52 protein-coding genes and 2 pseudogenes are annotated in these 49824 nt (G+C 41.4%); 30 read left to right on the top strand and 24 right to left on the bottom strand.

Annotation, left to right across the window (positions count from 1 at the left end; genetic code table 11):
• Positions 1 to 588: 588 nt before the first annotated feature.
• Entirely contained in the window at positions 589 to 771 is a 183-nt protein-coding gene (locus V7K61_RS05630) for a CsbD family protein (RefSeq protein ID WP_265270000.1), read from the bottom strand.
• Positions 772 to 1119: 348 nt separating this feature from the next.
• The gene (locus V7K61_RS05625; protein WP_335051714.1) at positions 1120 to 1584 is read right to left on the bottom strand and encodes a hypothetical protein; all 465 of its coding nucleotides are present in this window, start codon (positions 1582 to 1584) and stop codon (positions 1120 to 1122) included.
• 254 nt (positions 1585 to 1838) lie between these two features.
• Between V7K61_RS05625 and uvrB the strand changes: the two genes are divergently transcribed.
• The 4 genes from uvrB (at position 1839) to V7K61_RS05605 (ending at position 5317) form a co-directional block, all read left to right on the top strand.
• Positions 1839 to 3836 (top strand): excinuclease ABC subunit UvrB, encoded by a 1998-nt coding sequence (gene uvrB / locus V7K61_RS05620; protein ID WP_335051712.1) that lies wholly within the window; start codon positions 1839 to 1841, stop codon positions 3834 to 3836.
• Positions 3837 to 4022: 186 nt separating this feature from the next.
• Positions 4023 to 4259, top strand: coding sequence for a DUF4160 domain-containing protein (locus tag V7K61_RS05615; protein WP_335051710.1), 237 nt, complete (start codon positions 4023 to 4025; stop codon positions 4257 to 4259).
• Positions 4240 to 4548, top strand: coding sequence for a DUF2442 domain-containing protein (locus V7K61_RS05610; RefSeq protein ID WP_335051708.1), 309 nt, complete (start codon positions 4240 to 4242; stop codon positions 4546 to 4548). Before V7K61_RS05615 ends, V7K61_RS05610 begins: the two co-directional genes overlap by 20 nt.
• Before the next feature lie 211 nt (positions 4549 to 4759).
• On the top strand, positions 4760 to 5317 hold the full coding sequence (locus V7K61_RS05605; protein WP_335051706.1) for a hypothetical protein: 558 nt from the start codon (positions 4760 to 4762) through the stop codon (positions 5315 to 5317).
• A 114-nt stretch (positions 5318 to 5431) separates the two neighbouring features.
• On the opposite strand, the gene V7K61_RS05600 is transcribed toward V7K61_RS05605, so the two are convergent.
• Positions 5432 to 5587: a hypothetical protein gene (locus V7K61_RS05600; protein ID WP_335051704.1), complete on the bottom strand. Its 156-nt coding sequence runs from the start codon at positions 5585 to 5587 to the stop codon at positions 5432 to 5434.
• 51 nt (positions 5588 to 5638) lie between these two features.
• Here V7K61_RS05600 and V7K61_RS05595 point away from each other — a divergent pair, with 51 nt between their 5' ends.
• The 6 genes from V7K61_RS05595 (at position 5639) to V7K61_RS05570 (ending at position 8625) form a co-directional block, all read left to right on the top strand.
• Positions 5639 to 6199: a Uma2 family endonuclease gene (locus V7K61_RS05595; protein ID WP_335051702.1), complete on the top strand. Its 561-nt coding sequence runs from the start codon at positions 5639 to 5641 to the stop codon at positions 6197 to 6199.
• A 128-nt stretch (positions 6200 to 6327) separates the two neighbouring features.
• A complete protein-coding gene (locus V7K61_RS05590) occupies positions 6328 to 6453 on the top strand; it encodes a hypothetical protein (RefSeq protein WP_335051700.1) in 126 nt (41 codons plus the stop codon).
• Between the two features lie 29 nt (positions 6454 to 6482).
• The gene (locus V7K61_RS05585; RefSeq protein WP_335051699.1) at positions 6483 to 7199 is read left to right on the top strand and encodes a hypothetical protein; all 717 of its coding nucleotides are present in this window, start codon (positions 6483 to 6485) and stop codon (positions 7197 to 7199) included.
• Positions 7200 to 7362: 163 nt separating this feature from the next.
• On the top strand, positions 7363 to 7593 hold the full coding sequence (vapB, locus tag V7K61_RS05580) for a type II toxin-antitoxin system VapB family antitoxin (RefSeq protein ID WP_335051696.1): 231 nt from the start codon (positions 7363 to 7365) through the stop codon (positions 7591 to 7593).
• Positions 7590 to 7976, top strand: coding sequence for a type II toxin-antitoxin system VapC family toxin (locus V7K61_RS05575; RefSeq protein WP_335051694.1), 387 nt, complete (start codon positions 7590 to 7592; stop codon positions 7974 to 7976). Before vapB ends, V7K61_RS05575 begins: the two co-directional genes overlap by 4 nt.
• A gap of 67 nt (positions 7977 to 8043) precedes the next feature.
• Positions 8044 to 8625: a Uma2 family endonuclease gene (locus V7K61_RS05570; RefSeq protein ID WP_335051692.1), complete on the top strand. Its 582-nt coding sequence runs from the start codon at positions 8044 to 8046 to the stop codon at positions 8623 to 8625.
• A 132-nt stretch (positions 8626 to 8757) separates the two neighbouring features.
• Here the strand turns inward: V7K61_RS05570 and V7K61_RS05565 are convergent.
• Positions 8758 to 9772 (bottom strand): annotated as a pseudogene (locus V7K61_RS05565) (IS701 family transposase).
• Between the two features lie 181 nt (positions 9773 to 9953).
• On the opposite strand from V7K61_RS05565, the gene V7K61_RS05560 reads away from it, so the two are divergent.
• Positions 9954 to 10175, top strand: a complete 222-nt coding sequence (locus V7K61_RS05560; protein ID WP_335051690.1) for a YgiT-type zinc finger protein — start codon at positions 9954 to 9956, stop codon at positions 10173 to 10175.
• Positions 10176 to 10262: 87 nt separating this feature from the next.
• Here V7K61_RS05560 and V7K61_RS05555 read toward each other — a convergent pair whose 3' ends face one another.
• The 4 genes from V7K61_RS05555 to V7K61_RS05540 all read right to left on the bottom strand — a co-directional run bounded on the left by V7K61_RS05555 (position 10263) and on the right by V7K61_RS05540 (position 12924).
• Positions 10263 to 11738 (bottom strand): ABC transporter ATP-binding protein/permease, encoded by a 1476-nt coding sequence (locus V7K61_RS05555; protein WP_335051688.1) that lies wholly within the window; start codon positions 11736 to 11738, stop codon positions 10263 to 10265.
• A gap of 36 nt (positions 11739 to 11774) precedes the next feature.
• Positions 11775 to 12203, bottom strand: coding sequence for a hypothetical protein (locus tag V7K61_RS05550; protein WP_335051686.1), 429 nt, complete (start codon positions 12201 to 12203; stop codon positions 11775 to 11777).
• A gap of 63 nt (positions 12204 to 12266) precedes the next feature.
• Positions 12267 to 12779 carry a hypothetical protein gene (locus tag V7K61_RS05545; protein ID WP_335051684.1) on the bottom strand — a complete coding sequence of 171 codons (513 nt, stop codon included), beginning with the start codon at positions 12777 to 12779 and terminating at the stop codon, positions 12267 to 12269.
• Positions 12780 to 12801: 22 nt separating this feature from the next.
• A complete protein-coding gene (locus V7K61_RS05540) occupies positions 12802 to 12924 on the bottom strand; it encodes a hypothetical protein (protein ID WP_335051682.1) in 123 nt (40 codons plus the stop codon).
• Positions 12925 to 13170: 246 nt separating this feature from the next.
• Here V7K61_RS05540 and V7K61_RS05535 point away from each other — a divergent pair, with 246 nt between their 5' ends.
• The 4 genes from V7K61_RS05535 (at position 13171) to V7K61_RS05520 (ending at position 15367) form a co-directional block, all read left to right on the top strand.
• Positions 13171 to 13767 carry a hypothetical protein gene (locus V7K61_RS05535; RefSeq protein ID WP_335051680.1) on the top strand — a complete coding sequence of 199 codons (597 nt, stop codon included), beginning with the start codon at positions 13171 to 13173 and terminating at the stop codon, positions 13765 to 13767.
• A gap of 207 nt (positions 13768 to 13974) precedes the next feature.
• Positions 13975 to 14181 (top strand): type II toxin-antitoxin system HicB family antitoxin, encoded by a 207-nt coding sequence (locus tag V7K61_RS05530; RefSeq protein ID WP_335051678.1) that lies wholly within the window; start codon positions 13975 to 13977, stop codon positions 14179 to 14181.
• The gene (locus V7K61_RS05525; RefSeq protein WP_335051676.1) at positions 14178 to 14399 is read left to right on the top strand and encodes a type II toxin-antitoxin system HicA family toxin; all 222 of its coding nucleotides are present in this window, start codon (positions 14178 to 14180) and stop codon (positions 14397 to 14399) included. The genes V7K61_RS05530 and V7K61_RS05525 overlap by 4 nt, the downstream gene beginning before the upstream one ends.
• A 212-nt stretch (positions 14400 to 14611) precedes the next feature.
• Positions 14612 to 15367 (top strand): hypothetical protein, encoded by a 756-nt coding sequence (locus tag V7K61_RS05520; protein WP_335051674.1) that lies wholly within the window; start codon positions 14612 to 14614, stop codon positions 15365 to 15367.
• A 142-nt stretch (positions 15368 to 15509) separates the two neighbouring features.
• Here the strand turns inward: V7K61_RS05520 and V7K61_RS05515 are convergent, their stop codons facing one another.
• Complete coding sequence (locus V7K61_RS05515) at positions 15510 to 16130, bottom strand: tetratricopeptide repeat protein (RefSeq protein WP_335051672.1); 621 nt, start codon at positions 16128 to 16130, stop codon at positions 15510 to 15512.
• A 249-nt stretch (positions 16131 to 16379) separates the two neighbouring features.
• Here V7K61_RS05515 and V7K61_RS05510 point away from each other — a divergent pair, with 249 nt between their 5' ends.
• The gene (locus V7K61_RS05510; RefSeq protein ID WP_292734774.1) at positions 16380 to 17099 is read left to right on the top strand and encodes a rhomboid family intramembrane serine protease; all 720 of its coding nucleotides are present in this window, start codon (positions 16380 to 16382) and stop codon (positions 17097 to 17099) included.
• 126 nt (positions 17100 to 17225) lie between these two features.
• Entirely contained in the window at positions 17226 to 17897 is a 672-nt protein-coding gene (locus tag V7K61_RS05505; RefSeq protein ID WP_335051670.1) for a rhomboid family intramembrane serine protease, read from the top strand.
• 137 nt (positions 17898 to 18034) lie between these two features.
• On the opposite strand, the gene V7K61_RS05500 is transcribed toward V7K61_RS05505, so the two are convergent.
• The 5 genes from V7K61_RS05500 to V7K61_RS05480 all read right to left on the bottom strand — a co-directional run bounded on the left by V7K61_RS05500 (position 18035) and on the right by V7K61_RS05480 (position 25159).
• Positions 18035 to 20209 (bottom strand): GumC family protein, encoded by a 2175-nt coding sequence (locus tag V7K61_RS05500; protein WP_335051668.1) that lies wholly within the window; start codon positions 20207 to 20209, stop codon positions 18035 to 18037.
• A 251-nt stretch (positions 20210 to 20460) separates the two neighbouring features.
• Complete coding sequence (locus tag V7K61_RS05495; RefSeq protein WP_335051666.1) at positions 20461 to 21819, bottom strand: polysaccharide biosynthesis/export family protein; 1359 nt, start codon at positions 21817 to 21819, stop codon at positions 20461 to 20463.
• A 233-nt stretch (positions 21820 to 22052) separates the two neighbouring features.
• Positions 22053 to 22775 (bottom strand): cyanoexosortase B system-associated protein, encoded by a 723-nt coding sequence (locus tag V7K61_RS05490; RefSeq protein ID WP_335051663.1) that lies wholly within the window; start codon positions 22773 to 22775, stop codon positions 22053 to 22055.
• Between the two features lie 178 nt (positions 22776 to 22953).
• Positions 22954 to 23847, bottom strand: coding sequence for a cyanoexosortase B (gene crtB, locus V7K61_RS05485; protein WP_335051661.1), 894 nt, complete (start codon positions 23845 to 23847; stop codon positions 22954 to 22956).
• Between the two features lie 127 nt (positions 23848 to 23974).
• A complete protein-coding gene (locus V7K61_RS05480) occupies positions 23975 to 25159 on the bottom strand; it encodes a DegT/DnrJ/EryC1/StrS family aminotransferase (protein ID WP_335051659.1) in 1185 nt (394 codons plus the stop codon).
• Positions 25160 to 25908: 749 nt separating this feature from the next.
• On the opposite strand from V7K61_RS05480, the gene V7K61_RS05475 reads away from it, so the two are divergent.
• Positions 25909 to 27468, top strand: coding sequence for a GAF domain-containing sensor histidine kinase (locus V7K61_RS05475; protein WP_335051718.1), 1560 nt, complete (start codon positions 25909 to 25911; stop codon positions 27466 to 27468).
• A 339-nt stretch (positions 27469 to 27807) separates the two neighbouring features.
• Positions 27808 to 29226, top strand: a complete 1419-nt coding sequence (locus V7K61_RS05470) for an IctB family putative bicarbonate transporter (protein WP_335051657.1) — start codon at positions 27808 to 27810, stop codon at positions 29224 to 29226.
• A gap of 78 nt (positions 29227 to 29304) precedes the next feature.
• Here V7K61_RS05470 and V7K61_RS05465 read toward each other — a convergent pair whose 3' ends face one another.
• Both V7K61_RS05465 and smpB read right to left on the bottom strand, forming a co-directional pair.
• Positions 29305 to 29586 (bottom strand): WGxxGxxG family protein, encoded by a 282-nt coding sequence (locus V7K61_RS05465; RefSeq protein WP_335051655.1) that lies wholly within the window; start codon positions 29584 to 29586, stop codon positions 29305 to 29307.
• A 181-nt stretch (positions 29587 to 29767) separates the two neighbouring features.
• Entirely contained in the window at positions 29768 to 30235 is a 468-nt protein-coding gene (smpB, locus tag V7K61_RS05460) for an SsrA-binding protein SmpB (protein ID WP_094349892.1), read from the bottom strand.
• A 654-nt stretch (positions 30236 to 30889) separates the two neighbouring features.
• Between smpB and V7K61_RS05455 the strand changes: the two genes are divergently transcribed.
• Positions 30890 to 31573, top strand: a complete 684-nt coding sequence (locus tag V7K61_RS05455) for a response regulator transcription factor (RefSeq protein ID WP_335051653.1) — start codon at positions 30890 to 30892, stop codon at positions 31571 to 31573.
• A gap of 77 nt (positions 31574 to 31650) precedes the next feature.
• Here the strand turns inward: V7K61_RS05455 and V7K61_RS05450 are convergent, their stop codons facing one another.
• From V7K61_RS05450 to murC, 4 genes are all read right to left on the bottom strand, one after another.
• Positions 31651 to 32130, bottom strand: coding sequence for a low molecular weight protein-tyrosine-phosphatase (locus V7K61_RS05450; RefSeq protein WP_335051716.1), 480 nt, complete (start codon positions 32128 to 32130; stop codon positions 31651 to 31653).
• Positions 32131 to 32255: 125 nt separating this feature from the next.
• Positions 32256 to 32603, bottom strand: coding sequence for a YbaB/EbfC family nucleoid-associated protein (locus V7K61_RS05445; protein WP_099100025.1), 348 nt, complete (start codon positions 32601 to 32603; stop codon positions 32256 to 32258).
• A gap of 185 nt (positions 32604 to 32788) precedes the next feature.
• On the bottom strand, positions 32789 to 33790 hold the full coding sequence (gene murB / locus V7K61_RS05440) for a UDP-N-acetylmuramate dehydrogenase (protein WP_335051651.1): 1002 nt from the start codon (positions 33788 to 33790) through the stop codon (positions 32789 to 32791).
• Between the two features lie 124 nt (positions 33791 to 33914).
• Positions 33915 to 35378: a UDP-N-acetylmuramate--L-alanine ligase gene (murC, locus tag V7K61_RS05435; RefSeq protein WP_335051649.1), complete on the bottom strand. Its 1464-nt coding sequence runs from the start codon at positions 35376 to 35378 to the stop codon at positions 33915 to 33917.
• A 403-nt stretch (positions 35379 to 35781) separates the two neighbouring features.
• On the opposite strand from murC, the gene nadD reads away from it, so the two are divergent.
• Positions 35782 to 36408 carry a nicotinate (nicotinamide) nucleotide adenylyltransferase gene (gene nadD / locus V7K61_RS05430; RefSeq protein ID WP_335051647.1) on the top strand — a complete coding sequence of 209 codons (627 nt, stop codon included), beginning with the start codon at positions 35782 to 35784 and terminating at the stop codon, positions 36406 to 36408.
• Positions 36409 to 36524: 116 nt separating this feature from the next.
• Positions 36525 to 37538: a type I glyceraldehyde-3-phosphate dehydrogenase gene (locus V7K61_RS05425; protein WP_335051645.1), complete on the top strand. Its 1014-nt coding sequence runs from the start codon at positions 36525 to 36527 to the stop codon at positions 37536 to 37538.
• A 58-nt stretch (positions 37539 to 37596) separates the two neighbouring features.
• Here the strand turns inward: V7K61_RS05425 and thiL are convergent, their stop codons facing one another.
• The gene (thiL, locus tag V7K61_RS05420) at positions 37597 to 38601 is read right to left on the bottom strand and encodes a thiamine-phosphate kinase (RefSeq protein ID WP_335051643.1); all 1005 of its coding nucleotides are present in this window, start codon (positions 38599 to 38601) and stop codon (positions 37597 to 37599) included.
• A gap of 96 nt (positions 38602 to 38697) precedes the next feature.
• Between thiL and V7K61_RS05415 the strand changes: the two genes are divergently transcribed.
• Positions 38698 to 39285 carry a Uma2 family endonuclease gene (locus V7K61_RS05415; RefSeq protein ID WP_335051641.1) on the top strand — a complete coding sequence of 196 codons (588 nt, stop codon included), beginning with the start codon at positions 38698 to 38700 and terminating at the stop codon, positions 39283 to 39285.
• 45 nt (positions 39286 to 39330) lie between these two features.
• Here the strand turns inward: V7K61_RS05415 and V7K61_RS05410 are convergent, their stop codons facing one another.
• Positions 39331 to 40437 (bottom strand): peptidylprolyl isomerase, encoded by a 1107-nt coding sequence (locus tag V7K61_RS05410; RefSeq protein WP_335051639.1) that lies wholly within the window; start codon positions 40435 to 40437, stop codon positions 39331 to 39333.
• A gap of 203 nt (positions 40438 to 40640) precedes the next feature.
• On the opposite strand from V7K61_RS05410, the gene efp reads away from it, so the two are divergent.
• The 3 genes from efp (at position 40641) to V7K61_RS05395 (ending at position 42274) form a co-directional block, all read left to right on the top strand.
• On the top strand, positions 40641 to 41198 hold the full coding sequence (gene efp, locus V7K61_RS05405; protein ID WP_292845505.1) for an elongation factor P: 558 nt from the start codon (positions 40641 to 40643) through the stop codon (positions 41196 to 41198).
• A 108-nt stretch (positions 41199 to 41306) separates the two neighbouring features.
• Positions 41307 to 41864, top strand: a complete 558-nt coding sequence (gene accB, locus V7K61_RS05400; protein WP_335051636.1) for an acetyl-CoA carboxylase biotin carboxyl carrier protein — start codon at positions 41307 to 41309, stop codon at positions 41862 to 41864.
• A 62-nt stretch (positions 41865 to 41926) separates the two neighbouring features.
• Entirely contained in the window at positions 41927 to 42274 is a 348-nt protein-coding gene (locus V7K61_RS05395; RefSeq protein WP_094349905.1) for an ArsR/SmtB family transcription factor, read from the top strand.
• 78 nt (positions 42275 to 42352) lie between these two features.
• On the opposite strand, the gene V7K61_RS05390 is transcribed toward V7K61_RS05395, so the two are convergent.
• Both V7K61_RS05390 and V7K61_RS05385 read right to left on the bottom strand, forming a co-directional pair.
• A complete protein-coding gene (locus tag V7K61_RS05390; RefSeq protein ID WP_335051634.1) occupies positions 42353 to 42964 on the bottom strand; it encodes a GerMN domain-containing protein in 612 nt (203 codons plus the stop codon).
• A gap of 397 nt (positions 42965 to 43361) precedes the next feature.
• Positions 43362 to 45167: a proline--tRNA ligase gene (locus V7K61_RS05385; protein ID WP_335051632.1), complete on the bottom strand. Its 1806-nt coding sequence runs from the start codon at positions 45165 to 45167 to the stop codon at positions 43362 to 43364.
• Between the two features lie 178 nt (positions 45168 to 45345).
• Here V7K61_RS05385 and V7K61_RS05380 point away from each other — a divergent pair, with 178 nt between their 5' ends.
• The 4 genes and pseudogenes from V7K61_RS05380 to V7K61_RS05365 form a co-directional block, all read left to right on the top strand.
• Positions 45346 to 45915, top strand: coding sequence for a Uma2 family endonuclease (locus tag V7K61_RS05380; RefSeq protein ID WP_335051629.1), 570 nt, complete (start codon positions 45346 to 45348; stop codon positions 45913 to 45915).
• Positions 45916 to 46101: 186 nt separating this feature from the next.
• A complete protein-coding gene (locus tag V7K61_RS05375) occupies positions 46102 to 47484 on the top strand; it encodes a 1-acyl-sn-glycerol-3-phosphate acyltransferase (protein ID WP_335051627.1) in 1383 nt (460 codons plus the stop codon).
• Between the two features lie 498 nt (positions 47485 to 47982).
• The gene (locus V7K61_RS05370) at positions 47983 to 48912 is read left to right on the top strand and encodes an XDD3 family exosortase-dependent surface protein (protein WP_335051625.1); all 930 of its coding nucleotides are present in this window, start codon (positions 47983 to 47985) and stop codon (positions 48910 to 48912) included.
• A 533-nt stretch (positions 48913 to 49445) separates the two neighbouring features.
• Positions 49446 to 49670 (top strand): annotated as a pseudogene (locus V7K61_RS05365) (1-acyl-sn-glycerol-3-phosphate acyltransferase); the annotation flags it as partial.
• Positions 49671 to 49824 lie beyond the last annotated feature (154 nt).

The following is a 49824-nucleotide window of genomic DNA, read 5'->3' as shown; positions in this document are numbered from 1 at the left end:
GTGATTTTTTGACTTCCACCCTTATACACAACTTCTCTTTTTTGTCAATTTTCTGATTAAGAAAGATGTTTATAATGGATAGCTTTTTAAGGGGGGCTAGGCGGGATCAATAAGCGCATAAAATCACACCTAACCACTTTTCAAACAACCTCTTAGATATAGCGTTTCCTAATCACACGAAGTACATCATAGTCCCCTCCTCGCTTGCGGGGAGGGGGTTGGGGGTGGGGTTCTTGTACCTCACTAAACTGATAACCGCTATATCATCCTGCTCTGCTAATATCATCAGCAGTCATTCAGTTGGATTTATGTGTTGAGTGAAATGTTGAGCGAAATAATTAATATAGTTTAGTGATATCTAAATTTTAAATTAAATAAAATAAATAAAATTTCTTGGAAAGTGCAGAGACGTGATTAATTACGTCTCTACAAAAATTCTGCCAATCAAGCTGATACTCTATTCTCTAACCTCTGCCCAGAGGATATCAAAAGAGTTTAGCTTGGTTCTTTAACAATTCGCATTTTTCTGCAAAAATGGAATCCACCCCATTTATATCCCTAGATTTTCTGCAAAAAAATTATGAATTATTAGTCAATGCTTTTCTTGACATTATCTTTTACGTCTTCAATTCCGTGACGTACTTCACTTTCAGCTTGCTTTGCTTTACCTTTGGCTTTATCTTCTGGATCTCCAGTGATATTTCCTAAGGCTTCTTGAGCTTTACCTTCAACATTTTTAGCAGCAGCCTTTGCGCGATCTTCAATGCTCATTTTGTACTCCTGATTTTATTAAAAATTAATTTCAAAGTTAGTTTATAACTTTGAAATCTTTTGTGATTACTTATAAACAGTAGCTTAAAGTTTTTGCTAAAGCCTTCCACCACAAGGCATATTAAATAATTTGTAATTCGTAATTCGTAATTCGTAATTAAGAAAGGTAGTTGTAGTAAGCATTCTGGCTTTTGGTTGAATGTAAAATAAAGTACGAATAGTTTAGTTACCTATGCTAAAAGACATAGAACAAATGTCAATATGGTAATCCCTGCTTTTGACTGTTTAAATAAAAAAACCAGTTTCTATACGAAACTGGGTTAATAAAGTTATGGGGATGTTTTTTATTTAATCTAGAAAACCCATCAGGGTTTCAGAATTGTCAATCTCATTTGGTGCTATCGGACGATTACCGAATGTTGAATAGCTGTCAGAAATCACCAATGAACTTGAGGCAATTGGACGAATCCCAGAAAGATTGATACTTTCAACTACTTGGAATGTATTAGCGCCAATTGGACGAATACCCATTGAGTTATAGGTTTCAACTACTTCTAACGTACTAGTGCTAACAGGACGCACCCCAGCAATTGAGAGGTGTTCAGCAACTTCTAAGTCGCTAGCGCCTATAGGACGAATTCCAGAAATGGCGAGTGTTCCAGAAGCTCCCACTGGCAGTTCAGTAACTTCCTCGACTTTATCTGCATTCAAGCTCTGGTCTTGTTGATTTTCAACTCCCTCTGTAGCTTCCCCTGGAGACTTGGCAGGCTTTTGCCGAGAACTGATTGCTTTGCCAGCACTGCTAATAGTCATAAACGAACACCTCTAGTTTGTTAATTGAATTTTACAATAATTAAGGAAAGATGAAATTTTTTCCCATATACTTTAAAGTTTAACCTTAAAAAACCTCACATAGATATAAGAATATTTAAAACTGATACATAAGTAAATTTAAATTATTAATTTTTGCAAATAATTATTACTATTTATTTGAGTCTAAGAAGCCAGCTACAATGGACACAGGGCGGAATCGTCACCATGAGATAGGGTATTTACAGCAAAACTGTATGACAGAATTTTGTCTTCAAGCTCCCTTTAGTCCCACAGGCGATCAACCACAAGCGATCGCACAGCTAACTGCTAGTATCCAATCAGGCAATCGTTACCAAACTTTACTCGGAGCCACTGGAACTGGTAAGACATTTTCGGTAGCAGCAGTTATTGAGAAAATTGGCAAGCCTACTTTAGTTCTGGCGCATAATAAAACCCTCGCTGCCCAGCTTTGTAACGAGTTGCGAGATTTCTTCCCGAACAACGCAGTCGAGTACTTTGTCAGCTACTACGATTATTATCAGCCAGAAGCGTATATTCCCGTCACCGATACTTATATTGAGAAAACGGCAGCGATTAATGATGAAATAGATATGTTACGTCATTCAGCGACGCGATCGCTGTTTGAACGCCGTGATGTCATTGTCGTTGCTTCTATCAGTTGCATCTACGGTTTGGGAATGCCAGCAGAATATCTGAAAGCTGCCATCCCTCTTCAGATAGGTATGGAAGTAAATCAACGTCAAATTTTACGGGATTTGGCAAATGTTCAATATAGCCGCAACGACATCGAAATGGGTCGGGGAAAATTTCGCGTCCGGGGTGATGTCTTAGAAATTGGCCCAGCTTATGAAGACCGAATTATTCGCGTCGAATTTTTTGGTGATGAAATTGACGCAATTCGCTACATTGATCCGGTGACAGGGGAAATTCTTAAAAGTTTGGAAGCGGTGAATGTCTACCCCGCGCGTCACTTTGTCACCCCAGAAGAACGCTTAGAAGGAGCTTGTCACGACATCGCCGCCGAGTTAAAACAGCAAAAATTAGACTTAGAACAAGCTGGGAAACTATTAGAAGCACAACGCATAGATCAACGTACACGTTATGACCTAGAAATGCTACGCGAAGTCGGTTATTGCAACGGCGTCGAGAACTATTCCCGTCACTTAGCAGGAAGACAAGCTGGAGAATCACCAGAATGTTTAATTGATTATTTTCCGAAAGATTGGCTATTAATTATCGATGAATCTCACGTTACCGTACCCCAAATTCGCGGGATGTATAACGGCGATCAAGCGAGAAAAAAAGTTTTAATTGAACATGGATTTCGGCTTCCTAGCGCTGCTGATAACCGTCCTTTGAAAGCCGAAGAATTTTGGCAAAAGGTTAATCAGTGTATTTTTGTATCAGCAACTCCTGGAAATTGGGAAATAGAAATTTCTGAAGATCATGTAGTTGAGCAAGTCATTCGACCAACTGGGGTGGTCGATCCAGAAATTTCCGTGCGTCCCACAGAAGGACAAATTGATGATTTATTAGGTGAAATTAAAGATAGAGCCGATCGCCATGAACGAGTGTTGATTACCACATTAACCAAACGCATGGCGGAAGATTTAACCGAATATTTGCAAGACCACGGTATAAGGGTAAGGTATTTACATTCCGAGATTACTTCTATTGAGCGCATTGAGATTTTACAGAACTTGCGCGAGGGGAAATTTGATGTATTGGTTGGTGTGAACTTACTGCGGGAAGGTTTAGATTTACCTGAAGTTTCCTTAGTAGCAATTATGGATGCAGATAAAGAAGGTTTTTTGAGAACCGAGCGTTCCTTAATTCAAACTATTGGTAGAGCAGCGCGTCACGTCCAGGGGCAAGCGATTTTGTATGCCGATAATATGACAGGTAGCATGATTAAAGCTATTGATGAAACAGACAGGCGGCGTGGGATTCAAACGGCACATAATCGATTGCATGGGATTACACCACAACCAATTGTGAAAAAATCAAGTAATGCGATTTTGGCTTTTTTAGATGTATCTCGGCGGTTGAATGCAACTGACTTGAAAGTTGTAGATGAACATCTAGATGAATTGCCATTAGAACAGATTCCAGGGTTGATTACTTTGTTGGAAGCGCAGATGAAAGAAGCGGCGAAAAAACTGGAATTTGAAGAGGCGGGGAAATTGCGCGATCGCATTAAACATCTGCGCGATAAAATGCTAGGACGTTAACCTAAAGTATATGTATCGTCTGAGGCGATTATTCATCACCGAGTAAATAGAACTGTCAAACACTATATTTTGCTGAAGGGTTAGTGTTAAATGTCACAGATTTGATGCAGATTTCGGATTGTATTTAACAGTTGATAGTCAATTATGCATCAGCTATGTTTTGGGTATTTGAGTCACTTGTTTTCAATGCCCACTCTATTAACTGTCGGCCCATATCGATTTTTCTGCTATGCAGGCGATCGTGATGAACCACCTCATATACACGTTGAGCGCGACAATGAGGAAGCCAAGTTTTGGCTTGAACCTATCCGACTCCAAAGTAATAGAGGGTTTAGTCGCACAGAGATTAACCGCATTCAGAAACTTGTTCAAGAACATCAAGAGCAATTGCTAGTAGGCTGGAATGACTTCTTTAACGATTGAACTGCCTGAAATACCCACGATTCAGCAAGTGGCAATTACAGATGACACGCTTTCTGCGGATTTATCCGATGGGCGTACTATATCTGTTCCATTAGCATGGTATCCTCGCCTCTTACATGGATCAGTCGAAGAACGCAACAACTGGCGCTTCATCGGTGGCGGTAATGGAATCCACTGGGATCAGCTTGATGAAGACGTTAGCATCAAGAATCTGATTGTTGGGCAACCATCAGCAGAAAGTCAAAAATCCTTTCAGAGGTGGTTAAGTAATCGGGTAGCAGGAGTCTAACGAGTCGCTGCACGAACGTATCTATAGCGATCGCCTATGCTAAATCAGGTATTATTGAGTACTTGATTTTAGATGTCAATGGACGCAAGTATTAAGGCATGAGAAGTTTCAGAGTCTAGGTATTTTGATAATGGAGTCAGAACGAAAATTCGCAGTTCGAGGTTTTTGTGAAAGAGAGTTTGTAGATTGGTATAAATCAGGAAGAAGATTCGTGGATTGGTACGAATCAAAAAATCTTGCAGAGTTGTATCAGGATTGTCTGATTGCCAGTCTTGAATTACTGGGAATAGTTACTAGTGTGGGTTTCGATTGTGTCGAAATCAAAATAATTCAGCAGGATACTCCAAAAAGCATTTCTGATACTTTTGAGCGCCATTTTTGGTATTCGCAGCATAGTCTCAGCGATTTGTACTTTCTCAAAATCCCGATTGCAGAAAAGCCAGCATTTGTTTTGTTAATTCGCGGGTTGCTTGATGATGGTTGGGATAATAGTGGAAGCTGGATAGAAATTTTGGATGAGCAAGGTGAGTTTCTAGGCTCAGGGAGGTTCGGCGATGAAGTTATTTCTTGGCAAAATCGCCCGTTGAATGGTGAAGATTTCAACACTCCAGCTCCGCCGTGGATTGGTGATGAAACTGAACTGCAAGTTTCAAGACCAAAGTGGGCAGACGAAGTGAACCCAATGTGGTCAGAAAAAATTCTAACTCAATATGCTATAAGCATTGAACATGAAGGCGCGAAGACTCGCTATGTTATGTCTACAGAGTAGGGTTAGTTGTTATTACCAGCAGCACAATAACCCGCTTGCACCCGACGGTCTAAGGTTTGTCTGGTGAGAGTTGACCCAAGAAAACTCAACGTCTTTTTCCAGTTACAATCTTAACTACTTCCACCAACGATAGTGCGATCGCCGACAACAAGCCCCTTGCAGCAGACGGTTACAAATCGCTGGTGCTGAGTTCGAGATTGCTGGCCGCCGCTGATTTGAGCCGTTAATAACAAGCTTCGGCATCGCGGCGGCATAACAAACCGCTTGCACATCCCATTAAACATCTGCGGGATAAAATGTTAGGAAGTTAACGTAAATCTTATGCTTACCAATATTCGCCTAATTAGTGTTCGAGAATATCACCAAATGGCGGAAATGGGTATTTTTCATCCTGAAGAACGCTTAGAATTAATCGCGGGACAAATCATCAGAATGTCAGCAAAAGGAACTGCTCACGAATCAGCGATTACCCGCACAGAAAGGTTATTACGTCAACGTTTGGGCGACAAGGTTTTATTAAGAATCCAGTCACCAGTGCAACTTGACGATTATTCGGAACCAGAACCAGATATTTCAGTGGTGAAGCTGAATCCATTAGATTATGAGGATCACCATCCCAATGCTTCCGAAGTGTTTTTACTGATTGAAATAGCTGATTCTAGTCTTAAATACGATCGCGAAGTAAAAGCGATCGCTTATGCTAAATCAGGCATTATTGAATACTGGATTTTAGATGTGAATGGACGTAAATTGTATATGTATCGTCTCCCCAGTCCAGACGGATATCACAGTGAGAGCATACTTGCAGAGGATGTGACAATTTCACCTTTAGCGTTTCCTGATTGTGCGATCGCTATTCGGGAATTGTTGCGAAAAATCTAGGAGGCGATCGTCAGAAAGCATCTGCGAGATAAAATGTTAGGACGTTAACGTGAATCTTATGCTCACCAATATTCGCCTAAATTGAAATAGCTAATTCCAGTCTCAAGTATGATCTAGAAGTAAAAGCGATGGCTTCGCCAACGCCAAGGGCGAACGCCTATGCTAAGTCAGGTATTATTAATTACTGGATTTTAGATGTGACACAAGTTGTATATGTATCGTCTCCTCGGTTATCTGTGGGTGTTCAGAGATAAACTGGACTAAAAATTAATAGGGTATGTGTGTGGAAAGGAATTCATATCATTGGCTAGATTTATTTTCTGGAGGAGTTCCAACAGCCCCTTTTTTCTTCTCTTACACGCTTGATGGGCTAGAGCAAATTTATTTGGCGCAATCAGATCAACCTGGTGGTAGCCAGTTAAATGAGTTGTGTGTGATTGGTCTTGTGTCGTACTTTGAAGCATTTTGCAAAGACCACTTTGCATCAATCATCAACATAGAGCCATCAATTCTCAGAAACCTATCAAAAAACGGACAGGATATTAGTATTGACCCAACTCAAGTACTTGAGCTAGGTAATGCTCTCTCTTACAGTATTGGTTTTATGATTGCAGAGAAGTATGACTTTGGTACTGCACAAAAAATTAATTCGCTCTACAGAGCATTGATTTTGATTTCTCCATTTTCTAAAGATGAGATACAGATGTATGGCAATTTGCTCAGAGTTCGCAACTTATTAGTTCATCACGGAGGAACATACACCTCTTCATATATCACACAAAATAAAAGTATCCTTTCCTCCGGGAAGGATCGTCCGTTTTTTGACTCGTTGGTTATATCAAAGACTTATGTTGATAAACAATTCAATTTTATCAAGGAAGTTTCAAGAAAAATGCTAAAAGCCTCACACGCTGCACTCATAAAGTATCTTGATAAAAATGAAATACAACTTCCAGAGTGGAAGCAAAAAGCTGTAGATTCATTCTTGGATGAGAAATAATCATGAACTACATAAATTTAGCTACCAAGTTAAAGGGAAAATTATTGAAGATGCACGTTTGTCCGACAAATGCAGTTTGAAACCGAAGACACCGAAAAATAAAATCCCTTCCAGAAATTCATTCCCCTAAAATTACAAGCAGGAGAACCTCTCAGGAGAAATTATGGCTATTGATGCAGAAATTTTACAAACACTAGATCAAATGCCAGAGCCACTTAAACAAGAACTCTTGCATTATGCAAAATATTTAGTTGAGAATTATTCAAAAGCTGTTTCCCAAGAGAGTTTACTACAAACAAAGCGTCGTTCTGGCATCTTAAAAGGAACTTTTGTTTTACCTTTACCTGATGACTTTGATGAACCTCTGGAAGTTTTTAAGGAATACATGGAATGAGTGGTTTCCTTTTAGATACTCATGCCTTTATCTGGTTAACTGAAAATGATTCCAGTCTTCCCGATAATCTGAGAATGATGAGCAATACCGCAGATATAGTTTATCTCAGCATCGCTAGTCTTTGGGAAATTGCCATCAAGTTGAACCTTGGCAAATTATCGCTTCAACGGAGGTATGAAACGATAGGTTCGGCGATCGACGCTTCAGATATCCTCATAATTCCGATATCTTTTGCCGATACAGTTCAAGTTCGGAATCTCCCGCTACATCATGGCGATCCATTTGACCGAATGTTGATTGCACAGGCTATCAATCACTCCTTAATTATTATTAGCAGGGATAAAAAATTCGATGCTTATTCTGTTCAGAGGATGTGGGAATAGTCATACCAAAAGAGAACGCCCTTTTTTCGCTATCCTAGATTAAGTGAATCATTAAGAGATCGCGCCGATGGTTGCTTTACCCGACAACATTTTGATGAGTGCAGAAGAATATCTGGTTTGGGAACCTACCCAAGAAGAACGTTACGAGTATTGGGATGGCGAAATTGTAATGATGAGTGGTGCTACACGCAACCATAATCGGATTTCTGGAAATTTCTTTAAGCTCTTAGATGATGCTTTAACGGATCGCACCTGTGAAGTATACATTGTAGATGTGAAGGTTCAGGTAGAACCGGGGCAAAAGTATTTTTATCCAGATGTGGTGGTGACTTGCGATGAGCGAGATACTGATCCACAATTGGTACAATTTCCCTGCTTAATTATCGAAGTGCTATCACCTTCAACAGAAGCAGCCGATAGAGGGAAAAAATTTGCTAAATCTCGCCAATCTCCAACCTTGCAAGAATATGTCTTAGTACAAGTAGCTCAACCGGGTGTAGAAGTATTTCGACGCAACGAACAGGGGAAATGGGTGCTGTCGGAGTATAATTTGGGCGATATATTGCGACTGGAATCTGTAGATGTAGAAATTGCGATCGCTGATTTGTACAAACAAGTACAGTTTGAAACCGAAGTAACAGATGCGTAGCAAATAAGAGTCTACATGGAGGATAAATAACAATATCCTGAGACAGACGGATGTGAAAAAATAGTTATATAACCCAGGACTTACGCAACTGGCACAAGCAATGGTGCGCTTCGCGCACCGAGCGCCCAAAAACTACACCAAAGACATAGCAATATCTGGACGTTTTAGTTGCCCAATTAAATAATTAGAAAGCAAATTTTGCTTGAGCTTGTAAATAGTTTCACCTGTTTGATAAGCTAAACTTTTCAGTCTTAGCCAAACTAACATAGCGCAAGCAATATGATTTCTTTGAAGACGAGCTTTACGACATTGACATGATTCAATGCCAGTTAGTTGCTTTATTTCTCTATGAACAGGACTCTATTTTCCAGCGGATTTTACACACCTGTTGTGTAACATCAGTAGAACTTTGAGATAAATCGTTGGTTGCGACATAATCCGTTCTATCGGTAGAGATAGTAACCCGGAAGAGTTTGACTTTTTTCTCACCAGGGAATCCTTTAATCTTTATTATTTTACCACATTCTAAATCTTCATTACTCCATTCTAAAGATTCAATATTTTTATATTTTTCTTTACCAAAACTATCATCTACTAAACGATTAATTTTCAAAGGACAATAATAAATTTTATCTAGACTATCTATATAAAGCATTAAATTATTGACCGCATACCAAGTATCCATTAAAACTGTATCGAAAGGTAGAAGCTTTTGGTATACAAGCCCTTGCAGCATATTTTTCACATGGTCAATCTTGCTTAAACCATCATTGTCTGGATTGAAAATACGATAATCTATTACCCAGAAATTGAGAGTTTTAGGATTAACATATATGCAATTTACTATTCCTATCCCTCTAATAACGCCATGTTCATTACCACTATACTGTCTTCGTACTATTTCTATTTCCTCCGAAAATCTTTTATCTAAAACTGTATCATCAAATATAATATAAGCATCCTCGTCAGGGACAATTAAATCTTTGACATTATCCCAAAGTAAACGAGGAGTTAATTTTTCATTCTTTAAATAATAATTTATTTTATCATGACTAATATTTGACAAATGTTCTGCTAGATTAGTCATTGTATAGTTAATTTGGCTGCTCAGTAAATATTGACAATAATTAAGTTTAGTAAATTTCATCACTAACCAACTTTTTGATGCACTTTTATCAATTTTCTCATAAAATTTTGAACAACAAGATACATCATTAATTATTGTTACTAATTTGAGCAAAGCCAATCAAACACATTCTCGCTAATTAAATACGTATGTACTACTAGCTAGCGATCGCACTGTGCCAGTTGCGTAAGTCCTGATAACCATGACTTATGAACAAGAAACACTAGTTGAAAAAAAGGTAACTTACACCTTAGAGCTAAATGGACAGATATTCATGATTGAAAACGTACCTGCTTACGTGAATGAAGAAACAGGAGAACAATTTTTTTCTCCATCAACTGTAGAGCATTTACAGCAAATTGTTTTTAGTGGACAACAGCCAGATCGCTTCACTCAAGTTCCTGTCTATAACTATGCAGCATAATTATTAAAGATGCTCATTTGTAGCGCCAAGTGCAGTTTGAAACCGAAGCCACCAAAAATATCTCTTCTGTCAATTCTGTTTAAGCTACTAAACGGTGCGATCGCGCTGATAAGACCAAGCCGCCAATAAACCAAAAGCACCACAAGCCCAAAGTAGCCAAAGTAAATGTAGAATTAGGTGGTTATCGTGGTTCAAGTTAACCGCCGATAGAATTAACTGCCGAAAGTGGTAGAACGGCGAGAATGCAATTAAATCTTGGACGATTTGCGGTACTGGAAGTGGAATTGAACCGCAAGCAACAGGAATAACAATTAGCGATAGGCTAAGAATAGAATCAGCACTTTTGGGGTTTAGTAAGTACCCCAATGCAATACCGAGAATCGCAAAAGGGATAATTCCTAAAATTAGACTTGATATCAGAGCTAACCCTTGAGTCAAATCCATTCTCATCTCAAGTTGCCAGCTTCCTAATCCGAAGATTAATAAAAGGCTGACAGTACAAATGAGAAGCGAGGTGGCAATCTTAGCCGCCATATATACTGCTGGTGGTAAAGGTGTGGCTCTCAAAAGCTTCAGCCATTTTTCCGATCGCTCAACTGCAATTCGTTTACCCAGTCGGTCGATGACAATCGTGAAAAGTATGATACCAGAGAGGTAAACAACTGTTTCTATTGCCCCTTTTCCTTTCAATCCTTGCAATTTTAACAACGGGACGAATCCCACCAGTGCGAGTGTTGCAATTAAAAAGACTGGAGTACGAAGTAGTTGAAGGATTTCAAACCAGAATTGTTGTTGAAAAATGCGTTGGATGTTCTGAGAAGAAGTTTCAGGTAAATTTTCAGTTTGTGTAGTATTTTCAAGCTGATCTAATAAAGCGTTATCTTCTAAATTTATTAGCTCCTGAGTTAGCTGTCCTTCAGGGGGAATTTCAGTAATTTTATGGACAGTGACACAGCGAGTTGCTAAAGTACTTAATTCGTTCCAGTCGGATTCATTATTTGTCACCATTATAATAGTGACTCCTCGTTGACGGCAGAGTTTGACTTCCTGCCAAAATTTTTCACGTCCCTTTGGATCTAGCTCTTTAGTTGGTTCATCAAGGACAAGTAGATCGGGATTGCCTGCTAGAGCAAGAGCAAAATTAAGCCTCTGTTTATGCCCACCATTAAATTTAATTGCCCAATCGTTTTCTTTATCTTTCAGCTTAACTTTGTTCAATATTTCTTCAGTTGAAAGTGGATTATGGTAGTAGCTTCTAAACAATTCAATAAGTTCCTTTACCTTAACATTTGTTGGAAACTGTATATCCTGGAAAGCTACTCCGACATGGATTTTTGAGTTAGCACTCTGTGGTGAAAGCCCCATTAGCTCAACTTCTCCACTACTGGGTTTAAGTAACCCTACAATCAGATTCAGTAGAGTAGTCTTGCCAGCCCCATTTTCCCCGCGCAACCAGATGAATTCGCCTCGTTTCACAATCAGATTAATATCTTGTAAAATAGGTTTTTGCTGGAATCCTTCGGGAACTACTTTGGAAACGTGCTTAAGTTCGATAATGTTCATAGCTTGTCTGAGAGAAAATATAGATAAGATTTAAAGTTAATGGAGTGTCATTTGCATTAGAAACCAAACCGCAAAGGAAGCGGCAACAGCAGGCATTAACGAAACACCGAAAAAAGTGGTTAAAATTACGAGTGCTGCTGTTCCTCCTGCAAATCCCCAAAAATTGATAGCAAGTGAGTTGGTGGAATCAATTGGTGGTACACAAGTGCTGAATAAGCAAAATTCACTTCCTTTAGTTATCAGAAAGAATGTGGCAAGTATTGCAACTCCTAAAACTCCTAAAACAACCCATTTATTCAGGTGTAATGAAAATCCTGAACCGAGAATTTTTAAGGAAACGGCTGGAGTTTCTATAGGATTGGGATGAGATTGTATTTGTCCATCTGAACCTGGAACAACCTGCGGATTGTTGGAGGAGGATTGCACAATGTCGGGAGATTGTTGAGGGTTGTTAGAAGGTTGCATTTTGGTTGATTACTCCTTTATTTCGTGAAATATTCGACAAAGTTGGAAATTAAGATAGTGCTACTAAGGCGTTGTCTGAATTGCAAGCCATACTGCTGCACCAACTACTACGGCGGCAGCTAGGGGAACACCGCCAATAAGAGCCACAAGACTTGCAACTCCAATTCCAATAACACCGCCTGTGATGTCTGGATGCTCTTTTACTATCTTGAGAACATCTTGTATCTCTGGTGATTGAGGTGGTGGAGATATGCTAGGTATTTGACGTTGAGGAGTAGGCGAAGGTCTAGGTAATGGACTATGATCGCTCTTTGCTATTTGTTTTTGTTCTTGAGAGCGATCGCGCCGAGTTTCAGGTTTTTTAGATGAACTAGAATTAAATTGCAGTAGTTTAGGTTGGCACTCTGCCGGAAGCGTACCAGACCAGTGAATCATGGGATGGCAAGAATGTTGAATCTGCAAAGTTTCTATAATTAGAAGCGGTGTCCAAAGTAAAAAACATACAACTAGGATTGTTTGGAATTTATAGCGAAGCCATCGGTCGATTAAACTGGGAAAGTTTGTGAGATTTTGCATGATGTAATTTGCGATGTTTTGCTTAAAGTGCGTTATTTATCTGCTCTACTGAAATATGCGATCGCATATCTCTCTCACCTTCTGTATCTCTCCAGTTTCCTATATCTCCCTCCTCCTTAGTTGACTGAGAAATTTCAAGAGCCATATTTGTAGAATTCCCGAAAAACCTATCGAAGTAACAGTTTCAGATTCAAAATAAGATTAGTTCGGAAGATGTTCATAATAGGATTCCAGATAAAGGTTATAAGAATCTTAGCAATCTGACCTTCCGACTGTCTTTGAATTTGATGCTATCTACCCAAATAAGTCGCATACAATGGTAAAAATTCTGAAGAATTTGTAAATAGTTACACTTCCTGAAAGGCTAATTTTGGATTAAAGTACTTGTCTTATGCAAAGTATTCCATATCAATACCGACTGCTGATTTTGTTTTTGCTGATGAGTTTAGTTGTAGCGGTAGACTACTGGCGTAATCCCACAAAACCGACAAAATTTCAGGAATACTCGTTTTTAATAGTGTCTGGTTTAATCGGTGCTGCGTTTGGTATCGTTAACGATCAGATTACCTGTACTCTCTCACCCGCTTACTTTTATTACTTCAAAAATGTTCCTTATGGTTCTAATTTTCGTTGGGAAGTCAGCGAGGTTGGATTTCAGGCGGGCTTTTTTGCTGGTTTTTTAAGCTACGGCATATTTCTCTTGGTTAATCAGAGACGAAAGTTACCTTTGTCTTATCGTCAATTACTAAAAATGGCACGGTATCCGATTATTTGGGGAATTGTAGTTGCTCAGATCGCAGGATTTATATTTTACTATTTTCAGTTTCCCTTCTTTGCCGAGCAGATTAAGCCAGTCGTTCAGCCAGCAGAAGTTCCCAGATTTATGTTAGTTTGGGGAATCCATATTGGACTTTACATCGGTGCAGTGTTAGGAATTGTGCATGGTATAGCAAAGATTCGTAGAAGAGTGCTATATCTACCACAATAAGAAAGCTAACAATTCCCTTGGAGTGGACTAAGGAAGCTTATCTGTTGAGGCATAATCGGAAAGTTTTCAATGATAAGCGATCGCCTAGTCAATCGCTGGTTTAGTACCGAAACCAAATGAAATAACAGAGGTACAAGCGGTTATCTTAGGAGGCTTACTTGCTAAGATCAAGAGCAGTCATACACATTTTTTGTTATCCAGTGGAATATGAGACAGGTAATCGTGTATCGAGATGAAGATGGCTACTGGATTGTAGAGTGCCCCAGCCTAAAAGGTTGTCTTAGCCAGGGTAAGACTAAACACGAAGCCCTTTCCAATATAAAAGAAGCGATCGCAGGTTACATCGCTGCGTTGCAGGAGGATGGTTTACCTGTTCCAGAAGATAACTTTGAAACGTTTCTGGTACTTGTGTGAGCAAATTACCGAGCATTTCTGGAAGAGATTGCGTCAGAGCTATGGAAAAGGTGGGTTTTTACGAAAAGCGTAGGGAAAGTAGCCATATTATTCTACGAAGAGATGAACCGTTTTCTCAAGTCGTTTTCCCAGATCATCAGGAGTTAGCCAAGGGTACGTTGCGGGCAATAATTCGGGATGCTGATTTAAGCGTAGAGGAATTTATTGCATTGCTATAGGGCTGGACTGGCTGAGGCGATCGCCAGAAAGCAGCTGCGGGATAAAATACTAGATTATTAGTCCTTGGTTAGGTTGGCACTTCGGTAGATTTATAGCGATCTCTACGACAAGCTACACCTGCGCTCATTTGTACCAACAAGTGCAGTTTGAAACCTCAGCCACCAAAAATTAAATAGATGATCACATTTCTCAAATTATTCCTCTTGATGTAATGAAACCTGAAATTATCACTGCAATTATCGCAGCGGTTGTTGCAGTCATCAGTGCCAGTATTAGTATTTACGGTCAAGCTCGCATAGCGCAACTTGCTGATCGGCTTGCTAAACGACGTGAGACTGAATCGCGCGAGGCTCAGACAGCTGCCTTAATGTCAAAGTATAGAGATCCATTGTTGCGCTCAACCATTGATCTTCAGAGCAGATTATTTAACATTCATCAACAAAGGTATCTAGAAAAAGCCTTTCAGCGATCTCCCTTTGATAAAGACTATGCAATTCAAAACACGCTGTATGTCATCGCAGAGTATTTGGGGTGGGTTGAAATTCTGCGGCGAGAAGTTCAGTTCCTAGATTTGGGTGATCTTGAGACTAACCGCCACCTAAGTGAATTGTTAGTTAATATTAATCAGGCATTTGGATCGAGTAGGTATGGAAATATCTTTCAGCTTTATAATGGTGAACAACGTGCAATCGGGGAAATCATGTTAGTGCCTCGATCCACAGACAATTTACGTGGATATGAATGTATTGGTTACGCTACCTTTGTGAAGAAGATGAGCGATCCAGATTTTACACGTTGGTTCGCACAATTGAGAGATCATATTGAATTAATAGGAAGTAAGACAAAGTTTGATGGAGAAAGACTTATTGTAATTCATAGTAGGCTAATTGACCTAATAGATTTTCTTGACCCCCATTGTATTCGTATCTCATTAAAGCAAAGAACCAGAATTGAGCAGAATCAATAACTCCATAAACTATTTCTCACTTCAATCTTGAAAATTATCTGGTTTCCCTCTCTAGACATCTCCAGAAATTAGATTTTCACATAGACAGGATAAGGGTTTGAGATTCTTTTTCGGAGATGTCTTCTAGAAGATTAACACTCGGCTATATCCACCCTCGTAGCTTCTTATGTACCTGCGCTAAATACCACATATAATCATCAATTTTGTAATTATCAGCAGCTTTCACTATATACTCCTGAGCTAAATCAAGATTATTTTGAGCTTCGTAATATAATCCCAAGTAAAGATGACTGTAAAAATTCCCCTTTATCCCTTCTGATTCACCAACAGTTAAAACATCATCTGGTGTACAATTTCCTGCATACAAATCATATACGCGCTGCATAATACGTCGAGGGTCATTTTTTACAGTTAGTAAAGAATTACGCGCCTCTTCAACATCTAACGAACGAGCTATGCAGAGATATCGCCATACTGTTTCTTCTACATCTTGAGCATTTACAGGCAAATCTATTTCAAATTGTTCTGCGCCTTCAACAAATCTTTCTGCATAATAGTACGATAATCCCCGTTGCCAAAGGTAAGGTTTGATACGGTCATCCAATTGCTCTGCTGTGTCGAAATCTTGAATAGATTCATCAATCTTGGCTAGTTGAAAGTTAACCATACCTCGGCGAATGTAAGCATTGGGATTTTTCGGCTGATTGCGAATGGTTTCGTTCCAGCGCTGGAGTTGATTTTCCAGAGAATTTGAAAAAAACATGAGTAACCAAGCCTATATGAGAATTAACTAGCATATATCATCCTATGGAACATCTTAGATAAACGAAATCAGCACTATAGTCAAGCTCCTTTCTTCAACTGGAAAATTATGGCATGATGCTTACTGCTTCAAGGTAAGTCCTACAATAAATCTCAAAGATTAAACTGAGATCCATCCACGAGGTAGAAGAAACTACTTACAAAATTCCGTATTGTAGAATTGCTGTCTTAAAATCAGGAAAAAACGCTCGTGGTTCCCATTAGAGATAATAATCCGACAAAAATCACGCCTTATGTAACTTATGGGCTGATTGCTGTCAATGTCCTCGCTTTTCTTTATGAAGCAAATCTTCCTCCCCAAGCATTAAATGGATTTTTACACCTTGCGGCTGTAGTTCCACGAGAACTGACTTTAAGCTTTGCTGGTATCTCTGTACATCAACCAGTACCAGAGTGGGCAACTTTGATTACTTCACAATTTTTGCACGGTGGTTTCTTGCATTTAGCCGGCAATATGTTGTTTCTCTGGATTTTTGGTAACAACGTTGAAGATAAGTTAGGTCATGCCAAATATTTACTGTTTTATTTATCTTGCGGTGTTTTAGCATCCTTGACTCAGTGGTTCTTCGCTCAAGATTCTAGCATTCCTTCTTTAGGTGCGAGTGGTGCGATCGCAGGTGTCATGGGTGCATACATTCTCCGCTTTCCCAACGCCGAAGTTCTTGGCGTTGTACCTTTAGGGTTTTTCTTCCCAACTTTCCGTGTCCCCGCATATTTCTTTTTAGGATTCTGGTTTCTCGAACAAGCCTTCTACGGACTTACCAGCCTGGAAGCACGTACCAACATCGGTATGGAAAGTGGTGGTATTGCCTACTGGGCCCATGCCGGTGGGTTTATCTTTGGGGCAATTCTCGGCCCACTGTTGGGTTTATTTAGTGATAAATCACAGGAAGAATCTTGGTATAAGTAATTTTTCATAGTATCGTAGTTACCCTCAATTATACTGATTAATTTAATAGGTGAAATTGTTTAACCTTCGCAACTGCTAGCCTTACAAGCTATATTGCAGTTAGTCAATAATTTAGGAAAAACACCTGTGTTTCCCCTCTACGATGAAAATCCGACGCGAATTACCCCATATTTCACCTATGGGTTAATTGGCATGAATGTTTTAGTTTTTATTCACGAGGTGAGCCTGTCACATCCACAATTGAGTCAGTTTTTAAGTGAGTATGCAGTAGTGCCTCAAGAGTTAACCACCAATTTGAATGGAGAGTGGATAACGTTATTTACGTCGCAATTCTTACATGGTGGTTGGTGGCACTTAATCTCAAATATGGTGTTTCTCTGGGTTTTTGGCAACAATATTGAAGATCGATTAGGTCATGCCAAATATCTGATTTTTTATTTGGCGTGTGGTGCTTTAGCTGCCTTGTGCCAATGGTTTATTGGGATGAATTCTGAGATTCCTTCTTTGGGGGCAAGTGGTGCAATTTCTGGGATTTTGGGTGCGTACATTATCCGCTTTCCCCACGCTCAAGTCATGACTTTAATATTTTTGGGGTTTTTCATCACCACAATCAGAGTTCCAGCACTAGTCATAATTGGACTTTTCATTGTGCAAAATGTAATTTCCGGTCTTGCTACCCTGCAAACAGCCGCTAACATGAGCGTGGAAACTGGTGGAGTTGCATATTGGGCGCACATCGGTGGTTTTGTATTTGGGGTAATTCTTGCTCCCTTATTTGGCTTGTTTCGACGCGACTGAATACAGCATTTCCTGAAACTCTGAGCAAAAAATTGCTACCTTTCAATTCTCTGCGAGACGATTCTCTTTCAGAGACGCTAAAGCGAACGCCAACGCGAATCCGATAGTCTGCGTTAAAATTTACACATTTGAAACTATTAGTTTTTGTTGGCACTCGCTGAAACTTCTTCTGACTGTTCTACCTCAGATGTAAATGCTGATGATTTTGGAACTTCTTCACGTGCAGAAACAATGATATCAGCACCATTAATAATTGCTCCCAATAACCCTAGTTCGGATTCAACTAATTGATCGATAGCTTCACCTAGCATATTCTCTTGCGTATAGTTTGGTCGCGCCACTAGTACGATCCCATCGCTGTAGGGTTGAATTAACAAAGGGTCATTGGATATGCTGAGGGGACTAGTATCTAATATGACTAAATCAAAACGTTCGCGGACATCTTCTATCAGCCGACGCATTTCGCTGGATTCAAGAATAGCAGCGGATTGCCGCACTGGGCCAGGGCTGGGAAGAATGTATAAATTTTCAATATCAGGAACTAAACGAATACATTCACTCAAATTAGCGTAATAACGTAGGGGTTCAATAGTGGCTTCAGGGTCAGGGATTACTTTTAAAGATGTACAACGGGAAGGCGATCGCAAATCTGTTTCGATAATTAAGGTTCTTTTACCAGCACGGGCGGAAGCAACACCCAAATTATAAGCACTTGCTGTTTTACCCTCTAGGCTGCTGGTGCTAGTAATTAATACTACCTTTAAGTTTTTACCACCAATGCGGCGCATATTACTACGGAATTTCTCATAAAATTCTAAATAAGGAGAATCTTGGGAAAATACTACCGGTACACCATCTGGCTCCAAATCATCAACTGGCATTAAAGGCAATTCTCCCAACAGTGCCACTTCTCGTTGCTTGAGGCTCTCGCGAATATCCTCTCTGGTTTTGAAAGTCCCTTCCAGCGCTCCCAACAAAAATATCACTCCGCCACCAATTAATACACCTAAGAAACCACCCACAGCAAGGGTAATAGGCACACTCTTCGGAGGTTTAGGATCGACAGTGACTGCGGGGCGTCTGGCAATACTGAGGCTGCTAGTAGTTTCTGCCTCTGCGGTTTTCGCATCGGTTAGCTTCACCTGCATTTGGTCATAAATAGCTTTTTTGAGTCCAACCTCTTGTTCTAAACGCGATCGCTCTAATTGCTTATTGGGTATCAAAGCATACTCTCGCCGGAGTCGCGCTTCTAGTTGGATTTCTTGAGCTAGTTGTTGTTGTAGTGTCTCCCTTTGGGTTTGTAAAGACACCATTTGGTTTGCCAATTGCTGGCGTGTTGGATCTAAGCTGCTTTGAGTGCGAATACCTGCAACGCTACCCTGAAGCGGAGCCGCTGTCCCACCACCACCTAAAACTTCAGCAGCACGTTGTTGTAGTAATTCCTCAGCAGCTTGTTTCTGACGCATTAACTGCACCATCGTTGGATGTTCCGGCCGCAAATCTTTTCTGAGTACAGCGATTTGCGATTCACTTTGATAAATTTGCGCTCGTAAGTTACCAATAATTGGATCGGCACTCAAAGCAGAAGAAACATAAGCTTGTCCGACTGTTAAGCCTAACTTATTTTGTAAACTGCGAGCTTGACCATCAACCCCAGAAATAGTTAACTGAATTTGCCGTTGGAGATTTTGGCTGGCAGTAATGGCGCTTAACAAGCTGCCATTCTCTGCTGCTAAGATTGCTGTTCGCTCGACGCGATCGTACTGTTCTAACTTCTTTTCAGCAATTTGCAATTCCCGTTTAGCTTGTGGTGTGCGATCGTTAATCTTTTGAATAATTGCTTGTAATCGCCCAGTATTAATGTCACTACTCAACTTGATCATTGCTTGCATCAATTCCGTCAATACCTGTATGCCTCGTTTGGCGTCACTATCTACATATTTCAGTTCAAAGATAGAAGATTCTAATTCTCCACTCTTAGCATTTTTTTTAGGTAGAGCAAGAGCAAGACTTGCACCGAGTTGTTTCGGTTTGACACCAACTTTCTCCGCCACACCTGCAATTATCTGGTTTGATAGTAAAACTTCCTCATTTAGTTCCTTCCCTTGCTGTTGGATTTCATTACCAGTTGCAGAGAAAGAAACTGGTGGTCCACTATAAGTAAGTGCCCCAGATGCTATATAGCTAGTAGGTGGCTCTGGTTGCATAGCTACCACAGTTGATCCGACGACAACTAAACCAAAACTAGCTAGTCCAATCCACTTATATTTATCAAAAGCAATAAGATAGCGTTTAACAATTGGTGGGGTCATGGTCGCTTCGCTCCAATTCAAAATTTAAATATGACGCTCGCAGACTCGCTAACGCTGCGCTAACAAAATTCAAAATTTAGGAAGCACCAAACTAAAGATAATGGTTTTGATACAAGGATGCTATCAACTTCCTACTGTATATATCGGTTGATATCTTCAAGATTTTTCCATTAATAAATTCAAATATCAGTTAGAAATGTGGCTTCCTACACTCCAAACTCTTTCTAGGTTGTATCGTTTTTTTAATGTTACTAATTCGATCCACCACCGATGTTGTCAAAAAACCGGAGAAAGGATTGAACATTGAAGAAAGGTTGGGTAATGGTGGTCAAGAAATTAGTAATTCTACCAATGAGGTTCCGACCAACAACGATAACATCATTATCTTGAAGTGCTACATTTTGCGACGCATCACCGCCTAGAGCTTTTTTAGCATCAAGTTTTTGGGTAACAGCTTTGCCTCGTTCCGAATCAAAGCGAACCAGAGCGATATCTCTCAGATTAGCAGTGTCTAGATTTACACCTCCCAAAGCATCTACAAATGTACTGCCGTTAGGCAGTGCTTGAACGGAAAGACCACCCGCAGCGTAGTTTAAAACTCGGACTCTAATCTGTGGTGTGGCCAAGGATGAACGTGCTACTAAATTGCGGTCATAACCATCCTCATTACCAACTTCACGACGGGGCACGAGTATTGCATCTCCGTCTTGCAAGCGTAAATTCGGGATTGAACCGCCATTTTGCAATGCTGCGTATAAGTCAATAGTTTGTGAAATCACAGAACCATCGATTAACTTTCGGCGTACTTGCACCTGTCGCAGGTCTGCATTCAACGTTGAACCACCAGATGTTAGCAAAGCATCAGCAACACGGGGTGTTGGTGAATTAATTGGATAAATTCCTGGTCGAAATATTTCTCCGCTAATGGTAACTTGAACTGGTCGCGTTCCTGCCAAGGATACTACCACGATTGGATCTGGGAAAAAGCGACTCAAGCCTAAGCGAATTTTTTCTTGAGCTTCTTCTAAAGTTAAACCTTTTAATGACACCGTTCCCACTTGCGGCACGATGATGTTGCCTTCTGGACTAATTACAGCTTGAAAACTGAGGTCTGGACGCTGCCCTGCTAATGCTAAAACTATTATTGGATCGACTACATAACGATTTAAACCCAAGCGAATTTTTTCTTGAGCTTCTTCCAAAGTTAAACCTTGTAAAGAAATTGTTCCCAATAACGGCACCGCAATATTACCTTCTGGGTTAATTAAAGCTTGAAAGCTCAAATCTGGAAAGCGCTGAACCGAAACGCTAATTCCATCTCCTATGCCTAAACGGTATGGTCCAGGAGGACGCTGAAGCACAACACCAATTGCATCTCCTGGCCCCAAAAGGTAGCGGCTCAGTTGCGGGGAAATTTCTTCATTTGCACCACTAGGTGCAACTTCATTAACTGGCACAGGTGAAGGGAATTTCCCTGGTGATTGTCCTTGAGATGGAAAAGGCTGGGCAAGAACAAGTTGGATAGGCGTTGTTAAGAAAACTCCTACTTGAAGACTGACAAAACACAGGGCGCTGAATCCACGCATATAATAACTGGGATCTATGAACATTGGTGTAGAAAATATTGATATAGAAATTAGTCGCGCCGAGTGGTTATTTTACTCTAAAAATGCCTTCAATGTGTCTTTTATCTAGAAGTATTTACCAAGAGAAAGAGAATAATTTTGCTCAATTTAATTTCTAACTTCATGTTGTTAACATCATTTTAGGTGAGTTTCAGCCTGAATACAATTTATAGACATACTCTTGATAAATCTCTGTACAAGGGCATCTATAACAGACTCTACAAAGCGCCTGCCATTAGTGCAGCTTGAACTGTTTCCCCAATAGACTGGGCTAAAGGCCAAGATGTTTCTACCTGCCCCAAAGGTTCCATTGGAATCAGAATGCTCACGCCAACCCAAGGAGTGCGTTGCTTGCGCCACTGTGCCAGTTGATCTGCCAAGAACCAGTGAAAAGGTGATGGATTTCCGCCGTCTGGCATCGCATACCATTGCAAAACTGCGAAGGTTTGCTGTGGTGTGGAGGCGCGAAAAAACCTAGCTTCTACTTTAGTTTCGACATTAGAAGCCAACTTTGCAGATGGTTTCACAGTAAATTCCGCAGACCGAGATTGAGCTATATCCCACTTTCCCCAGCGCGATCTTCCCCAACCGTTAACATCTGTCCACTCTACCTCTGGTTGATCCATAGGCCCATTTTGCGGCAACAAAAGCAGGATTGCCTGGGATTCGGAACCTTCTTTTTTAATTACCTGCAAAGACCAATTATGTTCGCCAATTTGTTGTTCTGCTTGTTCAATGGTTTGCCAACCAGGAAGGGTTAACCCAGTCTTGCGGATCTGTTTTAATTCGTGGAGGGTAGGAACAGGGGGCGGCTGTTTCCATTGCCAGTGTCCTGTCAGATATCCGGGAACCCCCGCTATTGCTAGCAGCAGTAGCAATAACAAAAGTGCTGCTACCTGAGTCAATTGGTTTTCTTTGAAAAATTTAGAGAAGGAAATCATCAGTAAAATTTGCAATACTTAGGCAAAATCTTACTTTATAAAATCACATTGTGAGTTCAGTAATATTTAGGACTTACGTATAATTGATGAAAAATTAGAGGAGTGGAGAATAGGGGAAAAGTTGCAGTAAATTTTTCCCCTATTCTCTTCTGCATGTTATGCCCAATGCCCAATGCCTCTAACTTTCTGCTTCTTGTTCAGTTTCTAGAGATGCTGAAAAATAGCTATTAATCCAATTCAGTAAGGGCACTAGTGACACCAGCATACAAGCAGAGTAGAGATCGCCACCCCAACCCTCATGCAGCCATTTAAAAGACGCTTCTTGACCCGTGCCGTGAAAGAAAGTCAGTAAAGTATTACGAATGATATTGGCAATAATACTAACGATCGCAGCCAGAGATAAAAACGATATAGTTGTCCGCCGTGAAGACAAAGCATCTGTCCAATAAAGCAGCATCAAGCCCACGTAGAAAGTCGTAAATAACATTTTCAGCCCTGCACAATAGGGAGCAACTTCTACAATCCGTCCTCCCACGTAAAGATTAATTTCATCTACGGTTACTTCCATACCAAATTGGTTCAGTATGAAGCCTGCTGTACCAGCGATAAAGCTTTGCAGAGGCAAAGTATAGGGAGCAATAAGATAGGGTAATGCTGTTGGGGTTGCTAAAAATACTAGTAGTAGAGAGAATCCTTGTAATTGCAAACCTGCTATTCCCTTAAACCACAAGCATAATCCGATCAATATAACGGGCAAGGAAAGGTTAACCCACTCTGTAACACCGCTAAGATAAAAAATTGCCCCTAATAACAATAAAACAGCGCCCAAAGGATTGATGGTATCTGGCAAACGTCTCCACTTTTTCCGGTTCATCCAGCCTAGATAAGCCGCAAATGGTAGACCAATAATTCCGTGGCTGAAATATTCGTGTTCTGTACTAATATTTTTGTGCAGCCAACCATCCAACCAGTGTAACAATATCGGAGCATAAAGCAGCAGCAAAACGCCTAAAATAGCTAGATTTAACAAGCCTGATGCGTTTATATTTTTAACCTGTTGCTGGAGTGCCATGATTTTCAGTATTAGTCATTGGTCATTGGTCATTAGTCATTGGTCATTAGTCATTAGTCATTGGTCATTGGTCATTTGCAAAGGATAAATGACAAAGGACAAAGGACAAATTAAGTATGAATTAACTTCAGGCTACCACGCTACCCAAGTCAGCAGGAGATAGATTATCTACCTGATAATTTGTTGACACTGCATTGGCGATCGCTGCTACAACTTCTTTAACTTGGCTACTACTCAAACCAGGATACATCGGTAATGATAATATTTGCTTTGACAACTTCTCTGCTTGGGGAAAATCTCCCAGTTGATAGCCTAAGTTGGTGAATGCTGGCTGGAGATGACAAGGAATTGGGTAGTGAATGCCAGTTTGAATTCCCGCCCCTGTGAGTTGTTCCTGGAGTTGCTGGCGTTCTATTGGGCAAGAATCATCAACTTTAATCACATAAAGATGATAAACGTGTCCTGTATCACTTTGATTTTCTATAGGGATAATTCCAGCACTTGCCAAGGGTGCTAGTTCAATATCATACTGTTGGGCAATAGTCAAGCGATCGCGATTCCACTGTGGCAAATATGGGAGTTTTTTGTGCAAAATTGCTGCTTGTAAAGTGTCCAAGCGGCTATTCGTACCTGGTTCAGTATGAAAATATTTTTGCGACGCACCATAATTTCGCAAGCGCACCATTTTTTGGGCTACATCTGCATCTCGTGTCAGCAGCATTCCCCCATCCCCAAATGCTCCCAAATTTTTGCTGGGATAGAAACTAAAAGCTGCTGCTATTCCTATTGAACCAGCGTAATATCCGTCTCTTTGGGCGAGATGGGCTTGGGCGGCATCTTCAAAAATTAGGAGTTTGTAGGTATCGGCAAAGTTCACTAAATCGCGTGGTGATACCATCTGACCATAGAGATGCACAGGGATGATTGCTTTGGTCTGAGGCGTAATTGCCTTTGCTGCTTCTCTTAAATCAATTAAAGCAGTTTGGCGATCGCAATCTACCAAAATTGGCTTGGCGCCAGCACGTATTACCCCAATTAAGGTGGCGATAAAAGTATTTGCGGGTAGAATCACTTCATCGCCAGCACCAATATTACACGCTTGTAACCCCAGAGCGATCGCATCTGTTCCTGATGCCACACCAACTCCATAAGCTGTACCAGATACTGCCGCAAATGCTGCTTCAAAATCTGAAAGTGCTTGCCCTAAAATAAAATCTCCCCGTTCCAATACAGATTGGATTGCATCTTGCAATTGTGTTTGAATTGGTTCATGTTGTAACTTCAGGTCTACAAAAGGAACTCTAATAGTCATTTTATTCATTGCCAGTCGTCCTCAAAAAATGTTTCATCACATGGAAAAAATAGAAAACCGTGTACAATTTTTGGCATGAAATTGTCATAGATTTAATCTATTGGGTAAAGGCTTAGATCAACTATTTAGGCGGTTATGGTTAATTCAAAATCACGCCCTCTTAATTTGAGCAACAGAAGTTGCCATCAGACTTCTCTGAAGCCGCCACTCCAACTTCTCTCAAAATTCAAAAAGTTCATAAAGTGGGCTTTTCAATAATTTGATAGCTTGCTAATCCGTAGGGATATGGTTGGCCTATTTAGGTCATCCTGCACTAGGATTATCATCTCTGGGTACTAGTTGTTATCAGTAAAATGTCTATATTTAATTACACTAACGTCTATTATTTTAAGTAAATTTACTTTGAATGTTCCAGTAAAAATTTTCCCTTATATACATAAAGAATGACAGCCCCTTTGTATTGTATCCTTAGCATTAGCTTACCCTGGCTGAATCCAAATCTAACGCAGTCTGATTGCAAAATCTCAATCAAGAAAGAGTACACCAGTGCTAAATAAAGAACATTCAGCACCAGTAACTAGTAACTAGCAGACACCACATCTTGGCTTAATGGAAGGGAGAAAAAAATTTTGCCCCAAATTTGTTTGTCAGAGGCAAAATTAGGGAATGCTTAAAAATAGCAATTGATAACCTAGAAATAGGACTTGGATCAATTACACGATCGAGAAATTATTAAGGTAGCAGTGGCAATGATAGAGCCTGAAAACAAATTATTTGCCCTAAAGGATGGTTGGGATTCTCATGAATCAAGAGAACAGCAACGCCTCAAAGCTTTGTCCGATTTAGGTTTGCGGCAACCAGAAACGATTCCGGTTTTTGAAGAAGCCACACAGACTGCCGCCCGCTTTTTGGAAGCACCAATTTCCATATTGGGATTTGTGGATCAAGAACGCCATTGGTTCAAATCGGCGGTAGGCTTATCTAGGCTGGGACTGGGACTAATGAATCATTTGGCACAAAGCCGCCAACTACTACGCCGGGAATCATTTTGCACTCAGGTAGTAGAGAGTTTGCAATACAGTAAAATAAACGATACACATAAACTTACCGATCCAGTCCTTGTTAGCAGCAAGCTAGTGCAAGATTATGGTATTCGTGCTTACTTAGGAGTGCCACTGATTGATGCTGAGGGAAATTGTTTGGGTGCATTAGCGGTGATGGATTTAGTGCCACGCAATTTTACACCCCAAAACATTGAATTTTTACAAATCATCGCTCGTTGGAGCATGAGTGAATTTGAACGTAACCGACTCCTGCAAGGGAAACTCCAATCAAGCGCTCCCAAAAACGTTCCGATATTTTCACTGAATGAGGAACGTAACACTGAGATTAAAATTACTGCATCCACTCAAGATAGCGACTCTGTTTCTACTAAGCAACTGAAGCTAGAACTTTTGAGTCAGCTAACTCAGGAGTTACGCACGCCCTTAACATCTGTACTCGGTATGGCTAGTGTTTTGGGACGTGAGATTTATGGACCTTTGACGACTAAGCAGAGAGAATATGTGGAAATTATCCAACACAGTGGTCGGTACTTACTTTCCCTAGTAAACGAAATTACCGAACTAGGAGCTATGGATGAAAACTCAACTGTGCTAAATCTAGCTCCCGTGGATATTGAAATGCTATGCCAACAAGCTATCAATACCCTAGAAGAAGTAGCTAATCGTCGCGAGCAAGATATTCGCCTGTCTATAGAACCGGGACGCAGTCGCATTTGGCCTTTAGATAAAGACAAGGTGCGGCAAATGCTTTATCATCTGGTTTTCAGTGTGATTCAACTTTCAGCTACAGGTAGCATTGTTCGCATTCATGTTTCTTACAAAGAAGATACGCTCAACATTACTATTTGGGTTTCCCATCCTTGGTTAGGGGACGGCATAACAGAGGTCGATCCTTACTTCCGTCTCAATTCTTTGTCGCTGCTGGAGCTTACAGGTGAGGTAGCAACTTACAATACTCATACAGAAAGACAAGAACAACTAGATACTTCATCAGTAGCAGTAGAAAATTCCAAAAACTTGAGTGATTCCCACTCAAATTTCTTTGCTACTAGTTCAGGTATAAATTTAGCTAAATCACATGGAAGTCTTTCTCGTGAAAGCTTAGGTCTATTATTAAGTTGTCAACTGGCAGAATTGCATGGTGGACATATTTTGATTCAAGGTTCACCAGAATCAGGATATCGTTATGTACTTTCTCTGCCACTGCAACTAGCGACTTCCTCACAAGCAATTAGCGATGTCTAATCGTGGGGATTGGGGAAGGTGGGGTCCCCTGTGGGGATAAGGGGTAATGGAGATTGGGAAAGACGTATTTTCTATCTAGATTTGATTAATTCGTAGCGAATTCTCTGTGTGCTTTTGCGCTTACCTATGCCTTTAAATTTCAACCCTCAATTCGCCACTATTTTACGTCAAGCTGTACTAAGTATATGAAGAACTATCTTAACTTCCTATTGGATGATGGCTAGGAATAAGAGCGCCATCACGCGATGGGCAATTTCTGTTATTACCTTTTTATAGCTATAGGCATTATGATCAATTCCAAGTTCTGCGTCGGCAGGCTAATTGATCGCAATGTTTTTTATGAATTTAGTCTGGCAACGATTTACTCTATCAACTTTACCGCTCAAAGAATATCTTGCTACCAGTTATGTACACCGCTCTCTGGTGGGACTGCTAAGTTCTTGGCGGCAAACTAGCGTCTTGCTCCAGTGGGGAGATGCGATCGCAGCGGCTTTACTCAGCTTAATATATGCTCTAGCACCTTTTGCTTCCAGTACATTGGTGGGTTTGTTGCTGGTGGCTTGTGTCGGATTTTGGCTGTTGTTGACTTTATCTGATGAAGTAACACCAGCAAATGTCTCGTCAGTCACTCCCATTCACTTGCTGGTATTGCTCTACTGGGGAGTTGCCGCAATCGCAACAGCATTATCACCAGTGAAAAAGGCGGCACTTAATGACTTGGGAACCTTAACCTTGTATTTGCTACTATTTACCCTTTGTGCCAGGGTATTAAGGTCGCCTCGCCTCCGTTCTTGGATTATCATCCTTTATCTGCACGTATCGTTAATTGTTAGTGTATATGGGTTGCGGCAATGGTTTTTTGGAGCCACAGCACTGGCAACTTGGGTCGATCCAGAATCTCCGATGTCTAAGACTACAAGAGTCTACAGTTATTTAGGCAATCCTAACTTATTGGCTGGATACCTCCTACCAGCAGTAATTTTTAGCTTAGTGGCAATTTTTGCATGGCAAAGCTGGCCTAAAAAAGCTCTTGCATTAACGATGCTAATTGTCAATATTTCCTGCCTGATTCTGACTTTTAGTCGTGGCGGTTGGATTGGACTAGTGGTGGCTGTTTTAGCTGTGATGACATTGCTAGTTTATTGGAAAAGCGTGGAAATGCCTCGCTTTTGGCGTACTTGGTCAATACCGATTGTTTTAGGAGGTTTGATCGGCGTATTGGTGCTAGCAGTGATATTTGTAGAGCCAGTGCGGCTGCGAGTCTTTAGTATTTTTGCCGACCGTAAGGATAGCAGTAATAATTTTCGCCGAAATGTGTGGGATGCTGTTTTTGAAATGATTCGCGATCGCCCGATTTTCGGCATTGGGCCTGGTCACGGCTCTTTTAATAAAGTTTATCCCCTCTACCAACGCCCTCGTTACACTGCTTTGAGCGCCTATTCGATATTGTTTGAAGTGACTGTAGAAACTGGCTTTGTTGGTTTAGCCTGCTTTCTCTGGCTACTAATTGTCACATTTAATACGGCACTTTTGCAAGTGCGACGATTGCGACAAATCAGAAGTGTAGAGGGATTTTGGTTAATCGGAGCGATCGCTATTTTGTTGGGTATGCTAGCTCACGGTACCGTAGATACTGTCTGGTATCGTCCTGAAGTCAATACCCTCTGGTGGCTCATCGTTGCCTTAATTGCCAGCTACTGGACACCTTTAGCTCAAAACCAGACAAATACAACTAACTCAGAACCAGCAGTAAATTAACATAAATAAGTTGTCAGTTGTTTTTTTTACCGAACAACTGACAACTTTTGAATTTTGCATAAATCAATTTTGAATTGTCTAATCTCTGTAGGTAGTGGCACTTGGGGCATTAGGGTCGCGATAAGCTACAGATTCGCGATCGTTCTTTTTGCCAGCCAACCCGCCTAGACCGAATAAACCAAGCAATCCTAGCCAACCCCAATCAAAATCGTTGCGATCGTCAGTAGTCGTTGTTGGAGCAGTAGTAGTGGCTCCGGTGTCATTAGTTGTCTGAGCTTGTGCAGATAGAGATAAGGGTAAAATTCCCATACTCAAGGTGAGAACGCCAGCGCCAACGGCTGTAATGAAATTACTTTTCATAAGTTGTGAAATTCCTGATGCTATCCGAAGTTACTCACAACTGTATCGAGTCTCGACCTTCACAAAATCAATCTGCGGCTATAAACTCGGCATTTTCATAACTCACGCTGTGGATATACAACATGGTTTTAACAGTAATCGATTTCTCATTCTGGTATGGTAGTTTGACCACACGTTACCCTTAATAGCTTTTCATTGCCCGTTGAATATCACGCTGGTCTTGGCGTCGTTTCAGGTCTTCTCGTTTATCGTGGAGCTTTTTACCTTTGCCAAGGGCTATACTCACTTTTAGCCAGCCTCGTTTGAGATACATTTTCAAAGGGATTAAAGTTAAACCCTGCTGTTCGACTTTGCCAATTAGCTTACGGAGTTCTTGACGATGCAATAGAAGCTTGCGTGTACGCCGTGGTTCATGATTAAAATATTGTCCACTAGCGTTGTAAGGCGAGATATGCACATTGATCAACCATGCTTCGCCATTGCGAAGCAAAGCATAGCCATCTTGGAGATTGACTTTACCCGCACGAATCGACTTCACCTCTGTTCCTGTCAACTCAATTCCAGCTTCGTAAGTTTCTAGAATTTCATACAAATAACGGGCTTGACGGTTGTCGCAAATGACTTTGTAACCTTCGTTCTTGTCGCTCATTGATAATTTTGTGTGCTTTAAATGTACCTAAAAAATTATTTGGATTGGCTTGTGAATTATACGGTGTATCTTAGAACCGCTATAAATGGTGAACTGTATATCACTAATTTAGCTTTTCTAAGTTCACAATTAAGCTTTTCTGGCAACTTTAAGTTAGCTGATACCGATTACCTCTGAGGTTTCGTAGAACAAGGTGCTTGAGTAACTTGTCTCACCAAGCCTGATTTTGTGCAGTTTCACAAATAGGACTTACACATCAAGTAAAGGCAATACCCTGTGGGAAGCCGCTTCTCTACGAAAGACTCGCCGTAACTTGCTTCTTTGCGTTTAGATGAATTGCCCTCACTCCCTTTTTGCATAAATCCTGACAAATAATTGGTATGACGCTAATGAACATTTACTCTCCTTGATTAAAGAGTTGTTACAAATTACAAAGCTCTCTATACCTCCTAACCAAAGGGAATCTAAGGTGGTTACACTTCGTTAACCTTCCTAATGATTTAAGATTTCCTTTAGAAATAAACCCTGAGAGCAGTCATTAGCTGGTAATCCTGTCATAGTATGAAACATAAGAACACTATTCTTGTCTGTGTTCAGTAACGAAGTATATAAAAGCAAATTTCTGAGTAAAAAAATGCTAGGGGTGTATTATCCATGCCCTTGACGATCCTTGTAGTGGATGATGATTTGGGCACTCGTCTGTCTGTTAGCGACTATCTTGAACTGTCTGGCTACTCAGTGATCACAGCTAATGACGGTCAAGAGGCTTTGTTTATGGTGGATGAGTATCATCCTGATTTGATTGTCACGGATATTGTTATGCCACGGATGAATGGCTATGAACTGGTGCGCCGGGTGCGTCAACAACCAGTGTTTCGTTTATTGCCTGTAATTTTATTAACGGCACGCATTAAGACCCAAGAAAGAATTCTGGGCTACCAGTCAGGGTGCGATTTATACTTACCTAAGCCTTTTGAACTAGAAGAGTTAGCAGCAGCAATCCGCAATCTTTTGGAGCGATCGCAAATTATCCAATCAGAGTATCGTTTTTCTCATAAAGATAGTTTGGGCATTTCCGGTTTGACAAAAGCGGGGGATGCCCATAATTCTCTGTCCACTCAAATTCAGAAATCCCATGTGCACTCAGTCCTAACTCATAGAGAACAGGAAGTCTTAGAGTTATTAACTCATGGTCTTTCTAATGCCGAAATGGGCCTTCAACTACACCTGAGTCCTCGAACTGTGGAAAAGTACGTTAGCAGTTTATTGAGAAAAACCTCAACCAGCAACCGCGCGGAATTAGTCCGTTATGCGATGAAGCATGGTTTAGTGGAATAAAAGTTAGGAGGAGAGACGCGATTAATCGCGTCTGTACAGGAGTGAGGAATTAAAACTCCTCACTCATAACTCCTCACTCATAACTCTTCACTTTTAACTTTTGTCAGCAAACCTTCACAAGCATCGATCAATAAATCAATAACCTGATTAAATCCCTCTTCACCGCCATAATAGGGATCTGGAACTTCTTTTAGAGTGTGTCGAGAGCAAAACTCGCACATCAAACGCACTTTATGCTGATATTGCCTAGTTTGATCGAGAGTGAGGATGTTCTCATAATTTTCTCGATCCATAGCCAAAATCAAATCAAAGTCTTGAAAGTCTGACTTTTGAAACTGGCGTGCCCGACCACGCAGTTTAATTCCCAACTTAGTAGCAGCCGCAGCACTCATGCGTCTGTCAGGTGGGCTACCAACGTGATAGCTAGATGTACCAGCAGAGTCACAGAGGATGTGTTCGCTCAAGCCAGCTTGCTCAATTAGATGATTCATGACGTTTTCTGCCGATGGCGATCGGCAGATGTTACCTAAGCAGACAAACAGCAACTTGTAAGGCATAGATATGCTTTGTCCTTTGTCAATAGTCATTTGCCCTTTGTCAATAGTCCTTTGTCCTTTGTCTTTTGACTAATGACCAATGACCAATGACCAATGACTAATGACTAATGACTAATGACCAATGACTAAAATCCAGGTAACTCCAACCCACTGGTTAATTCTTCCATGCGTTCCCGCATTGTTGCTGTGGACTTGTTGTAGGCTTCTTTCATTGCCACTGTTACAAGATCGGAAAGTACTTCTGCACCTTCTGCTAAAGCATCTGGAGAAATTTCTACCCGCTTGGGTTCTTGGTTTCCACTGACAATTACCTTTACCAGACCACCGCCAGATTCTCCTTGAATCTCCATTTGCTCCAATTCTTCTTGGAGTCGCTTTGCGCCTTCTTGAACTTGCTGCGCTTTCTTAAAAGCTTCGGCTAATTCTTTCATTTTTCCTAAGCCAAAGCCGAATCCCTGTCCTTTTCCTGTCATAATTATTTGTACGCGTATGCGTTGAATAACAAATCAAATTCAATTATAGATGCGGTAAGTAATTTGACTCTTTTTTTACCAATAATTAATGCGTTATAGGTTGGGAGTAGGGAGTAGGGTATTGGACATTGGTTATTAATTCTTTTACCTCATCTCCCAATTCCCCATTCCCCATTCCCCATTCTTTATCCACAAGCACCTTGAAACTCTCCGAGCATTTTGACTTCTGGCTCTAAATTAATAGACCAACGTTCTTGTACTTGATGTTGGATGTGGCGAATGAGACAGAAGATATCACTAGCTTTAGCCCCACCACGATTAACAATAAAATTAGCGTGTAGTAGTGCTACTTGTGCTCCACCGATTTGGTAGCCTTTCAGACCAGTTTGTTCAATTAACCAGCCAGCACTGTAAGGTTTGGGATTGCGAAACACACTGCCACAACTGGGGAAGTTATATGGTTGGGTGCTTAACCGATGCTTTTTGTGTTCTTTGGTAATTGCCACAACTTTTGCTGGGTCTGCACCTGGCGCGAGTTGTAAGGTAGCTTGGGTGACTATGCGATCGCCACCTTGCAATAATGAAGTCCGGTAGCTATAACCTAACTGTTCCGGGGTAAGAGTTTCCAGCGTCCCATCGGGTGAAAGTACCTCGGCACTAACTAACATATCTGCGATACAGCTATTATGTGCCCCTGCGTTCATCACCACGGCACCTCCTGCTGTTCCGGGGATGCCAACAGCCCACTCCAATCCTTGCCAACCTAATTCTGCTGCCGCCCATGCCAAGCTGGGAATTGATTCTCCGGCAGCAACGGTTAATTGACCGGTTTGGGGGTCAAAGTGGTTGAAGCGGAGATGACGAGTAGCAATAACTAAACCTGATATACCACCATCGCTTACCAGCAAGTTAGAACCTGCTCCCAGTGTTGTCACCTTTAAATTACGTTCTTTTGCGTATTTAAGACTTGCTTGCAGTGCTTCTAAGTTTCGGGGGGCAACGTATAAATCAGCTGCTCCCCCAACTCTATAGGAAGTAAACGCTGACAAAGAAGCCTGGGACTTGATCGCACAATCAGTACTGGGTAAGTAGATTACTTCACTGTCCACCGAATTAGCTGTTTGGTGTTTCTTTGTATTCAAAGCAGAAACTGTGCAGACGTTTCCAGCTGCCTGGGAAATGGTCATCTTTACTTTGTTTTGGTAAAATTTTTACATTAATCTACCGCAAAGATACGGTAATAGAGTTCACAGATGAAACCGTTGCGAGAAGGGCGCTTTGCTCAGAAATAAAACTTCGCAAAGTTTCCACTTAGGATGTGGCTTTAGCCGGCTCACAAAGTGCCGTAATTACTTCAGGAATCACTTGGTTCAAATTTCCAGCGCCTAAAAACAGTGCCAAGTCTCCTGGGCGTAGTGTTTCTAGCAAGTAATCACACACTGCGGGTAAAGTTGGTTGATAAACTACCTGCGAATGCTGTTTAGCAATTTCCGCCGTTAGACGTTCACCACTAATTTGCCCTAAATTAGGTTCGCCTGCACTGTAAATATCAGTCAGCACCACCAAATCAGCATGGGTAAAGGACTCGGCAAATTCTTCTAAAAAGGTCAGTGTACGACTATAGCGATGGGGTTGGAAGATGGCAACCACTCTTTGCCCTGGTCTTGCCTGTAAACGTGCTGCGGCGAGAGTAACGCGAATCTCGCTAGGGTGATGAGCATAGTCATCAATGAAGGTAATGCCATTGACTTCACCTCGGAACTCAAAGCGTCGTCTTGCTCCTTCAAAAGTGGCGATACCTTTGGCAATTGCTCCAAATTCTAAGCCCAAAACACGACCAACAGCTACTGCGGCTAAGGCATTGCTGAGATTGTGCCGACTGAGCAAACGCAACTTTAAAACGCCCAAAGCTTTGCCTCTTTCCCAAACCAAAGCCGTGGTACCATCAGCACGATAATCAATATTGGTGACGGTGTAATCAGCGTCGGTATCTGAGTGTAAGCTGTAGCTGATTGTGGGTTGCAAGCGATCGCGCACTGTCGTACAGTCAATGCTACCTATTAACGTTTTACAACCCTTAGCAAATGTCTGGAAGATGTCAATAACTTCTTCTAATGTATCGTAGTGGTCAGGGTGATCGAGTTCAATATTGGTGATGATACCAATTTCGGGAGCGTGTTTTACCAGAGAACCATCTGATTCATCTGCTTCGGCTACCAAATATTGGCTTTGTCCCAATCGAGCATTACCTTCCCAAGCATTGACTTCGCCACCGACCAAAATCGTTGGATCTAGACCAGCTTCTAGAAGCATATAGCCAATCATGCTACTGGTTGTAGTTTTGCCGTGTGTTCCTGCCACTGCAATACTGTAGTAATCGGCAATTAAAGCTGCTAGTACATCTGAACGATGTAAAACTGGACAACCTAATTCCAGTGCTGCTTTGTATTCTAAATTGTTAGTGTTAATTGCTGTTGAACAAATGACTTGAGGCAGTTTTGACTTAGTATCAGCAGATAATTCTTCTTGTGAATTTAATACTACTGGATTAGCCAATACCTGAGGGTAAAAGAATTCGAGATTGCTTGCCTCTTGTTTACCAAAAATATGAGCGCCGATAGATTCCAACTTGTGCGTAATGTGGTTAGGACGAAGATCCGAACCTGATACTGGAAATTGACGCTTTGCAAGAACGTATGCCAGAGCAGACATACCTATGCCACCGATGCCAATGAAATGAAATGGTCTACCACTAAAATCTACAGAATTAGTCATTTATTGCTCCTCTTACACCACACCACACCATAATCACAAATGACACGCGTATCATAACAGGAATTTGATTTTTACCGTAACTACTCCTGTATCATGTTCATGTTTGATGCCCAAATGATGTTTCTGCTCTGGTTTTCCTGCTTCAGAATGATTTTACCTTGGTTGGAGGTTTTTGCTATTTCTGAACTGTTCTTAAGATTATTCTGAAAATTTTGGCCGCATCGGGAAAGAAATTCTTGTAATGTCAAATACATATTTTTGTCTACCTTACTGGAATTGGCTACATAATACATTGTTTAGTGAAACTAAATTGAAATTGCATCAAGTTTAGGCGTGAATTGAGTACAATAGTACATTGGTAATGAAACTATTTTTCAATTGCATATAACCCAGGCTTATCTGGATGCAACAACTAGCAGTTTTTGGTGGCACATTCGATCCAATTCATTGGGGACACCTGCTCGTAGCCGAGACAGCTTTGCATCAAGTATCCCTTGAAAAGGTAATTTGGGTACCAACCCTAAATCCTCCTCACAAAGAAGCAGCTTTGTTTGAGCATCGTCTGCAAATGCTGCAATTAGCAATAAAAGATAACCCAGCATTTACTGTCTCACTAGTGGAGACTAATCGCTCTGGGACTTCTTATGCCATTAACACCCTGATTGACTTATCTGCTTGTTACCCAAATACTCACTGGTACTGGATTGTGGGCTTGGATACTTTCCAAACCTTACCCGGTTGGTACCGGGGACACGAATTAGCACAAATGTGTGATTGGTTAATCGCACCCCGACAGCTAGGTGGTGAGACTATAACTCAAAGCAAATTAATCTGCAAGCAAGTGGAGCAACAACTCAAGGAGCAGTCTGCGATCGTTCACTGGCAACTCTTGAATATACCTTTAGTAGGAGTTTCGTCAAGTCTAATTCGCAAATTTTGCCGCGAAGGCAAGTCAATTCGTTATTTAGTCCCGGAAGCGGTCAGATCATATATCACTAACAACAATCTCTACTCTTACAAATCTGAATAAATTATGTGTTTTTTTATTGATCTAACACTTTATGGTTAAAAGTGCCCCCCCCCTTTGCGATATGATTGGGGTCAACGATATCAACATATAAGCATAAATACAGAGGGCAAGACACTGTGATTAGAGTTGCAATCAACGGTTTCGGGCGGATTGGACGTAACTTTGCGCGTTGTTGGGTGGGTAGAGAGAATAGTCAAATCGATCTTGTCGCTATTAATGACACTTCAGATCCTAGAACCAATGCTCACCTGCTAAAGTATGACTCAATGCTAGGCAAGATCAAAGGTGCTGAGATTAGTGCCGATGATAACTCTATCATCGTCAACGGTAAGACCATCAAGTGCGTATCCGATCGCAACCCTGAAAACTTGCCCTGGAAAGATTGGGGAATTGACCTAATTATCGAAGCAACTGGGGTATTTACTAGCAAAGAAGGAGCGCTCAAGCACGTAAATGCTGGAGCCAAGAAAGTTCTGATTACCGCTCCTGGTAAAAACGAGGATGGTACTTTTGTGGTTGGTGTGAATCATCATGACTATGACCACAACAAACACCACATTATCAGTAATGCTAGCTGTACTACCAACTGCTTGGCACCAATCGCCAAGGTGTTGAACGATAAGTTCGGTATCATCAAAGGTACGATGACCACCACCCACAGCTATACAGGCGATCAGCGATTGCTAGACGCTTCTCACCGGGATTTGCGACGGGCGAGGGCCGCAGCGATAAACATTGTACCCACCTCCACTGGTGCAGCGAAAGCAGTGGCGCTGGTTATCCCAGACCTCAGAGGCAAACTAAATGGTGTTGCCTTACGCGTACCGACCCCGAACGTCTCAATGGTAGATTTCGTAGTTCAGGTTGAGAAGCGTACTATTACTGAAGAAGTTAACCAAGCTCTTAAAGATGCAGCCGAAGGCCCACTTAAAGGTATTTTGGCCTACAGCGAACTAGAATTGGTATCGTCTGATTATCAAGGTCATGATGCTTCTTCGATTGTCGATGCCAACTTGACTTTGGTCTTAGGTAATGACTTAGTAAAAGTTATGGCGTGGTATGACAATGAGTGGGGTTACAGCCAACGAGTCTTGGATTTGGCAGAATTGGTAGCCGAGAAGTGGCAATAATTAATTTGTCATTAGTCATTGGTCATTATAAAAAGGACAAATGACTATTGACAAAGCACTATTGACTAAAATGTTGAAATCCCTGGCTAAGATTCAGAACTTGGTCAGGGAATTTTTTTTGCTCGTCGTGCAATATTACTGTCGATCCGGCTGTAATCCTGCCTGCGATCGCAGCACCTTGACCAAGATGTTGCACTAAGGCTGATGCTAATTCTTGTGGTAAACACAGTACTAATTCAAAGTCTTCGCCACCATATAGAGCATATTTTAGCGCTTGGTCTGGTGTCAGCCAATGGTTAAAAGTTTTTGGTACGGGGATTTCTCTGTGTTCTAAGACAGCACCAACGCCACTGGCGCGGCAAATTTGGATAATCGCATCTGCCAAACCATCGCTGCTATCCATACCAGCAATGAAGAGTTGGGAGTTAGGAGTTAAGATTTTCCAGAGGATTGGTAAGACATCTAATCGTGGTTGTGGACGTTGATGTGCGCGGATTAGAGCCGTGCGTTCTGCATCTTTGAGGTTTTGCCCTAGTTCGGGATGCAAGAGCAGTTCTAAGCCTGCATGGGAGGCTCCATGAACGCCTGTAACAACGATCGCATCCCCGATCGCAGCAGCAGAACGGCGGATAATTTGACTAGGGTTAACTTGACCAAAAGCGGTAATTGACAGAGTAGTAACAGGCGATCGCACGACATCACCGCCAACAATTGAGGTATTGTATTTTTTCAGGCATTCTGTCATTCCCTGATACAAGCGTTCTACCCAACTCACCCTGAGTTCACCAGGTAGTCCCAACCCGACAGTGATTCCCAATGGGGAAGCACCCATTGCTGCTAAATCTGACAAATTAGCAGCAGCAGCTCGCCAACCAGCATCTTCTGGGGAAGTGGTGAGGTTGCTAAAATGAACGCCATCAACCAGCACATCTGTAGTCACTACTAAAGATTGCCCTGGTGTAGTTTCAAGTACTGCTGCATCATCGCCAATAATTTCTGCGGGACAAAAACGCTGTAATTTTTCTAGAAGACTTTGTTCGCCAATATCTTTAACTTTTGTCATCGGTCATTTGTCATTTGTCATTCTCCTTCTTCCCTCATCTCCCTACTCCCCACTCCCTCAAGTTACGATAAAGCTATCGTCTAGGGGGATGTTGGAATGGTCTCTACACCAGTAACAAAGCTCACATTTGAAGAGTACTTAAATTATGATGATGGCAGTGGTTTTCACTATGAGCTAGTAGATGGCAGGCTGGAATTAATAAATCCCCCTACGATTCAACATTTCTTGATTGTCGCTTTTTTAGATACCGCACTCATAGCGGAAATTCAGCGCTTGAGTTTACCTTGGTTAACTTTTCGGGAAACTGGGACGAGGACGGGGAAAAATAAGTCTCGATTAACTGACTTGTCTGTGGTGACGCAGGAGCAAGCAAGAGAATTGCTCAATGCATCAGCAGTCTTTGAGTCACCACCATTACTAATTGTAGAGGTAGTAAGTCCAGATTCTATCAATCGGGACTATCGTTATAAGCGGTCTGAATATGCGGCGGTTGAAGTGCCAGAATATTGGATTGTAGACCCACTAAAAGAAAAGATTTCTGTGTTGTGGCTAGAAGAAGGATTTTACGAAGAGACGGTGTTTACTGGCGACCAGAAAATTGTATCGCGGACTTTTCCAGAAATAGCGATCGCAGTTGAGCAGATATTCACCGCCGGAAATCTGAATCAGGAGAGACGCGATTAATCGCGTCTGTACAAGAATTATTCTTCTCCTGTCCCCTGTGTCTTCTTATGCAGGTTGCGGTTCAACCAGATTTTCTATCCCCTGAACCACTTTTGCTGATTCGATTTTGTCACCAGCTTTCAGTTTATCCAAAACTTCTTTACCTTCGGTGAGATAGCCAAAAACGGCATAGCGACCATCTAACAGGTTGCGTCCGGCGGGGGTGAGTTCTGGTTCAAACAAAAAGAAGAAAAATTGTGATGAACCACCATTTACTTCACTTTCAGGACGAGCCATCACTACTGCACCAAAAGCAGAAAAAGGTAGAACTGGCATATCAACGTAACGACCAGCTTCTTCTAAAGTAATACCATAAGTAGGTGCTTTATCCCCTTGAACTAAGACTTCTAAGGGAATAGCGCGATATTTGCCCGTTGTTGGGTCAATGAAACCCACATCTTTACCTGCTGGGTCTCCAGTTTGGAGAAAGTAAGATTCTTCAGAACGGGTAAATTCTAAACCATTATAAAAACCTCTCTGTACCAAATCTACAAAATTACCAGCAGTCACAGGAGCGCTGTAACCGTCTACGACAAGGGCCAAATCGCCTTTGTTGGTTTTGATTTCTACAGTGGCACGACCTTTAAGTTGCGGCAGATTACTATACTCAGCAGGCACTTCAAAGGGAAATTGTTTCACCATTGACTCTTCTAGCTGAGTTACGAGATTCAAAAGTTTGCTTCTCTCTTGCAGAATTTGTTCTTTATCTTTGCTGTTCGCCAATTCTTGCAATTTACCCACCCCGGATTTCAACTCGGTAATCCAAGCTTCGGCTTGGGGTTGGCGTTCTGCGGGAACGCTTGTTAAGATTTGGGAAGGTTTATCGAGAATGCGGGATGCTTGGCTAATGTCTTTGGAAATAGCACCCCAACGCCGATTCGCCCGCAGTTGGGCAGAGATGTCCTCTAAACTGCCTTGTAGTTGCCGCACAGGTTTGTTATCTATCGGGAGTGCATACCGCAACAAAGCCTTTCCGTCGGTAATTGCATTGCCGGCTGGCAGTGCGGCGCTACTGGAGGGAGTCCACCCAGCTGTAGTTATGCCTAAAAATATTGTTATCAGCAGTATTGCCATTAGGCTGTTCTTCAGCCAGGATTTTAATAAGTTAAGCATGGGATAACTCAAATGCAGCAGTGAATTGTTGACTGGACGTAACCCATCAATAATCTTCCCACGTTAGGTGATGAGTGGAGCAGAGGTCTAGGGCAGAGGATAAATAACTAATGACAAATGACAACTAACTAATGACAAATGCCCAATGACGACCCTAGAAGGGTACAATAAATGCCGATTGTCTTCCAAAATTTGAAAGTTTCATGATCTCCAGTAACGACTTTCGACCCGGTGTTTCAATTGTATTGGATGGGTCTGTATGGCGAGTGCTTGAATTCCTACACGTCAAGCCAGGCAAAGGTTCCGCCTTTGTACGAACTAAGCTAAAAAATGTCCAGAGTGGGAGCGTTATGGAAAAAACGTTCCGCGCCGGGGAAACAGTGCCGCAAGCCACTCTAGAAAAAAGCACGATGCAGCATACCTATAAAGAAGGCGATGAGTTTGTCTTTATGGATATGGAAACTTATGAAGAAGGCAGATTGACTCGCGCACAAATTGGCGATCGCGTCAAATACCTGAAGGAAGGTATGGAAGCCGAAGTTATTAAGTGGGGCGAGCAAGTGCTAGGAGTAGAATTGCCTAAATCTGTGGTTCTAGAAATTGTCCAAACAGATCCAGGTTTAAAAGGTGACACTGCCACAGGTGGCTCAAAACCAGCAACTCTAGAAACTGGTGCAGTTGTGATGGTTCCTTTGTTTATTTCTCAAGGAGAACGCATCAAAGTTGATACCCAGGAAGATAAATATATCAGCAGGGAATAACTTTCATCTCTACGGAGATGCAAGTCCCGATTTAAATCCCTACATAGGGATTAATCCCCTGCCACACTTAAAATGCTAATTTACGGATAGGTCGAGGTAATAAAAACTGTGCCATTGGACTTTAATGAAATCCGCCAACTTCTGGCAACTATCGCACAAACAGATATTGCAGAAGTCACGCTCAAAAGCGATGATTTTGAACTAACAGTCCGTAAGGCTGTGAGCATTAGCAATCAGATGTTGTCGATGGGTCAAGGGACTTTAGGCGGTGTGGTAGGTTCAGGCTTGACATCGGGTTCATCTGGGGGAAACCAGGTGAGCGGAAGTCAGGTAACGGAGGTGTCCACATCTCGTGTGTTTGAGAATACTGGTAGTAGCACACAATTGCAACTGTCAGTAAGTCCTCCCTCAACCATTGACCAGAGATTAGTAGAAGTGCCTTCCCCAATGGTAGGAACGTTTTATCGCGCTCCTGCGCCTGGGGAAGCGGCATTTGTGGAAGTGGGCGATCGCGTCCGCAAGGGTCAAACAGTCTGTATCATTGAAGCTATGAAGCTGATGAATGAAATAGAAGCCGAAGTCTCTGGACAGGTGATGGAAATTCTTCTCCAAAATGGCGACGCTGTAGAATATGGTCAACCTTTGATGCGAATTAACCCTGATTAAGTATTAATGTATATATGATGTGAATCATTGTTAAAATTTTCTCTCCTTGCGGGTTAATCCTGATGAAACAAACGTTGCCTTTACCACCAGAAGTGGTGCAACAAGTAGCTGAATACTTCAGCCTGTTAAGTGAGCCAATGCGCCTACGGCTGCTACACTTATTGCGGGATGAAGAAAAATGCGTGCAAGAGTTGGTAGAGGCAACACAGACTTCTCAGGCAAATGTGTCAAAACACCTGAAGGTAATGTGGCAAGCAGGTATCCTTAGCCGCCGCAGTGAAGGAACTTGCGCCTATTACCGGGTGGAAGATCAAATGATTTTTGAGTTGTGTAATCGGGTTTGCGATCGCCTCGCCACAAGGTTGGAGCAGCAAGCCCGTAATTTTCGTGTATTAAATAGCAAACGGTAAGTTTAAGAGAGTTATGAGTTATGAGTTATGAGTTATGAGTTAAAACTCCTCACTCCTAACTTCTAACTCCTAACTAATTTAAAGGGGATAATCTTTCTGAAACTGTTCGCGAGTTAGCGGTTGTTGTATCTCAACACCCTCACCGCCTAAAACATCCAACGGTTTGCCGTTCACGTCAATGTATACCTTGGCTTTGGGATTTAAAGTTGTTGCAGTGTAAACAACTTGTCCCACGCGGCCCATCATTGAGGTGCTACCACCACCGCTGGTAAAATCTTCAGATAAATTAACGTGAACTTCATTATTTTCCGCCTTCAACCCTAATAGCTTGGTTCCTTTAGGGATAGTTGTTGAATCTGTCCCTTCTGTTGGGCCTGCTAACAAACTTTGGAAAGCTGCTTCTAAAGCTTGGTTGGGTAATACAGAAGCTACTTTAACAGGCTGGGGAACCAAAGTAACATTTTTGTCTTTTGGTCTTAGCCAATAAACGTTTGGGGTTTGCTCATTAGCTGGCTGCCTAGTTGATGGTTGTGCTGGTTGAGCTATTTGCCCAGAGGGGTTTGACGGTGTAGGAGTATTGTTGGATTGTGTGGTAAACCAAGCTACACCACCACCCACCGCTACAACCACTGCTGATACAGCTGCAATTACGCCTGAAGAAATACGATTAGATCCTTGTTGGTCTTTCATGTTCAAAACCTTCCTAACTGAGGGCTGATATGGTAGTTATGTGAGGAGCAGCCTGGTTAAAGACGATACTTATAAGTAGGGAGTTTCCCACAACCTAGAGGAGACTTGATGCCTTTTAATTCTGCAAGTCCCTAGTCCAATTCTAGAATTTTTATTTCTAATCCGTCACCTGCCAAATTATGTAAATTTTGGAAAGACGCAATTAATAGCGTTTCTAAGGAATCTGACTTTTTATCGGTTCTGAAAAACCTCTCTCTAAATCTCTCTCTTTGAAGGAGAGAGACTTTGAATTTTCCGCTTTACACTCGTGGGAAGGGGATTAGGTTTTTCGTAGGTCTTTCCAGATCAGGTGAAAAGTTAGGTTGAATGGAAAATTGTCTACTCCCTACTCCCTACTTCACTCTATTGCTTCTGTAATCCACTGTTTAAGTGTAGTTGTCACTTCATCAATGACTATTTCTTGAGATTTACGGGTGGCTCTTTCTACAACTTCAACTTTGCCATTAGCGATCGCACGTCCGGTTACAATTCTATAAGGTATGCCAATTAAATCAGCATCTTTAAATTTCACTCCCGCCCGTTCGTCTCGGTCATCTAGTAGGGTTTCAATTCCCGCTTGATTGAGTTCTGTGTAAAGTTTTTGGGCGATTTCGATTTGTTGAGCATCCTTAATGTTAGGAATTGTGACGATCGCGTGGTAGGGTGCGATCGCAACTGGCCAAATAATTCCATCTTTATCGTAAGATTGCTCGACGGCAGCTTGTGCTAGTCGTGATACACCTACACCAAAACAACCCATAAATAGCGGCTTTTCTTCACCCTGTTCATTGGTATAAGTTGCACCCATCGCTTGGGAATATTTAGTGCCTAATTGGAAGATGTGACCTGCTTCAATTCCACGGGCACTTGCAAGAGTTTGTTCTGGGTTATGGATGGCGCGATCGCCTGGTCTTGACTTACGAATATCTACCACTCTCTCTGGTAACTTAAATTGCTCACCCCAATTAACACCAACTACGTGATAACCAGCTTCATTCGCGCCTGTAACAAAGTTTTTTAAATCAACGGCTGTTTGATCCACCAAGCGCAAAAACTTGGGATGGATCTGTTTATTAGCAGCAATATACTCATCTGCGATATCTGGCGCAATGTAGCCTAAAGGTAGAGATTTAGCTGTCCATGCTTGTTGGGCTTCGACATTTGGTACATTCAAACTAATAATAGTTTTAGCACCATATTCAGAAGCTAATTTGGTCAATTCATTTTGCAATTTGACCTCATTAACTTCCTGATCGCCTCGTATGCTGACCAAAACTAACACCGTTATACCATTATCATAAACTGTCTGATAAAGGACATTTTTCACTAATTGAGTGGGAGAACAGTTGAGGAGTTGACACACCTTTTCAATGCTTTCTGTTCCAGGTGTATCGCGTTTTTCGTAGGTTGTAAACCGTGAGGTTTCGGCGTCAATTGGTAAAGAAACAGCCTTTTCTACGTTAGCGGCGTATTTACCATCCTCAGTGTAGAGAACTTCGTCTTCACCCGCTTCTGCCAAAATCATAAATTCTGTGGAACCAGAACCGCCAATTGCACCAGAATCAGCTTCTACTGCGCGAAAAGCTAAACCAGAACGCCGTAGGATATTGCTGTAGGCTTTATACATATCCTGGTAAGTTTCTTTGAGGCTGGCTTCATCGGTATGGAAAGAGTAGCCGTCCTTCATAATAAACTCACGTCCGCGCATTAAACCAAAACGGGGACGAATTTCATCGCGGAATTTGGTTTGAATTTGGTAGAGATGTAATGGTAGCTGGCGATAAGAGCGAATCATATCACGAGCGATCGCTGTGATTACTTCTTCATGAGTTGGGCCTAATCCTAATTGTTGCTCGCGGCGGTCAATTAGGGAAAACATAATTCCCTCAGCTTTCGTGTAAGTGTCCCAGCGTCCCGATTCCTTCCATAAATCAGCAGGTTGCAATTGTGGCAAAAGACATTCTTGTGCGCCTGTCGCGTTCATTTCTTCCCGCACAATCTGGGAAACTTTTTGCAGTACCCGCCACATTAACGGCAAATAAGCATAAAGACCACTACCGATGCGACGAATGTAGCCTGCACGGAGTAATAATTTATGGCTGGGAATCTCAGCATCAGCCGGCTCATCCCGCAGTGTAACAAATAACATTTGTGAAAGTCGCATTGTTTACTCCCTTTCTAGAATCTTTAATTTGTTTATAAACCAATACGGTTCAGTTAAAGGCTACTGGCAACAATTTTGGGTTTTCGAGACGCGATAAATCGCTGTCTCTACAAGTGTTTTGTTGCTCATTCTGAACTGTATTGTGATATAATCTTTCCTACTAATCTAGGTCTAGGTTATGAGTCATTTGACATTAAAACTAGACACCGTTCACTTTAGTGACGAACAATTTTATCACTTATGTCAAAATAACCGCGAATTGAAATTTGAACGCACTGCCAAGGGAGAATTAATCATCATGTCCCCCGTTGGAGGTGAAAGCGGGAATCGAGAAGCAGATTTAATTATCGATCTGGGTATCTGGAATCGGCAAACTGGACTCGGTTACACTTTCAGTTCTTCTACTATATTCAAATTACCTAATGGTGCTGACCGTTCTCCAGATGCCGCTTGGATTCAACAAGAACGTTGGCAAGCACTTACACCTGAACAAAGACGGAAATTTCCCCCCATTGCACCCGATTTTGTCATTGAATTAAGATCGGCAACAGATGATTTGGAAATGTTGCGTCCTAAAATGCAGGAATATATAGGTGCAGGGGTGCAATTGGCATGGTTGATAAATCCCCAACAGCAACAAGTAGAAATTTATCGCCAAAACCAAGATATAGAAGTGCGAAATCTGCCTACACAATTATCGGGTGAAAATGTATTACCAGGATTTAGCTTGAGTCTATCCTGTTATTAAGATTTACAAGTGCTGCTAAATCTCCATTATCTGCCCATACTTTACATCGCAGTAAAAAATACTCTATAAGTCTGCGTAGGTACGCTTCATTTTTTGTCGTGTGTGACTGCGACTACAATCGTCAGGGTATCTTACAGCGGCTAAGATAGCTTAAAAGAAATCACGGCATCTTTAGGAGAAATTACCTTGGCAGATGTAATTTATCAAGCACAAGCACCCTTAGAATTTATTCCTCCAGCGTTTAACCCTTTATTGCTACGAGTCGTTAATCTGTTGCTACCCAGTTGGATAAAATGGCAAACACCTATTACCCAAATTGAAGCAGATAACGTAGAGGTTCTGGTGGATTTCTATCGCCAGTTTCAGGAGGGTAAAATCCGTTTTATGTTGGCATTTCGCCATCCGAAAACAGATGATCCACTTTGTTTAGGTTATTTGCTGTCTCAAATTGTACCAAAGACAGCGCGATCGCAAGGTACAACACTACAACATCCCATTCACGCTCATTTTATCTACGATCGCGGTATTCCTCTCTGGGCAGGTTCCCACGTTGGCTGGATTGCTTCTCATTTAGGTGGGACTCCGATTCAGCGAGGGAAAGCTGACTGGACAGGGTTACGTTCGGCGCGTGATTTGTTCGCCAATGGTAAATTCCCGATGGCAGCTGCCCCAGAAGGTGCTACCAATGGTTTATCAGAGAATATCAGCCCCCTAGAACCTGGTATCGCCCAATTAGGCTTTTGGTGTGCCGAAGACTTGCACAAAGCTGAACGCCCCGAACAGGTTCTAATTGTACCAGTTGGGATTAAATATAGTTACGTTGATGCTCCTTGGGGTGCGATCGCTAATCTTTTGAGTGAATTGGAAGCGGCTAGTGGTTTACCTGTGAATTCATCAGAAAATGCTTCCGTGGAGTCCCTTTATCCCCGGTTGTTGGCTTTGGCAGAACATTTACTTTTGCTCATGGAAGAATTTTACACCCGGTTTTATCATCAAAAACTGCCAGATCCTAAGATTGTCATTGGGCAAATTCCCGATAGAAATGAAGCATTAGCAGTTCGTTTACAAGCTTTATTGAATGCAGCGCTGTTAATCTCAGAACAGTATTTTAATTTACAGTCAAAAGGTAGTTTGAGCGATCGTTGTCGGCGAGTCGAGCAAGCAGGTTGGAATTATATATTTAGAGAAGAATTTAAAGATGTCAAAGGAGTATCTGCCGTTGAAAGAGCTTTAGGCGATCGCGTTGCAGAAGAAGCGAATGCACGAATGTGGCACATGCGTTTAGTAGAAAGTTTTGTGGCAGTTTCGGGTAATTATATTCGGGAAAATCCAACAGCAGAAAGGTTTGCTGAAACAACTTTAATTTTATGGCAGATGATTGCTAAAATCAAAGGCGATAAAGCTGTACACCGTCCACAATTGGGTAAGCAAAAAGTAAAAATAACCGTGGGTGAACCCATATCTATTTCTGAGCGTTACCCAGCGTATAAAGAAAATCGTTTGGGTGCTAGACAAGCTGTTGCTGATGTGACGAACGATTTACAACACGCGTTGGAAGGTTTGATTTGATTAGAAAGGTTGCATTTTTTGCTAGTAACCATAATAAAGCTGTCAGTCGTCAAGAGGCTTATTGATTTCGACCCATGCCTCCTGACTCCCTTAAATAGCAAAGTGTAATGTAAATGCCCAAGTGTTCATCCGAATCGGATATTACTTTCTAAAGTAGATCGCGCGTTTAGATCCTCTGTACGGAGATGCTAGGGGGATATGGTTTATTAAGCTTGCACAAACCCAAAAGTTTTTCAAAACTGTCTAAATAAATGGGTGCAGATAATCGTAGGCTGCTAGACCTGCTTGCCTTTGCTGCTATTTCACTTTAATACAATTGGGTTAGATAAAGGCAATTGTAACCAAGTATGTCATTTTTTATTAGATTTTTATAAAATTACCGTTAAGTTATCCAAATTATATTTTCAGAAAAATCACGCTTTTCTATTTTTTTAATTCCAATTACAAATAGAGAAGTCCAAAAAATTGTGATTCTCTAAATCAATCAATTTATAAATAATGAAAACTCAAAACTTATTCAATTTCCTGAAGGTTGGTATTGCTACTTTTGGAATCTTCTTTGTGGCTGGTCAAGGAGCTTATGCCTCAGACTTAAAGGGAACAGCATTTAGCATCTCTTTGGAGTGTATGAATGACACTACCGGCCTTTTGATGGGTCAAAACTCCACTGATGCTAGCGGGTGGCAGTATGCATTTGATTCAAACAAAGATGGGATGAACGGGAATTACTGGGTTGGTGCCGCAGCAGGAAAAGTAAACCCCTACGATATCTCTGGTATGGCTATCAAAGAAACTGCTACCAGCATCATTGTGGCAATCAATGGCAATATGAAGTTAACAGGAGAGGCTGAACAGGGTGCTGCCGGCGGTCAGATTGGATATGGTGATTTGTTCTTCAACATGGCGGGTAAGACCTTTGGAAATGCTATGAGCAGCGGGGATTTGTTTGGTATTCATTTCGCTTCAGCGAATGCTTCAGGGGTACAACAACTAGGTGTTTATAGTGGTGTTCAGGCAAAGACAGTTACTAATATCAAAGAGGGCTACACTGTTGCTACATATGGTGGTTTAGCAGGAGGAGGGAATTCTTACGAAAGTCAGGTAAAACAAGGTGGTGGTATTGTCGGTTATGGTGATTTGACCAGTAGTTATTTTACTAATAACGGCAAGGACAATACATTTAATCTTAATGTCATCAACTCTGGAAATTATCTGAGTGCAATCTCGTTCCTAGCACAGGGTAATGTAACGCAGCAGTTGCTAACCACTGGCTATGATGCCAGCAAATTCAACGGCACACAAACCATTGCATTTGAATTCAAGAAATCTTCTATTGTCCAATCAACTCCTGAGCCTGCTAGTCTCGCTGGTTTAGGAATTGTTGGTCTGGCTTTGGCTGGTAGCAAGCTACGCAAGAAATTAGCATAGCAATTGGGTAGAGACTATTCGCAATACGGCTTAATTTCTCTTCAGTGATTATAGACAAGATAAAAGACTATTTTCTCTCATGGAAATGATCGCTCATTAAATTTGGGATGAAGCTTAAGCGAAAAGTATCCCAAGCTGTATAGATTTACTCACTAAAGATTAAATAGGTCAACTTCAATGCCCTTACTTTCTAGCAAGGGCATTTTTTTTATAAGATAGTTATCAAATACAAAACTACTCAGGCAATTCTTTAAAGAATCTCAGTAACGCTCATGACATTTTTCAAACACAAGCAGACAAGGTGCTAGTTATTCTGCAAGCTCTAGATATAGCTGTGTCATACTAATGACTTGGATAAGCCATTAGAAGATTTACAGGATTATATGTCATGTAGATGCTATAAACCTCATCTATGTTGAAACCTAGAGTTTTTTAAAAGATATATTTATGTAGATTGGGTGGAGTGAAACGCAACCCAACATTACCACCAAATTTTATGTTGGGTTACGCTATCGCTGCACCCAACCTACAAAACTTTAATTTTATGGCAAATGATTGCTAAAATCAAAGGCAATAAAACTGTGCAGCGTCCGCAATTAGGTAAGCAAAAAGTAAAAATAACTGTGGGTGAACCTATATCTATTTCTGAGCGTTACTCCGTATATAAGGAAAATCGGTTGGGTGCTAGACAAGCTGTTGCTGATGTAACGAACGATTTACAACACGCATTGGAAAGTTTGATTTCAAAAGGAGGATGATGGTAATGACTCGTGAAAACTTAATAAATATGATTATGTATATACAATGAGGATGGAGGTAAGCTAATCAGCATTTAAGCTGCAACATAGTTGACATTACCTTTATTTTTGATTTTTCGATGCCACTTAATCAGTAACTCACCTTGGTTTAACA

The sequence above is a fragment of the Nostoc sp. genome, from assembly GCF_036918015.1.
Classification (GTDB): Bacteria; Cyanobacteriota; Cyanobacteriia; order Cyanobacteriales; family Nostocaceae; genus Nostoc.
Note: the sequence above shows the minus strand (reverse complement) of the source record. Positions and strands in the feature narration are given on the sequence as shown.

Coding starts and splice junctions, on each gene's coding strand:
- V7K61_RS05630 (WP_265270000.1), bottom strand. CDS start 771: ATGAGCATTGAAGATCGCGCAAAGGCTGCTGCTAAAAATGTTGAAGGT.
- V7K61_RS05625 (WP_335051714.1), bottom strand. CDS start 1,584: ATGACTATTAGCAGTGCTGGCAAAGCAATCAGTTCTCGGCAAAAGCCT.
- uvrB (WP_335051712.1), top strand. CDS start 1,839: ATGACAGAATTTTGTCTTCAAGCTCCCTTTAGTCCCACAGGCGATCAA.
- V7K61_RS05615 (WP_335051710.1), top strand. CDS start 4,023: ATGCCCACTCTATTAACTGTCGGCCCATATCGATTTTTCTGCTATGCA.
- V7K61_RS05610 (WP_335051708.1), top strand. CDS start 4,240: ATGACTTCTTTAACGATTGAACTGCCTGAAATACCCACGATTCAGCAA.
- V7K61_RS05595 (WP_335051702.1), top strand. CDS start 5,639: ATGCTTACCAATATTCGCCTAATTAGTGTTCGAGAATATCACCAAATG.
- V7K61_RS05590 (WP_335051700.1), top strand. CDS start 6,328: ATGGCTTCGCCAACGCCAAGGGCGAACGCCTATGCTAAGTCAGGTATT.
- vapB (WP_335051696.1), top strand. CDS start 7,363: ATGGCTATTGATGCAGAAATTTTACAAACACTAGATCAAATGCCAGAG.
- V7K61_RS05575 (WP_335051694.1), top strand. CDS start 7,590: ATGAGTGGTTTCCTTTTAGATACTCATGCCTTTATCTGGTTAACTGAA.
- V7K61_RS05570 (WP_335051692.1), top strand. CDS start 8,044: ATGGTTGCTTTACCCGACAACATTTTGATGAGTGCAGAAGAATATCTG.
- V7K61_RS05560 (WP_335051690.1), top strand. CDS start 9,954: ATGACTTATGAACAAGAAACACTAGTTGAAAAAAAGGTAACTTACACC.
- V7K61_RS05555 (WP_335051688.1), bottom strand. CDS start 11,738: ATGAACATTATCGAACTTAAGCACGTTTCCAAAGTAGTTCCCGAAGGA.
- V7K61_RS05550 (WP_335051686.1), bottom strand. CDS start 12,203: ATGCAACCTTCTAACAACCCTCAACAATCTCCCGACATTGTGCAATCC.
- V7K61_RS05545 (WP_335051684.1), bottom strand. CDS start 12,779: ATGCAAAATCTCACAAACTTTCCCAGTTTAATCGACCGATGGCTTCGC.
- V7K61_RS05540 (WP_335051682.1), bottom strand. CDS start 12,924: ATGGCTCTTGAAATTTCTCAGTCAACTAAGGAGGAGGGAGATATAGGA.
- V7K61_RS05535 (WP_335051680.1), top strand. CDS start 13,171: ATGCAAAGTATTCCATATCAATACCGACTGCTGATTTTGTTTTTGCTG.
- V7K61_RS05530 (WP_335051678.1), top strand. CDS start 13,975: ATGAGACAGGTAATCGTGTATCGAGATGAAGATGGCTACTGGATTGTA.
- V7K61_RS05520 (WP_335051674.1), top strand. CDS start 14,612: ATGAAACCTGAAATTATCACTGCAATTATCGCAGCGGTTGTTGCAGTC.
- V7K61_RS05515 (WP_335051672.1), bottom strand. CDS start 16,130: ATGTTTTTTTCAAATTCTCTGGAAAATCAACTCCAGCGCTGGAACGAA.
- V7K61_RS05500 (WP_335051668.1), bottom strand. CDS start 20,209: ATGACCCCACCAATTGTTAAACGCTATCTTATTGCTTTTGATAAATAT.
- V7K61_RS05495 (WP_335051666.1), bottom strand. CDS start 21,819: ATGTTCATAGATCCCAGTTATTATATGCGTGGATTCAGCGCCCTGTGT.
- V7K61_RS05490 (WP_335051663.1), bottom strand. CDS start 22,775: ATGATTTCCTTCTCTAAATTTTTCAAAGAAAACCAATTGACTCAGGTA.
- crtB (WP_335051661.1), bottom strand. CDS start 23,847: ATGGCACTCCAGCAACAGGTTAAAAATATAAACGCATCAGGCTTGTTA.
- V7K61_RS05480 (WP_335051659.1), bottom strand. CDS start 25,159: ATGACTATTAGAGTTCCTTTTGTAGACCTGAAGTTACAACATGAACCA.
- V7K61_RS05475 (WP_335051718.1), top strand. CDS start 25,909: ATGATAGAGCCTGAAAACAAATTATTTGCCCTAAAGGATGGTTGGGAT.
- V7K61_RS05470 (WP_335051657.1), top strand. CDS start 27,808: ATGAATTTAGTCTGGCAACGATTTACTCTATCAACTTTACCGCTCAAA.
- V7K61_RS05465 (WP_335051655.1), bottom strand. CDS start 29,586: ATGAAAAGTAATTTCATTACAGCCGTTGGCGCTGGCGTTCTCACCTTG.
- smpB (WP_094349892.1), bottom strand. CDS start 30,235: ATGAGCGACAAGAACGAAGGTTACAAAGTCATTTGCGACAACCGTCAA.
- V7K61_RS05455 (WP_335051653.1), top strand. CDS start 30,890: ATGCCCTTGACGATCCTTGTAGTGGATGATGATTTGGGCACTCGTCTG.
- V7K61_RS05450 (WP_335051716.1), bottom strand. CDS start 32,130: ATGCCTTACAAGTTGCTGTTTGTCTGCTTAGGTAACATCTGCCGATCG.
- V7K61_RS05445 (WP_099100025.1), bottom strand. CDS start 32,603: ATGACAGGAAAAGGACAGGGATTCGGCTTTGGCTTAGGAAAAATGAAA.
- murB (WP_335051651.1), bottom strand. CDS start 33,790: ATGACCATTTCCCAGGCAGCTGGAAACGTCTGCACAGTTTCTGCTTTG.
- murC (WP_335051649.1), bottom strand. CDS start 35,378: ATGACTAATTCTGTAGATTTTAGTGGTAGACCATTTCATTTCATTGGC.
- nadD (WP_335051647.1), top strand. CDS start 35,782: ATGCAACAACTAGCAGTTTTTGGTGGCACATTCGATCCAATTCATTGG.
- thiL (WP_335051643.1), bottom strand. CDS start 38,601: ATGACAAAAGTTAAAGATATTGGCGAACAAAGTCTTCTAGAAAAATTA.
- V7K61_RS05415 (WP_335051641.1), top strand. CDS start 38,698: ATGGTCTCTACACCAGTAACAAAGCTCACATTTGAAGAGTACTTAAAT.
- V7K61_RS05410 (WP_335051639.1), bottom strand. CDS start 40,437: ATGCTTAACTTATTAAAATCCTGGCTGAAGAACAGCCTAATGGCAATA.
- efp (WP_292845505.1), top strand. CDS start 40,641: ATGATCTCCAGTAACGACTTTCGACCCGGTGTTTCAATTGTATTGGAT.
- V7K61_RS05395 (WP_094349905.1), top strand. CDS start 41,927: ATGAAACAAACGTTGCCTTTACCACCAGAAGTGGTGCAACAAGTAGCT.
- V7K61_RS05390 (WP_335051634.1), bottom strand. CDS start 42,964: ATGAAAGACCAACAAGGATCTAATCGTATTTCTTCAGGCGTAATTGCA.
- V7K61_RS05385 (WP_335051632.1), bottom strand. CDS start 45,167: ATGCGACTTTCACAAATGTTATTTGTTACACTGCGGGATGAGCCGGCT.
- V7K61_RS05380 (WP_335051629.1), top strand. CDS start 45,346: ATGAGTCATTTGACATTAAAACTAGACACCGTTCACTTTAGTGACGAA.
- V7K61_RS05370 (WP_335051625.1), top strand. CDS start 47,983: ATGAAAACTCAAAACTTATTCAATTTCCTGAAGGTTGGTATTGCTACT.